This window comes from Peribacillus sp. GL_122, assembly GCF_057835005.1.
In genome coordinates this window covers 926,543-984,213 of sequence record NZ_CM174415.1, presented here as the reverse complement: position 1 = coordinate 984,213, position 57,671 = coordinate 926,543, and the positions used below count along the sequence as shown (strand labels likewise).

Sequence of the window (57,671 nt, the reverse complement as noted above, 5' to 3'; positions counted from 1 at the left end):
ATTTCAATCCCCGATAACAAAGCATCTTTGTTGAACGTCATGTTCGGATGATGGAGCCCTGGTGCCAAATCACAGCCCAATCCAAGCATCGTCGCTTTGAGTTCAGGTCTTTTCAACGTATAAAAATGAAAATCCTCTCCTCCTGTCGTAATGACAGGCGCTACCAGATTTTCTTCCCCGAGTGTATTGGCTATCGCTTCAGACATTATTTCCTGGGCTTGATCGTTCACGGTTGCTGCGGCAACATTGGTTCCCGGTTCGAGTTTCACTTCCACTCCATGGACAATGGCCAAAGATTCTGCAACCTTTTCCACCTTTTTGGTAAGCTCTTCCATCATTGCATTATCCTGTGCCCGTAAATCCAATGAAAAAGTGGCTCTCCCGGGGATGATATTGGAGCTTTCTCCTCCAGCAAAAAACTGCGTCATTTTTGCCGAATAAGGGATGGATGGATTGAGATGGATACCATTTAACAAAGTGATGAATGCTGCTCCTATCTCGATGGCATTTTGCCCTTGATGCGGTCTGGCTCCATGTGCATCAGTCCCCGCTATTTCTCCTTTAATGAACTGAGCGGCACCATGGACAATGGCTGGCGCCGCTTGCCCATCCTTCACTTCCTCAACCGGTCTTAAGTGCACCCCATAAAGGAAATCGACATCATCCAATACTTTTTCTTCAATCATCTTCAAGGCGCCCGTACCTTTTTCTTCAGCAGGCTGAAAAATGAATTTCAGTTTGCCTCTTGGATGAAAGTCCATTTCTTTCAATAACAGGAATACTCCAAGTGCCAAGGTCATATGCCCATCGTGTCCACAGGAATGATTGGCTTGAAACGTCCCATCCACCTCCTGCCAAAGTGCATCGATATCCGATCGTAACCCTACCGTGAAATTCCCATCCCCAATTTCCCCAACCACTCCTGTACAGTCCTTGAATGTTTTCACCGTACACTGATTTTCCGTTAAAATATTTGAAATGAAAGCTGTCGTATTCACTTCATTCCAACTCGTTTCAGGATGTGCGTGTAAATGGTCAAAGATATCGAGTATACGAGGCCTTAATTTTTCGATAGACTGTGTGATATCCATTTCTGTCTCCCCCTTGTATCCCGGTTTAATCGGCTTGTTCACCGAACTGATGGAAATTTAATCTCAAAAGAAAAATTCATCTTGATTGAACGCATCATATATAGCTTTTCTTTCTTTGAAACCCTGTTCGTCCTTAATCGATACACCAGCTACTAAACTATTCAATAATGAGAATAACACCGGTGCCGTATCGATAGTGGAAGTCCTAGGTGTTGAAATGGGCAATAATATGTCAGCGTATTCAGCAATTGGAGCCAGTTCAGAATCCGTAACACCAATTACAAATGCACCCGCTTTTTTGGCCATTTCCGTGATTTTCACCGTCTCTTTAACATAGCGGTGAAAAGAAATGGCTACAAAAACGGAATTTTCAGTCATTTTATTCAACAGTAAAAAAATATCATCTGTATCAGGCCTATATAAATGGACCTCTTCCCTAACAAGCCTAAGCGTAAAGGTTAACCAATGTGCTGCTGAAAATGATAACCGGTGTCCGGATATCAAAACATTGTCAGCTGCCGCCAATTTATCAACTGTTTTGGAGAAATCTTCATTTGATAAATTTTTCATTGTCTTTTCGATGCTGATGATATCTTGCCCCATCACCTGAGCCATGAAGTTTGGCTGATTCGCGGCTTCAAGTTTTGAAGAATGATATTCATTCAAACTGCTACTCTCGTATATCAACTGATTGCGAATAAGTTTTTGAAGTTCCGCATATCCACTTAACCCCAATGAATAACAAAAGCGGATGATGGTCGTTTCACTCACCCCTATATCTTTTCCGAGCTCTTGAGCTGAAGTGACTGCAAATGTATGTGAATGCACTAACAAGTATTTTGCTACCTTTTTTTGACCAGTGGATAAACCAGGGAATACTTCTTTAACTTTTTGCTGTAAATCCATAAAACATCCCCTCTGAAGCAAGATATGAATCCAATACTTTTTATATGACAATATGAAGTTTACACTTCATCAATAATAGAGAGTATTCTATCACGGGACTCCAAAAAAAACAATAATATTCTGAATTTTGAATAAAAAAGAAGGGGCAATATCATTCAATCACACAAAAAAACCACGAAGATGGACTCCGTGATTTTTCTTAATCTTATTTTTTATGACGCTTAGCATAGCCACAGCGTTTACATAATTCTTCAACTGCACATCTTCTTGAAAAACCATCATACATATTTTTCGCACGTTCACCATTTAAAATGTCTTCAAGTGATGTTTCGAATATATTTCCAAGCGGTATTTTCCCTTCACTATCCAAGCAACAAGGTACCACTGTACCATCCACCAAGATGCCTAACTGATCTCTAAGGGCATAGCAGAAAATGTTTTCATCGATAATGTCACGGTCCAATTCCGGCCACTCGAATTTTTCGGCCATGTTTATATAAACCCGGTCCTTCAACTTAATATTATTCTTTTGCTGAAGTGCTTCACTTAAGCGGATGTCCAATGAAAGCTTCTCCTCCAGCATGCTAAGAATATCGTCGTTCAGGCCATTACTCGCTTTTAATTCAGCCGTATCCATATTCCATAAACGGATGGCACAAATCACTTCACTTTTTTCATTTGCTTCATTTATGAAATCGGCAATATTACTGACATAAGAATCAAGACTATTGCTTGTATCGTTTGCCTCAAAGCTATGAAGTGAAATATTCACCTGCCGAAGGGCTTTTTTGGAGAGTAGCTTGTCTTTGACCTTTTGAATCAAAGTACCGTTCGTTGTAATATTAACCTTCAGGTCATTTTCAGCACTGATATCCAGGAATGTACCCAAATTTTTATTTAAAAATGGTTCACCCATCAGATGAAAATAAATATGATCGGTGTGTGGTTTAATTTTCTTGATTACATCCGTAAACCCTTCAGGATCCATGAATTTCAGAGTCCTTTGCAAGCTGGAACTTGGACAAAAATTACACTTCAAATTACATATATTCGTAATTTCCACATAAACTTTCTTAAACTTTCTCATTTTCTAATACCCCTACAATCAAGCTTATTGTTTCAATCTGATACTAACTATACTGGTTAGCTGCTCATAAATGCAATGAAAACTTCATGGCAGCTGAACGATGTGAATAACTTTCCATTGGCAACTAATCCGGTATCCACCATTTTCCGGACAACCTATAAAAGAAATCAGAAAAAAACATCTTCTCGAGGTGAAGATGTCCGGTAAGATGCATACCTTGAAATTTCCGTTTGTTCTGACCTCACTTTCCTTTTTGCTCCGTGACCTTCAAACTAAGTAATTTTTCATTTTTCAAATCATGTTGTACGGTCACGATGACATTGAACTTCTGACCTTTATCATCGACCAAAAATCTGAAATCGTCTTCGACGAGATTTTTCGATACAGTTTTTCTGCCCTTATATTCGTAATCGTTAATATTAACTTCAGGATAATCTGCTTGCACAACTGCAATTGCAATCTTTCCGTATTTTTCGTAATCGGGTTTTTGGGCCTGTGCTGAAATGGCCCCTGCTTGTATGATCAAAAAAATCCCCATTAGCATCACGATGACTTTTTTCAAAATCTTTTCCTCCTTATACTTTCCGCTTACTATTATTATGTAAAATTGCTCAGTTGTTATGCAGCTGCTTCGCTTCTTTTACAAGCATGATTCCAACTAATCGATTCCTCTTCCACTCCTCAGGAAACACAGCCAACGGCGGATTGGTTTCATCCACTAAATAACTAAGCTCGATCGTCATTCCCGGGCGGCGGAATTCAGTGATGAACCAATCCGTAAATCCGCTTCCTACCGCTTCTTTTTCCGGAAAGGTCAGTTCATAACCAGTCAATTCGGCAGTCTTTTTGGCAATCCCATAATCCCTCGCCATATTTTTCCGTTTATTTTTGTAATGCCAAAAGATTTCCCTTCCTGAGGTATGGTAGGAAACAGCAATAAGGGGATCGACCTCCTTCGTGAAATCCGTAAGTGCTAATACTTCAGCTGCTTCTAATGGTTGTTGGCCTTTATAAAATTGATACGTTGGTTTTGTTTCATCACTCATGACTTCTTTCCATCCAGCCGGATACTGCCTGTTTAAATCAATGCCTTTGGCGTTGGCTTTCCACCGGGACCAATTCCTGCTAAATCGGTTCATTTTCCATACGGCAGCCTTTTCAAAAACATTTAAGTTGGAGAGATCTCCTTGCTGGATACTTACTCCATCTGGATTCAGCATCGGGATGAACCAGATGCTCACTTCATCCAATGATTCCGTCCGGTATTCTCCAACAGGTTTGCCCGCTCGATAGGCGGCTGCATACTCTTCAAGCATGCGCATTAAAAGTATGGAACTGAGCCATTCCCGTCCATGATGTGATCCCACCAGCAAAATCGATCTTTTTCCTTTTCCTAATTTGACTGCCTTTATATTTTTCCCTTTTTCAGTTTGCCCGATTATTTTAACGTCCAATTCATACTGCTTCTGGATTCCTTGCAGATCACTTTCCATCTGTTCAGGGGAATACACTTCTGCCGCCAGCGATGGTTCAGGGAAAAAAAGCAGTACCAATATTCCAATTACCATTATTTTTCTCATGTACTCACCTTTTATTTTTATTCAGGAAAAAAGCAACAACCGCGGTCCAAATACATCTCCACTTATTGTAAGGAAATATTCTGTCTTATCTGAACAAAATACAAATAGCTCCTTATTAAGGGGGAGAAGAACATGAGGATTGCGGATTATGATCAGGCATTGTTTCACACACACCGTTCTGATTGGGACAGCTTGTTAGTATTGATGGTTCGAACAAAAGATCACTTTCTTTCAAAAAAAATAGAACATTTTTTGCACGCTTACAGGTTTGAGCATGATTATCAAATCGTTCAATCCCAGCTGTATGCACTGCTTCGCTATCTGGATCATGCGGCAGAACAAACAAGTGATTATTTAAGTGAACTTCCAAGCTAAAATCAACTATAGTTTTTGCAAAACGGGAAAATTTATACAAGAGGATTAATTATCGGGGATATAACTTTGGCTGGTGAAACCCTATAAAAACAAGGAAGGGTCAGGTATTTTAATACCTGACCCCCATTTCATTATTTTTTCATTGCAGTATATGCAGTTGCATACATTTTAAGCTCTTCAATCATACCTTCTACAAGTACGGCAGACTCTTCAAATAAACCATCATTTTCGTAATCGAAGCAATGTGGATCCAATACCAATTGTTTAGCGATCACATTTGCATAAAGGCTTCGACCCACTGTCCTCATGGAATTCAAGGCGTTGATTCCGCCTTTACCTCCGCCGGAGACAGCCAATAGTGCAACTGGTTTATGCGTGAATTGCTCACTGCTTAGAAAATCCAAGGCATTTTTCAAGGCCCCGCTCATGGAACCATGATATTCCGGAGTGGTCAGAATTACGCCATCAGCTTCCTCGATGCTTTTCCGAAGACCTTGAATCACATCCAATTGATATTGCTCACCTTCACCTGAATATAAAGGGATTTCACTATTGCTTAAATCAATAAGTTCCGCTCCGTATTTCTTGGATATGTAGCGTGAGGCTATCCCCGTACGCCCTTGTTTACGTGGTGAACCATTAATGATTACTAATTTCATGAATTTATACCTCCATTATTCCCTATGTTTTCCGAGATCAGTCGCCAATACAGTATACCAAAACGGAAACGGAATTTCCTAGAATTTTGATCATTCATGCTGCTAAAAATTTGCCATCACAAAAAACGAAAGACCGAAGAAGGTCTTTCGTTTAGCTTTCATACATTTAAACTAACGCCTCAATCTTGCTCATGAAATCTTCCATGACTCCCGATAACTTGGACTCAGCTTCTGGCATTGATTTACCTTGGACACCGAAATAGAATTTAATTTTCGGTTCAGTGCCAGAAGGACGAAGGCAAACCCATGTACCATCTTCAAGGAAATACTTCAATACATTTGATTTCGGAAGCTCGATCAATTCTTCATTATTTGAAAGTAATGTACGCTTTTTGCTGCGTTGATAATCTTCTTCAGAAACTACTGGAATGCCAGCTATTCGGGATGGAGGATTTTGACGGAATTGATTCAATATTCCAGAAATCTGTTTCGCTCCCTCAATGCCCTTTAAAGTCAATGAACGCAATCCTTCCAAGTAAAAGCCGTATTTTTCAAACACATTCAGTAACCCTTCATATAGTGTCAATCCCTGCTTTTTATAATGAGCACAGACTTCAACAGCCAGCACTGCGGCTTGAATGGCATCCTTATCACGTGCAAAGTCTTTAATCAGGTAACCGTAGCTTTCTTCATAGCCGAACAAAAAGCTATTTTCCCCGCTTACATGATACTGATTTATTTTCTCGGCGATGAACTTAAACCCGGTAAGTACATCAACCGTTTTCAAGCCATATGACTCGGCAATCGCCCGCCCGATTTCTGAAGTGACGATTGTTTTTAAGACGACACCATTTTGAGGAATCTTCCCTTTTTCTTTTTTCTGGGACAGTAAATAGTCCAGGAAAAGTGCACCTGTTTGATTTCCAGTCAGGACAACATATTGACCTACCTCGTTTTTCACGGCAATTCCAAGCCGATCAGCATCTGGGTCCGTTGCTATCAATAAGTCCGCTTCCACTTTGTTTCCAAGTTCGATGGCCATTTCAAATGCAGCTGGTTCCTCCGGATTTGGTGACTTAACTGTCGAAAAATCCGGATCTGGCAATTCCTGCTCCTTAACGATATGCAAATTTTGATACCCTAAGCTTTGCAGTGCCCGCCTGACGGATTTATTGGCCGTTCCATGAAGCGGTGTAAAGACGATTGACACATCTATTTCCTCGGCAAGCTGCGGATTCTCGGGAACTGTGAGCAACTCACGATTATATGCCGTATCCAATTCCTCCCCGACCATTTCGATGAGGCCCTTCCCTTTAAGGACTTCAGCTTCTTCAATTTGAATTTCTAGCTCATTTTCAATGGCATTCACGTAGCTGATCACTTGATCGGCCGCTTCCGGTGGCAATTGTGCTCCATCTGGTCCATAAACCTTGTAACCATTATATTCAGGCGGATTGTGGCTTGCCGTGATGACGATTCCAGCAAAAGCATTCAGCTCGCGAACCGCAAATGACAATTCCGGAGTCGGACGCAATTCATCGAATAAATAAGCCTTCACCCCAAATGTAGCCAAGGTCTTAGCTGCTTCGAGTGCAAATTCCGGGGACTTATGTCTCGAATCATAAGCGATCACAGTCCCTCTTCCTTTTGCTTCTTCTCCAAACGAAGAGATATATTGAGCCAACCCAACCGTAGCCTTCCTTACAGTGTAAAGATTCATTCGGTTCGTTCCCACTCCGATTTCCCCACGCATTCCGCCTGTTCCAAATTCTAAATTTTTATAAAAGGCATCTTCGAGTTTTGCTTCATCCCGCTGCATTTCCTCAAGGAGGACACGTAATTCCCCATTTAAATTCTGGTACCCTGCCCAAGTGGTGTATAAAGATTTCCAGTCCATCTCCAACATCTCCTCCCAAACGCCTAATTTGCAATTATTATGTATCTGCCTTACATATACAAAATTATCATATTTATTCCAATAAATGAAGTAAAGGCTCGTAATGAAAAGAACCAAATCTAGCGTTCTTCACATCACGAGCTCTTTTACCTCTTTATTTTTCGCCATCTTTGTAATGCAGATTGTAAATATCATGGCGGCGATCTTTCAATTGCCTTACAGTACCAGACTGACGCTCCCGCCTTAAGATCTCCAAATCAACATCGCCAATCAGGACCATCTCAAGGTTCGGGCTGGTTTCCCCAACTATGCCGTCACGCGCAAATTCGAAATCCGATGGAGCGAAGATTCCCGATTGGGCATACTGAATATCCATATTTTCCGTTTGCGGCAGATTCCCGACCGTTCCGGAAATGACGGTATAAATTTGGTTTTCCACAGCACGGGCCTGGGCACAATAACGAACTCGCAGGTAGCCTTGCCTGTCTTCTGTACAAAATGGAGTGAATATGATTTTGGCTCCCATGTCGGTAGCAATCCGGGCGAGTTCCGGAAACTCAATATCATAACAAATTTGTATGGCGATTTTTCCACAGTCCGTATCAAAGACTCGAACGCGGTCACCTGCGTTAATACCCCACCACTTTCTTTCATTTGGTGTGATATGAATTTTATATTGCTTTTCAATCGTCCCATCGCGACGGAATAAATAAGCGATATTATAAATATTGTCATCATCTTCTTTTACGAAATGGGAACCGCCGATGATATTGACGTTATACCTTACAGCTAAAGTGGTAAACAATTCAATGTACTGCTCCGTGAAATCCGACAGTTTCCGTACAGCCAAGCTTGGTGATCTTTCATTCAAGAAAGACATCAGCTGGGTGGTGAATAATTCCGGGAACACGGCGAAATCCGCATTAGCATCCGAAGCAACGTCGGTGAAATACTCGACTTGGTTAGCGAAGTCTTCGAATGAATCGATTTTACGCAGCATGTATTGCACGACGCAGATCCTTACCGGTTCTGATGTTTTATAATAACGTTTTGTTTTCGGTTGATAATCGACGTTATTCCACTCCATGAGTGTAGCATACTTATTCGATTGCAGATCATCCGGCAAATAATTAGGATTGATCCTCATAAGCGTGAACCCATTTAAAAGCTGGAACGAAAGAACCGGATCATATATTTTATGCAATTGCACTTCTTTCACATATTCCCTTGGTAACAGTTCATCCGCATGTTTATGATAATTGGGAATCCTGCCGCCGATAATGATGCTTTTTAAATTCAAATGGGCAACAAGTTCTTTCCTTGAATCATATAGTCTTTGACCAATTTTCATCCTGCGGAATTTAGGATGGACCATGACCTCGATCCCATATAAATTATAACCGTCCGGATTATGATTCGTGATATATCCATTATCTGTTACATCATCCCATGTATGTCGGTCATCATATTCGTCAAAATTAATAATGAGACTGGAACATGAGCCAATCACTTTTCCATCATATTCAGCCACAAACTGTCCTTCCGGAAAAATTGCCAGATGACTCTCAAGCTGTTCTCGCTTCCAGGGAACCATTCCAGGAAAGCAACTCGACTGCAAAGCAATTATTTCATCTATGTCTCCTAGCCTCATATTACGTATTTCCATTATTTTTTCATATTTATGCAGGTCCAAATTAGGCATTTTCCTCAGACTCCTTTAATCTCTTCCATAAGAATTATACCCCTTATACAAAAATTAAAACAACTGAACCTACCCATGGATTTCAAAATTGCATGGATAAAAGCCAATCTTAATGTCCGTTAAAAAGAATATATATTTTACAGACCCCGTCCATACATACTATACTTTTCATGAGAGCAAAAAGAGATGGGGAAGAGGAACCATGAACAAGACTATTTGCAATGGGGAAAACTTATTAACTGTAGCCTTGGCTGCTCCATCATTGCTATGTTTGGAAGCTTTTATTTCTCTGAAATTAAGCAAAATGAACCGTATGCGCTCTGTTGGTACCAGAGGATCATCACGGATCCTTTTACAATCATTTTAGGAATTGCAATCATTCGAAAAAATCATTGGATTTGCTTTTATACCATGATAGTAACAGCCATCGGTGCATACATTTCCACATATCATTATTTTGCAAAGGTTTCAGTCTTTCCCGACCACACCCTTGCATGAGGAATGGTTCCATGTACAGGACAATATATAAACGTATTGGTTTCATCACCATCACGTTCTAGCCTTGACTGCATTCATCATTATTTTTTACATCGTATGGACAAGATCCAAGGAGGTTGCAGCTTAATGAAGAAAATGGCTATATTTTTAGTGATAATCGTCGCCCTTTTTGTCCTGCTGGGCGTTTTTACAAACATGAAAAAAGAAGAAAAATCAAAAGGAAATCCATACGGCAAGGATAAGCTTAAACCTGCTACTGTCGATCAGCTGGATGACCCCAATTATCAAAATTTGATCCTTCCTGTAGAGTTGGAGCAGGACCTCCAAGATAGTAAAGACGTGACCGTTTATTTCTATAGTCCTACGAATTCAATCAGTCAAAAAACCACACCAGTCGTGGCACCTTTGGCAGAGAAATTGGGTATTGATCTTGTTCAATTCAATCTTTTGGAGTTTGAACAAGGATGGAGCGACTATGGCATCAAAAAGACCCCGACCATCGTACACTATAAAAATGGTGAAGAACAAGAACGAATCGTCGGCTTTAATGATGAAGTAACGTTCGAGAAATGGTTCGAGGACCACGATATTAATTAAGGATGTAAAAAATGAGCCGGCCCTAACGGAAATGCTTCTCCCGTTATAGCCGGCTCATTTTTTTTGCCTTATACTAAATATTGATTCGCCACCTGGATGTCCATCATCTGCATATCATTATTCGCTTCATGGTTTATACTTGAAAAATGGTCATAATAAAAGGGGAAGAATATTCCGCATTCATTCAATAGTGTGATGTTATGTTGGAACAATTCTTCAGATTTAGATTCCATCAATATAAAATCTTCTCTCTTCTGTTTGTCTAATATCGACATAAGGACTTGAAGACATGTCATTACTTGAAATGCGTCTCTTAATGTTGCCAAGTAAGTAACAGAACTTTGATTGGGCTTTAAAACGCCAATCTCGCGAAAATGAAGGATTTCACTTTCCGTAAAGTATTTTGGAAATACAGATTCGTAGAAACGAGAAACGAGACTCGCTATTTCTTGCTCTTGTTCTTCAGTTGAAGAAAAGACCGTCTTCACTAAAAAAACCACCTTTTTTCAGATCCGTTAGACCTATCTATTATATGTATATTCTAGGACAAGCGATTTCTTTCCCATTAGAATAACATAAATTTTGTAAAAAATATGTGGTAATTTCCACCACGGAAACATCAGCAATAGGTCCAAGGTTACTTTTTTCATGACTCATCTTTAATTATTATATATTTTTTTCATTTAATTAAAACCAAAGTAGTCGAAAGTAGGAGTTTAATTGGAAAATTTTAAATTAACTAGCCAACATTTAATAATAGATGTTCTCCAAAGTTGGAATGGATTAACATTGGAAAAGCTTTTTAGGGAGCGGTGGAAGGCTCCAAAGAAATTAGTCCATGAATGGAGGATGAGTAAAGAAGTGACAGTGAACGGAAATTCCGTCACATGGTCAACTGTTCTTAATGAAGGAGATACGATCAGCATCCCTTTATTGGATCAAGCTGAAAATGAAACAGTTCAAGCGGCAGACTTAGGAATTTCCATCATATATGAAGATGAAGTGTTATTGATAGCCAATAAACCGGCTGGAATGGATACTCACCCTTCTCAACCGGGTGAGTCACACTCCCTCATCAATGGAGTGGCGCACCATCTTCAAAAAACTGGCCAGTCCTGTATGATCAAGCATATTCATAGGCTTGATAAGGATACCACCGGTGCGGTCCTTTTTGCCAAAAACCGCCTCATAGGGTCCATGCTGGATAGAATGTTGGAAGAAAGGGAAATCAAACGGACATATCTAGCTTTAGTCGAAGGAAACATTAAAAAGAACGAAGGCGAAATCAAAGAAAAAATTGGCCGCGACCGACACCATGCCACGAGACGAAGGGTTTCCCCTACAGGCCAGACGGCAGTCACCCATTTTCAGGTACTCAATCGCGATCCCAAGAAAAACTTGACGCTCGTCAGCTGTACACTGGAAAGCGGCCGAACCCACCAAATCAGGGTGCATTTCAGTCATTTGAATCACCCCTTGGCTGGAGATACTTTGTATGGCGGAAAAAAGACATTTCCACGTCAGGCCCTGCATGCAAGGAAAATCGAATTCATCCACCCCATTTCAGAAAAAAAAATGAGCCTTGAAGCTCCTTTCATTGATAGACCTGAGATATTCGATGTCACCATTTAAACTGAATAAACACCGTTCGATTTCGGAACGGTGTTCTTATTTCTTCCATTAATATGAAATAGTTGCCCATTTTTTTGAACCAGCTGCAGGATTTTCTGCATTTGGGCTTAATTGATGGTTTAAAGGCATGTCGGGACGAAATCCGTTCATTTTGGCAAAAAAAATAGCTGGCCACTTGGGCCAGCTTAATCTTTGCATTTATGAAGCTTTTCTCATGCCTTTTAAGATAAGGCTTAAGACAAAGACAAATACGATAGCACCAATCAATGCTGGAATTATAGCGAAATCTGCTACTGAAGGTCCCCAGTTCCCAAGAATTAATGAACCTAACCATGCACCAACAAAACCAGCAATAATGTTACCGATAATTCCAAATGGTACGTCACGTCCAACGATCATACCTGCTAACCAACCAATGATACCTCCGATAATTAATGACCATAAAAATCCCATAATATATTTCCTCCTTCAAATTAGTTATTTTTTCAATTTCTGCAGCAGACTCCAAGAAATCAAATCACTTCCATATTGTCATGCCTTTTTTCAGTTATTTTTAACTTTTACATTCAAATGGTATGATGCCGATTACGCACAATATCTAATGAATGTGAATGTTTTAGTTATTGGGTGGAGTTAGCTAGCTATAGCCCTTGAGTAACTGATTGGACAATCCTCATGTTAGTGAATTTATTCTTTTTGTTTGCCGCTGTACTCATTATTTTCCCCGTTTAATTAATCTAAAACCTAATTTTTTTTAAAAATATTTGGCAACGAAAACAGGATTAACAGACATATTAAACGGGTATACCATAGGCTTAACTTTGTTACATAGTTATTATAAGCAATAACTGTCTCAATTATGTTCATGAGGAAAAAGAAAAAGGATGCCCCATTCGGGACACCCTCCTATCATTTGCAGTATTCTTTTTAGAACAAAAGTTCATCGGGATTGCTACCGAACCGTTCATTTTTGTTCAAGGCATCTATTTGATTCATTTCATTCAGGCTTAAAGAAAAGTCAAATACCTCTGCATTTTCCTCGATACGGGAAGGCGTAATCGATTTAGGTATTACAACTAGATCATGTTGTAGATGCCATCTAATCAACACTTGTGCTGAACTTTTCCCGTGCTTCTTCGCTATATGATTAACTGTCGGCTCTTCCAATAGGTTCCCTCTGCCTAGCGGGCTCCAAGACTCAACCTTTATTTCATGTTTTGCACAGTAATCACGAATTTCGACTTGAGTCAAAAGTGGATGCAATTCAATTTGATTGACTACCGGTTTCACTTCACTGTTTGCAAGTAAATTCTCCAAATGATGAACATGGAAATTACTTACACCGATTGATTTCACCTTTCCATCCTTATAAAGCTTTTCCAATGCCCTCCAGGTTTCCAGATATTTATCTTTTCCCGGCCAGTGGATCAGGTATAAATCCAAGTATTCCAAACCAAGGCGATTTAAACTATCATCAAATGCCTGGAGCGTCGTTTCGTATCCTTGCTCTGTATTCCACACTTTAGATGTAATGAACAATTCTTCACGAGGCACTCCGCATTCCCGAATCGCCTGACCAACACCTTCTTCATTTTCATAAATGGCCGCCGTATCAATCGCACGATAACCAACTTCGATCGCTTTCTTGACGGACTCAACCGTTTCATTGCCGTTTTTCACTTTAAATACACCGAAACCCAACTGTGGCATTTTAACTCCATTATGTAAGGTGATCGTTTCCCCAATATTTGAAATCATTCCATCATTCCCCCTTACTTTTATTTACCAATTATACATCCCTCCACCTTCTATTTCTAACCATAAGCCTCGGGATTTATAGAGCCTCTTAAGCGAAAAGACACCCTTAAATACCATTTATATATATTAAAGGGATCATTTTATCTTTTTAATCATTCACAAAGTTAAATATTTTGTAAAAAAATGACGAAACATCTATCCTTATAGGTATGAAATTCGTTACAATTGAATAGTTCGGCTTAAAACCAAGTAAAAAAGAAGGTGCCAAATTTTAAGAATAATCAAATGTAAAACTCCCATCCTAATTATTGAGGAGTTGCAAACTGTCCTGCCCATTCATGGGCGGCAATCCATATACACTTTACATACTTGAAATTAAGGGAGTCCTCCATGTATGAATAGCATACTCATCTTAACCGCGCTAATTATTATTTTTGCTTTGGTCTTTGACTTTATCAATGGTTTCCATGATACGGCTAACGCCATCGCTACAGCAGTATCAACCAAGGCGCTTAAACCACGTCATGCAATCATCATGGCTGCGGTCATGAATTTATTAGGAGCACTGACCTTTACCGGTGTAGCGCATACCATTACGAAGGATATCGTTGATCCTTTCACATTGAACAATGGTTCTTATGTAATCCTTGCCGCCCTGCTTTCGGCAATAATATGGAATTTAATCACTTGGTATTTTGGCATTCCAAGCAGTTCCTCCCATGCGATCATTGGTTCAATAGCGGGAGCTGCCATCGTGGCTAGTGGATTCGATGCGATTAAATGGAGTGGATTCACTAAAATTGTACAAGCATTGATTCTATCCCCTATCCTCGCCTTCACGCTTGGATTCATTGTATACAGCATCTTCAAGGTAGTATTCAAAAATAATAATTTAGGAAAAACCAATAAGCGATTCAGGAGAATACAAATTCTCACGGCGGCCATCCAATCTTATACACATGGAACGAATGATGCTCAAAAATCCATGGGTATCATCACGATGGCTTTGATCGCTAACGGATATGCCTCTACCTCTGAAGTTCCTTTCTGGGTACAACTATCCTGCGCAATAGCCATGGCACTTGGTACATCAATCGGAGGTTGGAAGATCATCAAAACCGTCGGCGGTAAAATCATGAAAATCCGCCCAGTTAACGGTGTGGCTGCCGATATGACTGGAGCATCCATCATTTTCGGTGCAACCTTCCTGCATATGCCGGTCAGCACGACACATGTCATTTCTTCTTCAATACTTGGGGTCGGTTCAGCACACCGCATCAAAGGGGTAAAATGGGGAACCGCAAAAAACATGTTGATCACTTGGTTCATTACATTGCCAATTTCCGCTTCCTTAGCTGGAATCATTTACTATTTAATTGCTTTATTTTTATAGAACCTTTTGCCTTTCCATATTGGAAAGGCATTTTTTCTGCAGATTTCCCCTTATAATTGTAGGGTTTTTCCCATTTTTTAATTTTCCTTGTGTTTTTATATAAAGTTTTATTAAGATTTTGTAAATTTTCGTCGAAAAACCTTCACGGATACTACATGAATTCGTTACAATCAATTTGTTAATACTAAGCGTACGACTAAAGTGCGTAAATTTGCATGACTAATTGGGAGGCTTTAACATGGCTTTTAAATCAAAAAAAGACAAATTCGCAGTAATGCTTTTTAACATCGCTCAAAACCTTAAAGAAGGTGCTGACTATTTCGCGGATTATAAACTCAAAAACATCTCCGATCTCAAAGTATTTTCAGATACGATGAAAGACTATGAGCATAAAGGCGATTCAATGGTTCATAATGTGATTAAAGAGCTGAACAATGCCTTCATCACTCCTATCGAACGGGAAGATATACTTGAATTGACCATGAGAATGGATGATGTCATAGACGGTTTGGAACACTGTGCAGCATTATTCGAGATGTACTCAATTGTCAATGCAGATGAGTATATGCTTAAGTTTGTGGATGCAATCAAACAGTGTACGTATGAGATTGAAAATGCTGTCGATACACTATCCACTAAGAAATTGCCAATGATTCGTGAAAATGCAATCAAAATTAAAGATCTTGAATCAGTTTGTGACGGAATCCAACGTCAATCAATCAAAAACTTGTTTACAGTTGAAAAAGATCCAATCAGGATCATTCAATATAAAGAAATTTACGAAAGCCTTGAAGAGATCGCCGATCACTGTCAAGCAGTGGCCAATACACTTGAAACAATCATAATGAAAAACGCCTAAGGAGTACCCCAATAAATGGATACTTTATTAATTTTAACAATATTAATCGTTTTCTTTGCTTTAGCATTTGACTTCATCAATGGTTTTCATGATACAGCCAATGCAATAGCGACTGCTGTTTCAACAAAGGCCATGAAGCCTAGGCATGCCATCATCATGGCAGCCATCATGAACTTCGTCGGAGCTATGACATTTACTGGAGTAGCGAAGACCATAACGAAGGATATCGTGGATCCGTTCACGCTTCCGAATGGTTCATATGTAATCATGGCTGCTCTGCTTGCCGCTATCATATGGAACCTTCTTACCTGGTATTACGGAATACCAAGCAGTTCCTCCCATGCATTGATTGGTTCGATTGCAGGTGCCGCCATTGCTGCAGCAGGCTTCGCCGGCATTAAATGGGAAGGGTTCATGAAAATTCTTCAAGCTTTGATTTTCTCCCCGCTAATTGCTTTTGCAATCGGGTTTATCGTATACAGCATCTTTAAAGTAGTCTTTAAAAACAATAACCTGACAAAAACAAACCAAAAATTCCGTACTATACAGATTGCTACTGCGGCACTTCAATCGTATACCCACGGAACGAACGACGCTCAAAAAGCGATGGGTATCATCACGATGGCCCTTATTGCAAATGGTTATGCATCAAGTACCGATATCCCCTTCTGGGTTCAATTCTCCTGTGCGCTAGCAATGGGGCTTGGAACTTCCGTCGGCGGATGGAAAATCATTAAAACCGTTGGCGGCAAAATCATGAAAATCCGTCCGGTCAATGGTGTTGCAGCGGATTTAACCGGTGCTTTCATCATTTTCGGCGCGACAGTAATACACATGCCAGTCAGTACAACCCATGTTATTTCTTCTTCAATCCTTGGTGTTGGATCAGCACATCGTGTCAAGGGCGTAAAATGGGGAACGGCAAAAAGAATGATCATAACTTGGTTCATTACCATTCCCATCTCGGCAACATTAGCTGGTTTGCTTTATCTTTTAATTAACTTCTTATTCTAAAATAAAATCCCTTCCGGTTTCCATCGGTAGGGATTTTCTGTTTTAACAAAGGATTTATCTATGCTTATTAATAGGAAATCGTTTAAAATTCAAGGAGAAGGAATTTTTTTTAGCGAGGGGCAAGATAAAAATGAAGGAATTCGAAAAAAATAGAGATATTTTTAAAGACCTTTATGGAGATATGATGGAGTTTGCCGATAGAATCAGTTCTGTTTTGGGTTGCCCCATTACAATCGAGGACGGTAACCATCGCTTACTTGCTTATAGCACACACGATGATACTACGGATCAGGCTCGTATCATGACCATAATCGGAAGACGTGTCCCTGAAAAGGTCATCAACAGCTTATGGAAAGATGGCTTCATCCCCGCGTTATTGAAAGAAGATGCCCCCATTAAAATCGGGGCCATCAATGATGTCGGTCTCGGTAACAGGGTTGCGGTTTCCATCCGGAAAAATAATGAAGTACTTGGTTTCATTTGGGCTTTGGAAGTAAATGAACCTTTCTCCGAAGAAGATATGAAATTTCTCCAATTCGCTGCCAAGGAGGCGAAGAACCAGTTACAGCAATTGCAATTGAAAAAGAAAAGGAAAGAAGCAGGTCATCAAGAGTTCCTTTGGCGCATGTTGACCGGGCACTACCAAGAAGAATCGGAAATAATTGAAAATTTCAAGAAATTTTCCATCCACGTTCCAGTGGTTTTTTCCATATTGGTATTCGAATTTCCTAAAGAGATCAATCGCGAAGTGGAGCGCTACATTTCATACATGTTAACGACCACTCAAAAGATAAACAGTTCCTTATTTGCCATTGACCATAACAAGCTCATTCTTTTCGCGGGAGGCAACCAGGAAAACAGCCCTTCTTTCACTTCATCGATTTATGAGTTCATTCCTTTTTTCATTCTGGAGATGAAACGGCGTTTCGGTGTCGAGCATATTCTTGGAACGGCTGGCAATATGTATAAAAACTTAATGGATGTTAAATCAAGTTACGAAGAAGCTCAATACACCCTTAAAATGAAGAATATTTTCCCGGATGACATGAAACTCATTTTACATTATGAAGAACTTGGCATGTTTCAAATGATTGAAACACTCGCAAGCAACAAACAGCGTCGTGTTCATCCTTCCATCCTTAAGCTAAAAGCATATGACATGAAGAACCAGACGGAAATGCTGCAAACACTCACTGTCTATCTAGAGAAAGACTGCAACCCAAATGAAGCTTCAAGTAATCTTCATATCCATGTGAATACATTGAATTACAGATTAAAAAGAATTTCTGAAGTGGGAAATATTCGGCTAAAAGACCCGATTCAAAAAATGTCCCTCTTTCTTAACATTAAACTTAATCAATATGATGAATTTCACAAGAAAAATTAATGATATATTCCCTGATATGGAATACTAGAAGTGTGGAAAGGTTGATCATATGAAACTTGAAACAAAAGAAGAGCTTGAAAAAGAATTAACAATCATTGAAAAATGGGAGAAAGATCAGAAAGGACTATGGTTTTGGGAACGGATCGGGCGGATCCCCTTCAAGCTATTGGATAAGTTGACACCGGATTTCATTCAGAAAAAGTTGGGTGTCATGCTTGATGAAATCGGCAGCTACATTCAGAATGGCGGAAAATATTTAACGAAAGAAGCTCATATTTTAAGTCAGCTGCAAGCCAAGGTTCCCGAGTTGGAAATTAAAGCCCTGGAAGATGTTTCAAGCATGCCCCTCCATATCATGGATAGTGTGAGTCAGGATATTAAAAATTCAGGCAGCAAATTGGCAACGGTTCAAGGTGCCACTACAGGGATTGGCGGAATCTTCACCTTGGCCATCGACATCCCCCTTCTTCTCGGCATGTCGATCAAAACGCTTCAGGATATCGCCATCACATATGGCTTCAATCCTAGAGACCGCCAAGAACGTATTTTCATCGTCAAATGTCTGCAATTCACAACATCGGATGTTGTCGGCAAAAAGGCTCTATTAAATGAATTGTCGAAAATGAACCAGACCGATTCCCAATCAAAAAGGGAAATAGCATCCGAACTGCAAGGTTGGCGGGAAGTCGTTTATACATACCGTGATCAGTTTGGCTGGAAAAAGCTTTTGCAAATGGTTCCTGTTGCCGGAATAATCTTTGGCGCCCTTACAAATCGTTCCATGATTGCCGATATAGCCGATACGGGAATCATGCTTTATAAGAAAAGAAGGATTTTAGAGCGCATTCAAGAGCCTATTGCAAAGAATTGAATTCAGCTTTAAAAAGGTCTTGTTCCTGGCGAGCCCATATTTTTTGACACTGCGTTTGTGGAATTCCACAAATACACCATTTTCAATTTTCTGATTTCCACATACTAACTATTTCTTTTTCCAACTATACTTGTGATACAAATAGTAAAAACACATTATTGGAGGGATTAAGATGAGAATAGGAATTCCAAAAGAGATTAAAAACAATGAAAACCGTGTAGCTATCACTCCAGCTGGGGTTGTGGCATTAGTCAATGCAGGTCACGAAGTATTAATCGAAATGAACGCAGGTCTAGGAAGCAGTTTTACAAATGAATCATATCAAGAAGCTGGTGCTGTTATAGTCGAGGACGCTGCTAGCGTTTGGTCAAGCACAGAAATGATCATGAAAGTAAAAGAACCTATCTCATCTGAATATAAATATTTCCGAAAAGATTTAATCCTTTTCACATATTTACATCTTGCGGCTGAACCGGCACTAGCTCAGGCCCTAAAAGAAAGCGGTGTCTTGGCCATTGCTTATGAAACGGTTGCAGTAAACCGCACACTTCCTTTATTGACACCAATGAGTGAAGTTGCAGGACGCATGGCTGCACAAATCGGTGCTCAGTTCCTTGAAAAAAATAACGGCGGCAAAGGAATACTATTAAGCGGAGTTCCTGGAGTTAAACGTGGTAAGGTCGCTGTTGTCGGCGGAGGTATGGTTGGAACGAATGCTGCTAAAATCGCTATTGGATTAGGCGCAGATGTTACCATTCTTGACTTAAGCCCTGACCGTCTACGTCAACTTGATGATATTTTCGGAAATGAACTGACTACACTTATCTCCAACCCTTATAATATTGCGGAAGCAGTTAAAGATGCCGATTTAGTGATCGGTGCTGTATTGATTCCAGGTGCTAAAGCTCCTAAGCTCGTTACTGAAGAAATGGTTAAATCGATGTCTCCTGGTTCAGTCATTGTAGATGTTGCAATCGACCAAGGCGGTATCTTTGAAACGGTCGACCACATAACAACACATGATAACCCTACTTATGTTAAACATGGAGTAGTGCATTATGCAGTGGCGAATATGCCAGGAGCAGTGCCTCAAACTTCTACAGTTGCATTAACTAACGTAACAGTACCATTTGCACTTCAAATTGCAAACAAAGGTGCCATCAAAGCAATCCTTGAAAATGATGCACTTGCTAAAGGCGTCAATGTTGCGAACGGTGAAATCACGTTCGAAGCAGTTGCGACAGACCTTGGCTACAACTATGTAAGTGTTGAAAATGCCTTAAACTCAAATAACATTAACGCTTAATAAAAAAATAAGACTCCAGACACAATCTTGTCTGGAGTCTTATTTTTTTGGACGAGAATCCCGTTGAAGCTGTACTTCTTCATACAATATCTGGATCATGTCGGATTATCTCGCACTACTGGCGATTTAACTAGATATAGGTCGAATTATCAGATCGAACGGACCATTTTTCCGATAAGAGCTCGAATTAAAGTCGAAAATCATTTTTATGCGAATATATGTTTATATTTCGTGATATGTAATTGGCATTTTCGGCTTGGCCCCAATAATACGCAACATTTCCACCACATTTTATATGTGATCAAGTTGGTTTGATGTTATTACTAATCTACAAAATAGAATATGCCTCTTAATCTATGAAGATCTTCCCAGGATTCATTATTCCTTTCGGATCTAATCCCTGTTTGATCGTTTTCATCACTTCGTAAGCTCCTCCATGCTCCCTTCGCTGATACTTCGATTTTCCAAGTCCTACCCCATGTTCACCCGTACATGTACCGCCTTTTGTTAATGCATATTCGACGATTTCTTCATTTAACCTCTTCGCTTCTTTAACTTCTTCATGATTTTTCAGATCGATCATGAACAATACATGATAATTCCCGTCACCTACATGTCCTACAATCGCACCCTCCACTTTGGATTGTTCGACCTTCTTCCTTGTATCCAGTATGGCATTCGATAATTCATGAAGGGGCACACTTACGTCGGTCACCATCAGCTTCTTTCCAGGTGCGCTGTGAATGAATGCGTATGCGAGGTTATGGCGCGCTTCCCATAAGGCATTCCGTGCTTTTGAATCGGTTTCAAACTGGATATCCCCACAACCAAAATCACTTACGATTTCCTTGGCAAATTTGACGTCCTGTTCCAGTCCGGCAAAATTCCCATGAAACTCGAGGAATAAAGTTGGTTGGACATCATAGGATTTGTCCATGAATTGATTAACTTTTTTTATGGACTCGGCATCAACCAATTCAATTCGTGCAATCGGGATTCCAGCAAGCATGATCCCATTAACCGCAGATACTGCCTGTTCGACGGTTGGAAATGAAGCTCTCCCAGCCATGGTGACTTCAGGAATGCCGTATACCTTTAAAGTCAGTTCAGTAAATACACCTAGCGTACCTTCTGAGCCGACAAACAAGCCATTCAAGTGAATGCCTGAAGATGATTTTGTCGCTAAACTTCCGGAATGAATCACTTCACCGTTTGCTAAAACCACTTCCAAATCCCTGACTTGATCGCGCATTATCCCATATTTGACCGAGGTCGTCCCACTTGCATTCGTAGCTGCCATCCCTCCCAATGTAGCATCGGCGCCAGGGTCGACGGAAAAGAACAAACCGTATTTTTTTAATTCTTTATTGAGTTGCGTCCTTGTCACACCTGGTTGGACCTTCACAAGGAAATCATTTTCCCTGATTTCCAGTATATGATTCATCAAGGACAAATCCAGGGAAATTCCCCCTTTGACTGGAACGACATGCCCCTCCAAACTTGATCCCAATCCAAAAGGAATGACCGGTATTTCATGCTCATTCGCATAACTCATGACTGCGCTGACTTCCGCAGTATCCCTTGGATAAATGACCATATCGGGTAAATGCGGAGTGTGATATGATTCATCATGGCTGTGCTGTTCCAATAGTGTTTCATTCACCGTTACTTGTTCTGCCGTCAGTATCTTCCTAAGTTCTTCTATATAACCATTCATTATGCTGCCCCCTCTTTTTTCACCAAACATTCTGAAAATATCACACAAAATGAGATTGCCCGCTAATAGGCAATCCATCTTTCTTCACTTACTGAAACCTTTCGTTTTATCCGTGCAGGCCTTCATTGCTTGCAGAATGCTGGATCTTAGCTGATTCTCTTCTAAAGACGCTACCGCAGCTATCGTTGAACCGCCCGGCGTGCAGACATCATCCTTTAAAGCAGCAGGATGTCTTTCCGTTTCCAGTACCATTTTAGCAGCTCCCATTACAGCTTGTGCTGCCATTCGGTATGCTTGTTTTCTTGGAATGCCATCACGGACCCCTCCATCAGCCAGCGCCTCGATGAACATGTATACATAAGCAGGCGACGAACCGCTGATGGCCGGTACTGCGTCCATCAAATCTTCATGCAGGATTTCCGTTTTACCGAAACTATTCAGCAATGCAGTCACATCCTCTATATCAGCATCGGTAATTTCATCATTGATGCTCATGGCGGTCATGCCTTCACCGACAAGCGAAGGAGTGTTTGGCATCGTCCGGACAACCTTCACTTTTTTTCCGAAGCTGCTCTCAACTAAAGATATAGTGATCCCAGCTGCCATGGTAATGATCACAGCGTCTTCTTTCACATGATTCTTCACTTCTTCAATCACTTGCTTATGCATGGCAGGTTGGATCCCTAGAAAGAGAAAGTCGGCAAAACCGGCAACCTCTATATTATCCAAAGTGCCTTTAACGTTATATTTCGTGGTGATTTTAGTTTTGGTTTCCACACTCGCAGTACTGACCATGATCCCTTCAGGTGAAATGACCTCTGCAAGCAACATGCCCTCAAGCATTGCCTCACCCATTTTGCCGCATCCAATAAACCCGATTTTTTTATTCATATCTTACACTTCCAATCATAAGTTCATCTATATTCCTTCTTATTATATCGGATATCATAAATGGAAACACGTTGGAGATATTAATCAGGAAGGATTTGGTGGTTTCTGGTCGAATTACTTAATTGTTATGGATGAATCTTGATATCCACCTTCATGCAATTGAAATTTTCAGCGAAAAAACCGTTGACTAAATGGTCATTTCAGATTTATAATTTTGACCTATCAGTCACAAAACGGATAAGGAATACAGTTCCAGGAATGGAGAAATCGTATGCAAATGGAAAAAAAAGCGGTCAATACCAAGCTAGTTTTAACAGGATTGATCATTGGAATGTTTTTCAGTTCATTGGAACAGACGATCGTCGGTACGGCCATGCCGACAATTATCGGCGAATTGAATGGTTTTACTATCTTTGCATGGGTGACGACTGCCTATTTAATAGCCTCAACGACTGTTGTACCCATTGTTGGAAAGCTATCTGATTTATATGGCAGACGTTCCCTTTATCTGCTTGGTACGATCATTTTTACGATTGGTTCGTTTTTATGTGCCACAGCCACTTCGATGGAGCAATTGATCATTTATAGAGGGCTGCAGGGAATCGGCGGCGGGATGATCATGCCTTTATCCCAAACGATAATCGGCGATATATTCTCTGCCGAACAAAGAGCCAAATGGCAGGGTGTATTTGGAGCCCTTTTTGGTTTAAGTTCCGTCATTGGTCCTTTTCTGGGCGGCCTGATCGTTGACCATATAAGCTGGCATTGGATCTTTTTGATCAATGTACCGACGGGCTTACTATCTGCCATTTTGATTTATGTAGGATTGAAACATGAAGCCATAAGGAAAGCAGAGAAAGTGAATATCGATTATCTGGGGATTTTCACCTTGATTCCTGGTATTGTGCTGTTACTGCTGGGCTTGACCTTCGGTGGTGATAAATTCGAATGGTTATCACTGGAATCTCTCTTGATTTTCGGCAGCACCATTGTCTTCATTGCCCTATTCATCATTTTTGAAAGAAGAGCAGTCGAACCGATCCTTGATTTATCCCTTTTTAAAAATAGAGTTTTTTCCACCACGAATATTTTGGGATTCCTGCTTGGCCTTGGCATGTTCGGGGCAATCATGTTCGTCCCGCTGTTCATGCAAGGCGTACTGGGAGTTTCACCAACAAAAGCGGGGTCGACCATGACTCCGATGATGATCGGTATGATTCTTTCCAGCATCATTGGCGGGCGGTTACTATTGAAATTCCGTTTTCGTACCGTGCTTACCTTTGGAATGGCCTTTGCAACGCTTGGCTTCTTCCTAATGAGCATGATGGACGGCAGTACGACTATTTTCACTGCGTACTCATTCATGGCCATCCTTGGAATAGGTATGGGTCTTGTCATGCCGACATTGATGATTGCCGTTCAAAACGAGTTTCCAAAATCCCAGCTAGGGTCGGTTACTGCGGCTTCCACATTCTTCCGATCTATAGGAGGAACGATGGGCATCACAATTTTGAACGCTGTCATGAATCACAATCTCCAGCAAAATATGGATGATGCGGTCGTAAGCCAAAAGGACCCTATATTGCATGAGGCACTGAAAGCATTAGCCGATAAAACGGATGCGTTATTCAATATCATGCTTTATCCGGAAAACCTTAAAATGCCGGCAGAAGTCAGCAATGTCCTTGTAAAAACGATTGAAAATGCTTGGATCGATGCATTCTCCAGTGTTTTCATCACCGGTATCTTTTTTGTTTCCGCGGGGATATTAGTGGCACTTTCCGTGGGTTCAGGACGAATCAAAAAAGATCAAGAATCGGAAAAAGAGTTAGGCTAAAAATATGCTCGGGACCGGCTGATATATTCAGCCGGCCTTTTTAATCCCTTCATGTTTCTTTTTCATTGATAAGGGAATTTTACCTGTATGAGACTAAATGGAGTGATACTATGATAAACCATTCAATTTTACCTGCGGATTTTTATCAGCGGCCCACGCTTGAACTGGCAAAATCCCTTCTTGGCTGCCTCATTGTAAAAGAAACAGCGGATGGAACCGCTTCTGGATTCATTGTTGAAACAGAGGCCTATATTGGACCTGGGGACAGGGCCGCACATAGTTTTGGAAATAGAAGGACAAAACGGACGGAAGTGATGTTCGGTAATTCCGGATTGATATATACATACGTCATGCACACACATACACTGGTCAATGTCGTAAGCGGCGGGCCTGAAAATCCGGAGGCCATTTTAATCCGGGCAGTTGAACCGTATTCCGGGCTTGAGCTAATGCATGAAAGACGCGGAATTGCCGATATTCGTAAATGGACTGATGGACCTGGAAAGCTAACAAAGGCACTAGGCATCACCATGGATGATTATGGTCGATCTTTTACAGATCCCCCGCTATATCTTGCTGCCGGAAAAATGCCTGAACACATATCCAGCGGCCCCCGCGTCGGAATCGACAACTCCGGGGCAGCAAAAGATTATCCTTGGCGTTTCTGGGTTACCGACAATCCGTTTATATCCCGTAAAAACCTAATTAATAAAGCTGTGCCGAAAAATAAACCATGATTATATCCCCTCTAAGTGAACTGTGTAAATTCTGGGTATGTTACACAACTTAGAGGGGATTTTACTTTGTCCGTAAGCATCCCGAAATCCATATCAAGAGTCGTGTATGAAAGTATTATGAATATAGCTAATGACAGCCATAGCCTTAAAAGGAACAAGGCTTAAATTGAAGTAATACTTAATTTCTGCCAAACTTATACATTAGATTATTCAAGTCCCCTTAATATCCCATAGTTCAATTTCCATAATTTCCTTACCCATTCAACTTCCCGCATATTCCCCCAGTAATAATAAATTGACTTCCATCTATTACGAACCTAATATAGTTAAGTCAGCAATATGGAAGGTGGTTTATGATGAACGTTCAGGCTCTTTTGCAAATGAATACAATTTTTATTAGTATCCTAATTGAATCCCTTCCCTTCATTTTACTGGGAGTCCTTATATCTGGAATTATCCAAATGTTTGTGTCAGAAGAGATGATTGCAAAAATCATTCCGAAAAATCCGATCTTATCTGTTCTATCCGCAATAGGTGCAGGAGTCTTTTTTCTTGCCTGCGAGTGCGGGATCGTCCCGATTACCCGCCGTTTGATCGCTAAAGGGGTTCCTCTTTCAGCGGCCATTGCCTTTATGCTTTCTGCACCCATACTCAATCCGATCGTCCTGTTTTCCACCTATATAGCGTTTGGTAATAGCTGGAGCATGGTTTTCTATCGTGGCGGAATTGCATTCGCGGTCGTCCTGATCATTGCATGCATCCTGTCTTTTCAATTTAAGACAAATCAGCTTAAACAGGAACATATCGAACATATACATTACCATAAACTTACTTTTAAAGACAAAATAACGGGGATGTTCAAACACTCGATTGAAGAATTCTTTTCTGTTGGAAAATACTTAATCATTGGTGCATTGCTGGCAGCTGCCATTCAAACCTTTTTGAAAACATCCCTATTGCTTGAAATCGGTCAAGGAAAACTATCCGGGAATGCAGTCATGATGGCTTTGTCCTATGTCATGTCCTTGTGTTCCCAAGCGGACGCCTTTGTTGCAAGTTCTTTTAGAAGTACCTTCTCGCCCTCTTCACTAGTTGCTTTTCTTGTATTTGGGGCCATGTTTGATATTAAAAATACGATCATGCTTTTAGGTACTTTCAAAACAAAATTCGTTTTATGTTTGATGGCCTATATATTTATTTCCGTCTTAGGCCTAACTTTATTGTTTATTTCTTAAAGAGGGTGTTTTATATGGGAAGATTATTCATATTACTTGGACTTACTTTTTTATTCATGCATTTACACGCCTCAGGGAATATATCTAAATACATTAATATGGAATATTCATATGTTTCACAGATTGCCATCTATATATTGGCAATATTCACGTTAATGGGATCTTACTTATATTTTAAGGAAGATGATCAAGAAGAATGTGTTGATTGTCAGTGTGGACATGATCACTCCCAGGAAAATAAGAAATGGAAAAGGAACCTTACTTATTTCCTATTCTTCATTCCCATTTTAACCGGTCTCTTTTTGCCTGTTGCCACTATGGACTCCAATATTGTAGAAAAAAAAGGATTTCATTTCCCGGTATATGAAGACTCGGATGAATATAGCCAGCATCAATTCCTGCAGCCGGATACGAGTCTTTATTATGGCAAGGATGACTATTTAACTTTAATGGATAACTCTCTCAAAGGCTTGGTTGATCGTGATAGTCTTCAATTAACAGATGAAAACTATCTAAACGATTTAGAAGCCATCTATTACTCTCCTGGAAAGTTCACTGGCAAGCAAATAACGTTAACCGGATTTACGTACAATTCAAATGAGCTAGCCAAAAACCAGGCATTCCTGTTTCGTTTTGGGGTTATTCACTGTGTCGCGGACTCTGGGGTATTCGGTATGCTAATCGAATTTCCTGAAGGAATGCATCCTAAAAATGATGAGTGGTATTCCGTGACAGGTGAATTGGAATCCATTTATTATCAGCCATTTAAGAAAACCATTCCCCTGCTCAAAGTATCATCACATAGTAAAATCGCTGAACCGGATGATCCCTACGTTTATAGACAATATTAAAAAATGAATCATGGAAAGGTAAGGATATGCTATACTTACCTTTCTTTTTAATTACCGCAAACTTCCATTTTATAAAATGCTCTTTTTATCCATTTATGCGAAATTACAGTATGGCCCTCTTACACTCCACCTGAATCCCATAAAACCCCATTTCCCTGTAGCAAGATTACCTGAAAAATGACGAAAAAGTTTAATTTTATTTATATGGGTCATGTTTTTTATATTCCATACCCTTATAATATAAATGCTACATATTTTTTTACCACATCAGGAGGAACTTTCCTAAATGAACAATTCTAAAAACTCTTTCATTCTTGCAGGAACTATTATAGGTACCCTAGTGGCAGGCACTTCCGCTTATGCTGGTTCTTATCAAGTTAAATCAGGGGACACCCTTGATGAAATCTCTAAAGCTAATCATACAACTGTCCAAGCATTAAAATCTCAAAACCATTTGACTAGTAACCTTATTTTTCCCGGCCAAGTCTTGAAGGTTAATAACCTTAACAACCATACAGATAAAAATATAGATAAAACCGAAAAATATGTGGTTAAACTGGGGGATACTTTATCAAAAATTGCTAAAAAATATAACCTTTCCCTTAGTGCCCTGCTTAAATTAAACACTGATATTTCTAATTCGGATCGAATTTATATTGGCCAAGCCATCCGGGTTTCCGGAAAAGCCCCTGTATCTAGCTCTACGGCTAAAAACAGTCCTTCTAATGCTACATATAGGGTCAAATCCGGTGACACCCTGGATAAAATTGCTAGAGTCAATAATATGACTGTCAAACAATTAAAGTCTAAAAACCATTTGACTAGTAACCTTATTTTTCCCGGCCAGGTCTTGAAGGTTAATACCCTTAACAACTATACGAGTTCGAATAATAGTAAAAATACAACAGAAGTTTATGTGGTTAAATTAGGGGATACCTTATCAACAATCTCTAAAAGATATAACCTTTCCCTTAGTGCCCTACTTAAAATGAACCCTACTATTTCCAATTCAAATCGTATTCGTATCGGCCAATCCATCCGGGTTTCCGGGAAAGCCTCGGCATCTGCAATTAAAAAGCCGTCCAAATCGACCAAGGCGGATCAAGTTTTGGCTGCTGGCGCTAAATATATGGGAGCCAGGTATGTTTACGGTGCGAGCACTTCACGCACTGATGTATTTGATTGTTCTTCATTCACATTAAGGGCATTCCAAAGTGCAGGTGTTTCCTTGCCTCGAAATTCAGTGGCACAATCACACGTTGGTACAGCTGTATCTTCAAAATCCCTCCAAAAAGGGGATTTAGTATTTTTCGATACCAATAATGATGGTGTAATCAATCATGTGGGAATTTATGCCGGTAACGGTCAAATGCTGAATGCTTCTACATCTAAAGGTGTATCCTACGCTAACATCAACAGTTCTTACTGGGGACCTAGCTTTGTAAAGGCAGTTCGTGTACTTAACTAAATGATTGATGGCAATAACCGATTGATGGCTAAAAAATTAACTCTATAAGCCTTGATAAAAGAGCAAAAAAGCGTGTATTGATAAACTATCATACACGCTTTTTTGCGTATTATAATGTCAAATAGCCGCCAACTGATATTATGGCTTATAGCCATTCTCATTATCTTTTTGGAATCCATCCTCACTCGCGCATTAACCTTTGCATTTCCACAATCGCATAATTAAGTTGATTACTGACACGGACTCCTTCCAAGCTTGATAATTCCTTTCGTTGGGCTATTTCATCCTTCTTTTTTCTATGATAGACAATCGTTTGTTGTAAGAACCAAGCTTTTCTTAATAACATCATCATCACCTGCCTGTTTTGTCACATGTCTATCCTGCATTTCCACTTGCTTTTTATGAACTTTTTCTTCAATATGATCTATGAATAGCTGATTATTGTTGAGATTTTCTTTATTCGATTCTATTAACCGCGCTAATGATAAATTTTTACGCATTTTTTATGCCCCCTTATCTACAGAAATGGCCGACCGTAAAAAGAATGGTTTTCTCTACTTAGGAAAAATAGATATTTTCCCTATTACTTCGTGACATTTTCATATTACTCTTAATTTCAAAATTCTCGGTTTCAATTTTGAAATGCCAGTGACCAATATTGGTATTATCATTCTGGGTATATCCTGATTACTTTTTCAACTTGCCACTCTTGTCCTTGATCGGGCCGTATAGATATATCGTAAGTACGGTATCTATACCAACAAAAAAAAGGCCTTCATAACAGAAGACCTTTCTTTAAAAAACGTTCCAGCTTGATTTCAGAAATCCGCTCCCTTTCCGCCGACTGTCTGCCAAGCCACATCAAAGCAAGCGCCTGTGGGGTCTTGGCTAGCCAGTTATTCGGCAGGAGTGTCGCATATTTCTTCAATCCAATAAGGATTACAGTAAAAAACCATAAAGTATATCATAAGTATTGTTTTAAAATCAGTTTTCGGGATTAGACCGTTCCGAATCCTTAACAAATCCTCAAAAAATCATGAAAGATAACCAGTTTTCTTTTAAAACATGGTTCAGCGTGAGAGCATTTTGAACATGGCATTACTTTAGTTTCTCTTGCTTTTCAAGATACTGCCTCATTTTTTGTAAATATTCCGGGGCATCCATTTGATCTTTCACGACCAATTCTATGAGGCAAAGGTTATCGGCGTTCTGAGCATTTGTAATGGCATCATCCAGTTCACCATTCGTCTCGACTCTTGCTGTAAATGCCTCTTGACCAAACGCTTCAGCCAATTTTGTATAATCCCACTCTGGTATCTCGTTGTATTTCTGTTTTTCTATATCGACTTTTACGTTCAAGAATTTTTCTATCGTGTAACCGTTATTGTTGAGAATAAACACGATGGGCTTGCAGCCGTTCTCCAGCATCGAGCTTATTTCCTGTGCTGTCAGCTGTATCGAGCCGTCCCCGGTAAACAATAGAACACGTCGGTTTCTATCCGCTATACAAGCACCGAAAGCTGCGGGCGTGGCATATCCGATGCTTTGCCAGCCTCCCTGGGCTATGTAGGTCGCCCCTTTCGGCAACCTGACCTGTGACATGCCATAAGAGAATGTTCCTGTTTCCGTGACCACAATGTCATTTTCTTTTAACATTTGCTGAATTCGAGGATAATAGGAAGCCGCTTTCAGTGGTGCTGATGGGTCTTCCACCATTGTGTCATACGGAAATGAGATGTTTCTAACAGATTCGTTCTGCCGGTAACCAATGTCCTGGAGCGCAGTTAAAATTTCCTCCGCCCTGACATTCATATAACTGGCTTCCCCCACTTTTAATGTGTCAGGTTGAATTTCCACCATTTTCAACGGGTTAAGCTTTGCTGTACCTTTGGATGTATTGACGTCTGACCAAACAGCTCCAACGGCTATGATGAAATCCGCTTCTTCAACAGTCTGAGTTACATCCTTACTTCCGAAAGCTCCGCCGTATACACCAATATACTGGGGATGGCTCTCATCAAACCCGCTTTTTCCCTGCATTAACGAAGCAACTGGAATATTTAACCTCTCAGCGAGCTGCATTACGGGTTTCTGCAAGTTATAACGAAGTGTTTTCACATCGACAAGCAGAACCGCTTTGTTTACATGTTCTAACAACCCTTTTATATGCTGCACTGCTGACTGCAGCGCATCGACATTCATTTTGGCCACATTTTCAGAAGTCTCACCGTGAGAAAGCAACGGTTTTTCAACAAGATCGATGGCCACTACCAAATAAACGGGCTTTTTCTTTTCTTTCGCGATTCTGATTGCAGCCGGTATCTCCCTAGCTGCGTTTTCCGGGGTAAGAATTGCCGTATAACTGGTGATATGCTCATAAACCTTACGGAAAACATCAAAATCACCGTCCATTAACGTATGATGGGCAAGCTCCTTATCCTGTTGCATCATGGACTTTGGCGAGCCGACAATATGTATGAGCGGCACATTTTCACTGTACGCGCCAGCGATTGCATTACATGCGCTCATTTCACCGACACCAAAAGTGGTGATGAGTGCCGAAATTCCCTTCACACGGGCATAAGCGTCCGCAGCGTATCCTGCATTGAGTTCATTTCGTCCATTAATAAACTCAATCCCATCGTAATCTTCCAAAGTATCTAGCAATGAGAAATTATAGTCTCCAGGCACACCAAAAATCTCTGTAATACCTTCTGCTTTTAAGCAGTTGTATAAATATTGTCCCAAGGTCCTTTTTTCAGCCAAGTCAATCACTCCTTCAATCGATTACTCTCTACTTTATTTATACCCAAACATAAGTAGGTTAACCGTAAATATCCATATACTTAAGGTGGGTTCGCTACTCTATTACTCTAGTTTTAGCTTTGATGAATGAAGTGAGTGAGACTATCTCAGGCAGGGTTCTTATAAAAAATGATTCAATTCCAAATCGAAATTTCTGAAATTTCTTGATTCCACCTCTATTTTTGATTTATATTTGAATCACAGGAACAGTGGATAAGGGGGAAAATGATGAGTGATAACAATGTCAAAAGAGTTTTGGAATGCATCATCAACACATCCAATAATAATATTACCGTGACCGATGAAAAAGGATTCATTTTATTCACGAATCCTAACCATTGGTGGATATATGGAATCGAACCAGAACATTATCTTGGAAAATCCGTTTACCAGCTCGAAACGGAAGGAATCCTTTCACCTTCGATTTCCGCGATGGTATTGAAAGAGAAAACACCTGTCCAGATCATGCAGCATACGAAGACGGGAAAAATCGTCATGTCTACTGCCTATCCCATCTTTGATGAAGATGGTGAATTGATTCGTGTCGTCAGCTATGCCCAAGATCAAACTGAAATCAGGAACCTCCAGGATCAGTACGGTCAATTGGAGAAAAAGATTCAAGAATACCAATCGGAGGTCGAGGAACTTAGGGAACAGGAGGAGCTGATCTATCGCAGCAAGGAAATGCGGCAAATCGCCAAAACGATACACCGTGTTTCCAAAACGGATGCGACAGTCATGCTTCTTGGTGAATCCGGTGTAGGGAAGAGCGTATTCGCCCGCAGGCTGCACAATCAGAGTTACCGCAGCAAAGAGCCCTTCATCGAAGTCAACTGCAGTACCATCCCAGAAAGTCTTTTTGAATCTGAAATGTTTGGGTATGAAGCGGGATCCTTCACCGGAGCGCAGAAGCAGGGGAAACAAGGGCTAGTAGAACAAGCAGATAACGGAACCTTATTTCTGGATGAAATCGGTGAGCTTCCGCTGGATATGCAAGTGAAATTATTAAATGTCCTGCAAGAGAAGACTTTTAAAAGGGTGGGCGGAAAAAAAGAGCATAAGATAGATTTTCGGCTTGTAACGGCAACCAATCAAAACCTTGAAGAAATGGTGGAAAAGGGAACATTCAGGCTCGATTTGTATTATCGCTTAAATGTGATTCCCATCCAAATACCGCCATTACGAGAAAGAAAGGATGATATTGCCATCTTAATCAATCATAATCTCGAAATCATCAACAAGAAATACAAGTCAGATAAGAAATTGCACCCTTCCACTTACGAAATACTGATTCAGCATAAATGGTCAGGAAACGTGCGTGAATTGGAAAACCTGATTGAACGGCTCATTTTGACCTCGGAAGACTCCATAATTTTCCCTGGCTTTCTCCCCTCCCATTTCCATGGACAAGAATCTTTTGAGAAAATAGATGATACCCTAATGATTGACGATATGATGGTTGATGATAGTGATCTCAATACCGCCCTCGAGCAAGTGGAAAAATGGATGATGATGAAAGCGAGTAAAAAATGTAAGTCCACATATGAAATGGCTAAATTCTTAGGGATCAGCCAGCCTTCCGTCGTCAGGAAAATGAAGAAATATAAAGGTCATCTGCCCATTAAGTAAAAGGGAACTGAAAGAAACCATAAAAATAGGAGACCATCGCAATGAAGGTCTCCTATTTCTTACTTATTTGACACGCCTGCAGATTCAAATGTTGCCATTTCTTTAATGACCAATGTCGCTGCCTTAAGGATGGGGTATGACAGGGCAGCCCCTGTTCCTTCCCCGATTCTCATTCCCACATCGAGGATCGGCTCCTTGCCAAGCAGTTCTATGGCCGTTCTATGACCAGGTTCTGCAGATCGATGTCCAACAAACATATAATCAGCTGCACGTCCGGAAATCAGGTTTGCCAATACAGCAGCCGTGGTTGTAATGAAACCATCAACAAGAATGGGTATACGGTTATTCGCTGCAGAAAGCATGGCCCCTGCCATACCTGCAATTTCGAACCCGCCGATTTTCATCAAAATATTGATTGGATCATCAGGATTAGGATTTCTTAATGAAATCGCTTCTTCAATTATTCTTCGCTTATGTAAAATGCCTTCTGACTTCAATCCTGTTCCCTGCCCCACTAGTGATTCGACGCTTTTCCCGCTTACGATGGAGATGATGGCGGTACTGGAAGTCGTATTTCCGATTCCCATTTCACCAAGAATCAGGCAGTTCGCACCACGGGCAATCATTTTCTGTGCACGGTCATATCCAATTTCAAGCGCTTGAATTACTTCTTCCTTTGTCATCGCCTCTTCCTTATAAAAGTTTCTAGTTCCATTGCGGACTTTTCTCGAAGTTAACCCTGCTGCTTCGATATCTGCATCGATCCCTATATCGACAATGTCCAAGTAAGCATCTATCGCGCGGCTTAATACATTGATGGCAGCACCGTCATTCAGGAAATTAAGTGCCATTTGTTCCGTCACTTCTTTTGGATAAGCCGAAATACCTTCTTCCGTAATTCCATGGTCGGCCGCAAACACGATCACCCCCGGTTTCGAAATGTCCGGATATGCCTCTCCTGTCATCTTGGCCAGTTCGATTATCCATTCTTCAAGCCTTCCTAAGCTTCCCTGAGGAACGGTCAGTGAATCAACATGTCCTTTAACCTGCCGTCCCATTTCTTCATCCAGCATCGGGATGGAGATGGCAGCTAACCCATTCGTCATTTGTATACCCCCCACAATCCAAAATGAAAAACCTTAACCACAGGAAAAGGTTCTTATCCATCATCTGCTATAAATACAACTTAGTCTATATAATTATCCTCTTGGCTTTCTATTTACTTCGGCACTCCCATTTCATTTAATGGGTAGATACGAAATTTCACTTTGCCCATTAGTGATTTTTCAGAAATAAAACCAAATCTTCTTCCATCCCAACTATTCCTTCGATTATCCCCCATGACAAATAAATGACCGGCAGGTACCCTGGATTTCCCAAGTAAATCACTCAAGGTAAAATTCTCCGTCAGATTTTCTTCAGGTGGAATTTCCCCTTTTTTTATTTTCAAATATGGTTCTGTATACTTTTTCCCATTGATATATAAGATATCATCTTTCATTTCAACGCTGTCACCTGGTAAACCGATCACCCTTTTTATATAATTCTCTTCCGCGTCCGGAGCATAAAATACGACCATATCGAAGCGCTCCGGCTTTCCGATTTTAGCTACCACTATCCGGTCATCATTTTCATAAGTCGGCTCCATTGATTCACCTTTTACTGTAACTGGTGTAAATAAAAACTGTTGGCAAATGAACACGATCATTAAAGCGAATAAGATAGATTTCAACCACGAGAACACTTCACTTTTCATATTCTTCATAAGGACTCCCTCCAATCCATTGTGAACGGCTAAATCAACGATAATTGCTGTATTTTTGGCTGGCGCGCCAAAAACAATTCTTTAGCACTGTTTATCCCTTATGCTTAAGTTTGCCGTCGGTGATTTTTAGAAGAGATATTCCAAAAGAAATATCTGGAAAAATTGTAACATATCCTTTTATCGCTTGCGAGAATAATCATTTTTAATAAAAGGAGTAGAGAGCAAATCATGAAAAAAAGGATAGCGAGTTTTAGCTATCCTTTTAACATAGTACAAATATTGTTCCAAAACTTAGTATTTATTCCAAGTTAGTACAGCATCAAGTGGCAAACGGACTTTTTCAAAGCCTGCTTTAGTTCCTTTTCCAATGGAAATTAACATGACAGGTTTGAAGTTTTCCGGTACATTGAATGCATCCACAAATTTGGCTTCATCGAACCCACCCATTGGGACTGTATCGTATCCTTTTGCTTTTGCAGCTAACATGATCTGCATGGAAACCAAGCCACCGTCAATCATGGCTACACTTAAAGCCTTTTCAGCGGAAAAGTTGCCGTAATTATGCAGAATAGAGGCTACATATGGCTCTTTGATTTCATTCTTCATGATCCCTTTATTGACTAATTCACCATAAATCTTCTCTGCATTTTTGTAACCTTCTATATCAGCTAAAACGGCAATGACAGCAGATGCATCGACGACTTGTTGTTGGTTATTGGCGATTGGGAGCAATTCTTGTTGGGTTTGCTTATCTTGAATCACAAGGAATCTCCATGGCTGTAAGTTGGAAGAAGACGGTGCTTGAATCGCAATATCCAGGATTTCGCGAATTTCCTCTTCAGTCATCACGTATTCAGCATCGTACTGGCGAACAGATCTCCGTTCTTTTGCTACCGTAATGAAGTCCGTATCATTAAGGACTTTGGGCTTTTCAAGCGGTATATTCAATTCTTTCGATTTATTTAGGTACTCTTCTTTACTCATTATATTTTTTGTCATTTATAATGACCTCCATTTAACTGTAATTAATACAGGAACAGTATATAACGCATACTGTTCTTTTGTCAAATACAGTTTAAGAAAAACGAAACCATGTCAGTTTCGTTTTTCACATTAAGATTTCGAAAGTAAATCAGCAATCGTTTTCTGCTCCAAGCCTTGTATAATCCAGCTCTCCATCTCGTTTTTTAAACCGCATAAAGCTTCGCGTGAAGATGGTTGAAAGCATTTCTTATCATTCACATCAAGAAAGCCCTTTGAAAAAGGTTCGGATTTAATTGCAGCGTATATATCTGCAAGAATGATTTGTTCGGGATTTTTGGCAAGTGAATATCCCCCATCCCTGCCTTCCTTTGCTTGAATCAGCCCTGCCTTCACTAAATTACTTAATATTTTTCTAAGAAAGCCGGACTCCGAATCAAGCTTATCAGCCAATTTATTACTATTGCATAATCCATCATGATCAGCAAGAACAAGCAGGGCTTGTACTGCAAGACTAAACCACATTATACTGGAAACCTTTTCTGACATTTCTTTCACCTCTCCCCTCTACTTTAAACTATTTTTCGATGAATATACAACGTTGCATCGAACAAACCTGCCAAAATCTCTTTTTAATGAACACAACCGGGAAAACCCTTTTTGGAACGATGAATCCCTCACCAAATCTATCCTTCCAATACATGCTTTTCATCATTTTAAAAAAATACAAAAAAATAAATAGACAAATTACTTGTCTTACAAATTATTTCTTTAGGAATATGGTAAACTTACTTAATAGAATAGCTCAGGAAGTGAATGAATGATGCTGAAATCAATAAATGAACAAATGGATAAAATCATGCCTCTCATCACACCGTTAAGCGTGGTGATTGGGGTACTATTGGCCGAACATCTAATGGATTACACTTTTCTTGTTCCATGGATATTCGCCTTCATAACATTCTCCGGAAGTTTAGGCTCCAACTTTAAATCTTTGCAACAGGCTGTCACCCACCCTTTACCTGTTTTCATAGTATTGCTCATCCTTCATATGCTCATGCCTATTTGGGCTTTTGGTCTCGGCCACTTAGTGTTTCATGGTGATGCCTTCACAATTACCGGCCTAGTCCTGGCTGTAGTGATACCAACCGGTGTCACCAGTATGATCTGGGTATCCATTTATAATGGGAATGCCATACTTGCCCTAACCATTATCTTGATCGACACCCTACTCTCACCATTCATCGTTCCTTACAGTGTTTCCCTTTTTGGAGGCGGTTCGATCGAAATGGATTTGGGGTCGATTGTGAAAGGATTAATCGGAATGGTCGTTCTTCCCTCCATGCTTGCCTTGTTCTTGAATCAGGCTACAAAAGGGAAAATACAATCTACACTTTCCCCCCGCTTAGCTCCATTTTCCAAGATAAGCGTTGGAATCGTAGTCATATTGAACAGTTCAAAAATCGCTCCTTACTTAACCCATTTCGATAAGAAATTAATGATCATGGCCTTCCTGGTTTTGTTCATAGCTGCTTCAGGGTATGCCCTTTCTTGGATGGTCGGTGCATATTTAAGATGGGAAAAGGAGGATATCATCACCTTGACATTTACAGGGGGGATGCGGAACATCAGTGCTGGAGCCGTTCTTGCAACCGCCTATTTCCCTGCTGCCGTCGCTGTTCCCGTTGTACTTGGCATGCTATTTCAACAAATGCTTGCCTCCTTTTTTGGCTATGTCATGGAAAAGCATTTTCACCGTGGTATGAATGAAGGGTGATCCGCAGAATGATTATTTCTCAAGCATCCTTTTTCCCTTTCATTTATATTCCAATTATAATAGGTAAGTGGAACATATTTACATGATTATCCATTACAAATCCTTGGAGGTATTGAAGATGAAAGTTGTTGCAATAGTGGGAAGTATTCGTAAAGAGTCTTACAACCTTAAGCTAGCAAAATATATTCAAACTAGATATCAAGATCGGTTTGATCTCGAAATCTTGAACATTCGGGATTTACCTTTTTATGATCAAGATATTGAAAATGACCCTCCATTAGTTGTAAAAGAATTTAAAAGCAAAGTGGCCGAAGCAGATGCAGTCTTGTGGGTAACACCTGAATACAATGGTACGATTCCAGGCGTATTGGGCAATGCAATCGATTGGTTATCACGTGTCGATAAAGTCTTGATCGGCAAACCTTCATGGATCATGGGTGCGTCAATGGGGCAATTAGGAACGGTTAAAGCTCAATTGCATTTGCGTGAGATCCTATTCGCATTAGGCATCTCCTCCCCGCTCCTTCCCGGAAATGAAGTATATGTTGGTGCAGTGCATGACAAAATCGATAACGAAGGCAGGCTTACACATGAGTCGACTGTCCAGTTTATCGATACGGTCGTCGATAACTTCATTAGCTGGTATAATCATCACACTCGTTAATGCTTTTTTAACAAGAATCCCAGCAGGAATGATCCTGCTGGGATTCTTGTTGCATCATAAAAGAGGAATTAAACTAAATTCATCCTCTTCCCGCTTGGAATGCGGGGTATTTTGTCATTCCTCCGTCAGCGAATAGAGTGATGCCCGTTACATAACTGGATTCTGAAGATGCCAGCCATGCAGCAACCGCAGCAATTTCTTCAGGCTTTCCGATATACCCCATCGGAATCATGCTTTCAAGATCTTTTTTCTTTTCGGGATCTTCAAGCTTGTCGGCATTTATTGGCGTGGCGATGGCTCCAGGACCAATGCTGTTCACACGGATCCCTTTTGGTGCATATTCAAGAGCCAGGGTTTCCGTAAGCAGCTTCACCCCGCCCTTGCTTGCCGCATAGTGAACGAATAAAGGCCAGGGAATCATCTCATGTACACTGGACATGTTTATAACATTCCCTTTAATATCGTTCTCGATAAAATACTTGATAGCTTCACGGCAGCCTAGGAAATTTCCTGTTAGGTTGGTATTGATTACCCTATTCCAGTCGCTTAACGGCATCTCGTGAGATGGAACCGGATTTTCAATTCCTGCATTATTGATGAATATATCGAGTTTCCCGAAATTCTTTATCGCTGATTGAACAAGGTTAATGACATCTTCTTCAATGGTGACATCGCCTTTTACTGCAATGGCTTCCCCACCATTTGTTTTGATTTCTTCCATTACACTATCTGCTTCCTCTAATTTAGTACGATAATTAACCACGACCTTTGCCTTTTCCTTAGCAAAGCGAATGGCCATCGCTTCTCCTAAACCAGTGGATGAACCCGTTATAACAACGACCTTACCTTCTAAATCTGTATACATTTAATCACCCTCCAATTAACTTTTTGCCAACCCGAGCATAATCCCAGCTATGATGATCAAGATTATTCCAATTACAATTCCAATTAGTTGGCGCTTCGTTTTCTTTTCACGTAAAATGATTATCCCGCCAATAGTTGAGATGACTATGCCCATTTGCGAAAGGGAAAAACTAGTAGCCACTCCCACACGGGGCTGGGATATGAATAAAAACATGTTCCCTGCAGCCCATATCAATCCCGGAATGATATTGCGAATCGTATATTTGTTAAACGGTTTATGTTTAAAAGTCAATAACAGACCGCCTAGCACCATCCCTATCGCTTGAGGGAACAACGCTGACCACCCGTCAACGTCAAAAAGACGGGCTACGACCACATAAACCAAATAACCGAATGTCGAGATGAGGAGAATAACAATTCCTTTCTTCAAGTTTCCCGACTTGCCCTCTTTCGATTCTTTATCTTCCAAGGAGGTCAAGACGATTCCTATAATAATGAAGACTAAAGCCAAAACGCCTAAAATAATCGCTTTCATTGTAGACCATTCATTAAAAACTATGACCCCGAATAAGGTGGTTGAAATGAGCTGCAATCCTGTTGATATTGGCATGGTTTTGGAAACTCCCATTAAATCAATGCTCTTAAGCTGATTAGCTTGTCCAACAGCCCAAAACAATCCAGATACGACTCCGACTCCAAACACCAGGAGTGACAATTTAATATCTGCGAAAATATAAACACCAATTGAAAAAATCAAGGCGCCAATCGTTGTACCTAGTGTTTGACTATAGGGTCCACCCCCGAGTTTCACATTAAATAAAACGATGCTTCCCCAGAATAATGCCGGCAAGAGAGCTAATAATATATCCATTTACAACCCCCATATATGTAAGTTCAAACTAAGCAGTAAATTTCATTTTGTCTTCTTAATATGTTCGCATTATTTGAATTGACCCTTGGTAATTTTATGAAGTGTTTCCCCTAAAGTAGTGTTCAACACAAAAAGGGCTGCAGACGCAGCCCTTTTTAATGATACTGATTGATGCTAGCCACCATGTTGATGATGTTGCATGTCCATTTCCGAATCATCAGCGACTTTGAAATAATCACTTTCCCAAACAGCTGTCGTACGGATAATGATGATGGAGAAAGTTTTATATTAACATTAATTAAAGCTTTAAAAGAGGAAGTATCCCCACATCTTACTGCAAATCCTTTTTATTGTACGGGCTTCATAGTTACTGTGAATTTATGAGTTGGTAATGAATGTTCATACTCAAATATCGGCAGCGTAAGTTACTGCTGTCTTTTTTAAAAAGATTATAAAAAAAGCAAACCTTATGTAGGTTTGCTTCTTTTCTTAGATAATGAAACTTACTTCTTCAAATGATATGGCACAGTCGTAACAACCACATTTCTTCTATAAAGTAAGTAGGCGCGAATCAGTAAACTTGATTGGTTATGAAGTATATTGTGCCAGCCCTTCTTTGGAATGAATTGGGGGATGATCACCGTAACTTTATAATTGGCTTCACTAGCCTTATGTTCAACCGTATCCACAAATTTAGTTAGTGGCTGAATGATACTTCTGTAATAAGAATTCAGTGTAACGAGTCTTACATCTGGTTGCCATTTTTTCCATTTTTCCACGAATTTCTTTTCATCTTCTCTTTCAAAAGCAACATATACGGCAATAACCTGATTTGCTGATAGAGATTTTGCATAATTTAAAGAGTTCTCAACCACGTGAGTTATACCCGCCACGGGTACAATGATGATATTTCCTTCAATTGGTAAAATCGGCTCACATGTTGTAATCCTTAGTTGGTCACCAACTGCTTCATAATGCTTTCTAATTCGATGAAAAATTAAAATGATGATAGGTAAAAAAATCAAAACAGGCCAAACCTGAGTAAATTTGGTTAAAAAGAATATCATCGTGACGATAAAGCTAATCATGGCACCAATTGAATTAATGGTTAATTTCATCATCCAGCCTTTTGGCTTTTCGCGAATCCATTTAACAATCATCCCGGTCTGGGACAACGTAAATGGAATGAATACCCCTACCGCATAAAGCGGAATGAGATTTTCTGTATGTCCTTCAAATGCGACTATTAAGATGATCGATGCAAGTCCCAGTATGATAATTCCATTAGAATACCCTAATCGGTCCCCTCTTATCGTAAACGCCCGTGGAATGAATTTATCCTTCGCAAGATTTACCGCAAGCAGAGGGAAAGCCGAATAGCCAGTATTGGCTGCCAGTATCAAGATCAATGCAGTCGTACCTTGAATGAAGAAATACATGAAATTCCGTCCAAAGATCTCTTCAGCAATCTGGGAGACGACCGTTACCTCCGCGCTTGGAACAATGCTTAAATAATAGGCCAAGTATACGATTCCCGAAAATAATACTGCTAGTAAGGAACCCATGGCTATTAAAGTTTTCGCAGCATTATTCGGGGCTGGATCTTTAAAGTTCGGGATTGCATTGGAAATCGCTTCGACTCCTGTCAATGCGGAGCTTCCTGATGCGAATGCTCTTAGCAGTATAAATAAACTGATGCCCGCTACCGGAGTCCCGATGGACGTGTGCAATTCCGGTGAAACCCCACCCGTCAAAATCTTGTAAATCCCGACACCAATCAAGATGAACAATGCTAAAACGAATAGGTACACCGGATAGGCCAAAACAGAGGCCGACTCCGTAACCCCCCGAAGGTTCAGGATTGTAAGCAGAATGACGAAAATGATGGCTATGATGACATTATATGAATGCAGGCCAGGAAAAGCGGACGTGATGGCATCCGTACCTGCAGAAACACTTACAGCGACAGTTAATATATAATCCACCAATAAGGATCCTCCAGCTATCAACCCTGGATTGACACCTAAATTGTTTTTTGAAACCACATAGGCCCCCCCGCCATGTGGATAAGCGAAAATTATTTGTCTATAGGACAAAATCAAAGCAGTTAACAGGATCAATACCCCAATCGCGATAGGGATGGAATACCAGAATGCCGCAGCACCGACCGTGATAAGGACGATTAATATTTGCTCCGGTCCATAAGCAACCGAAGACAAAGCATCAGAAGATAAAATCGCCAAAGCCTTTGTTTTGTTAAGCTTTTGTTCACCAAGTGCATTTGATTTTAAAGGTCTCCCAATCAAGAACCTCTTTATAGAAGATAACATCAAGAATTCACCACCATATTTAATTTATAAGTTTATGTTACCCAGCTGTAGCAAAAAACAAGACGAAATAGAAAAATGCCTACAAGTCATAGCTAAATAGACCTGTAGACATTAATTTTTTTGTCTAACAAGCTCCACCTTCCTTCTCATATAACGCTTACGAGGTTAGCTGTCGGATTCGGACCTAAGAGTAGCCCTACCTTGAAAGGATTCACCCCTTGGATTGTAGTAACAATCCCAATAACGGGTCCCCCGCACCATAAGGTTTAAGCGATTTAGAAATATGAAACTGTTGATTATCATACTCCCGTGAAATGAAAAAGTAAATGAAAATTTTGCACATTAATAGAATAATCTTTGTAGGTGTAGTTTTGTTCTTGACGTATATAACATAAGTCATGCAAACACATGGTTCGAAGGGAGGAAAGAAGGTAAGTAAACGTCTAAAAAGAAAAAAATCAAGGAGTCAATGAACAAAAGATGGTCAGAAAAAGGAAAAAATGATCGCCACATGGAGATCGTGAAGGACGAATAGTAACAATCTGCCCCCAGCTTGAATCATTAAACTTGCATTGATTTTCGCTTTTCGCTTTTCGATTCCCCTTTATTCGTACAACCGGGGGCATTATCCCACTGATCCACCCTAATTAGTTCCTTCCTTCTTGAATTGGTCTCAAATTGCTTTTTTTAAAGACAAAATATTTCTGGCCAATATAGTTAAGAACTGTGTAAAAAATTGCTCCTATCAGCACAGCCACATTTTGTTGAATGGGTAAATGAACGGATCCTTCCATTGATTCTGCAATAGCTTGGCCTAAAGAATATGCGGCGGAATAACAAATCAGGATGACGCAAAAGAAACGTGCAACTCCTCTCCGCCATTCTATATCGCTTTTAAAGGTAAAAGTTCTGTTCAAAAGAAAACTCGTTACAGCTCCCGTACCATTACCGATAAAGGTGGAGACCCAGTAAGAGAATTCAAGAACATTCATGAGAAAAAGCATGATGGAAAGTCCAAGCGCTGTATTGACTATCCCAACCAATAAAAAGCGGATAAAGGAGTTAGTGTGTTTTAGATAGTTTTTCAATACTGTTCCGTTCATTGTCTAGTTGCTCCCGTTTTTTTAAATCGAGCGGATTAAATAGATCCAGATCAACTATATATTTAGGCCGGCGTTTGGATTCATTATAGATTTTACCGATATATTCCCCAATCAAGCCGACAGCAATCAACTGTAGTCCACCGATCAACCATATGGAGGTGATTAATGAGGTCCATCCAGTTTCGGTCTGCCCATAAAACTTTAACCATAAAAAGTAAGACCCAAAGAGTAAGCTAATGAAAAAGGAAAGACATCCTAGCCATAATACAAGCCGAATCGGTGTAACTGAAAAGGAAGTAATGCCATCAAGCGCAAAAGCAACCATCTTCTTAAATGGATATTTCGTTTCCCCAGCCAATCTTTCTTTTCGGTCATAATAAACAGAGTCCGTCTTAAACCCAATGAGCGGTACGATCCCCCGTAAAAAAAGATTCGTTTCATCAAATCGTTCCAACTCCGCGATCGCCCTCTTACTCATTAGCCGGAAATCGGCATGATTATAGACAAGGTTAACCCCCATCTTGTTCATCATTTTATAAAAACCAGTTGCAGATGTTCGTTTAAAAAATGAATCAAGATCCCTTTTCTGGCGGACACCGTATACAATTTCACACCCTTCATTGAATTTTCGAATGAATTCAGGGATGACTTGAATATCATCCTGTAAATCTGCATCAATGGAAATCACACAATCCGAGGCTTCTTTGGCTGTAAACAATCCTGCCAGAAGTGCATTTTGATGTCCTGCATTCCGGGAAAGCTTTAGTCCACGAACAAGTTCATTATTAATCGTTTCCTTATAAATGATCTTCCATGTTTGATCTTTACTTCCATCATCAACCAATAGGATTTTACTTTGACCAGAAACAACGTTTTCTTCGACTAACCCCCTCACCAATCCACAAAGTTGGGTAATGGTATCCTGCAATACGCTTTCTTCGTTATAACAAGGTACAACAATCGTTAGTATCGGTGAATTCACTCTATTCCCCCCTTTTCACATGACTCTGTATAAATAAATTTTCCACACGCTTCCTTTTTTCGTGAAAATCCTATCTAGTACCAATCCGTTTTCCTTCGCGTTCTTGATTGGTAGGGCAGAAAATATATACTTGCCACCTAATCCTTTAAACGCATCCATATTAAGGTCTAAATTTTTCAGCTCTTTCTTCGAGCTTTTCTTGAACATATAATGCTTCCCAAGCTCATCGGTAAATAGGTAACAACGTCCTCCCCATTCATCAAAGTAGATTCTGATGTTTTTATTCTTAGCCAATTCGTTTTCAATTATTTGACGAAATTGATGTTTGTAAGTAAGCGGATAGAAATTGTTATAGCTATCTAGCGTGTAAAATCCATTAAATTGAGCAATTGCGGGATGCAGCCCAATGCTGGCAACACGATATTCTTCCTGCGGAAGGTCAATATGATCTTTTATTTCCTGAAAAAGGCTTTCTGAATAGAACTCTTTAAAAGAAGGTTTTTTATTATGAGTGATTTCTTCATTGAAACCCATTAAGACAATAATTTGAACGGCGATGAAAATAGAAAGGGTTTTCTTAGCATAATCGCTGTGTTCCCAAATGATTTTTACCGCGAGGGCAAACCCCACGTATATTACCATCGGCCTTAAAAAGTGAAATCTTGCAAAATTAAAGGTATCCAGAGTGTGAAACCTTTCCGTTAAAGGAAGCCAGCCTTTATAAAACCAAAATGCGTACCATGCTGAGAGGATAAAATTCAAGCAAAATAAAAAAACATATACCTTTTCCTGTCTCCACAGTTTTTTGGTCAGAATAATATAAAGGGCAAAGATGGTAATCGGCAGGATGATAAGCGCATGTACAGTCATGACATGCGTATGGCCAAGAACGAAATTTTTGAATGTAAGCTTAATGACCCAATCGAGGGGCAGCCTTGCGTGAAAATATTCATCTCTGCTGTTTGGCTCCGAATCAAAAATGAATGAAGCGACCAAACGATACTCCACCATTCCAAAAATGACGGTCATATACACGATTGAAAGAAGAAACGTTATATTCCACCCTTTTCTCCTGATCACATCCGTTAGCCATAGAAACCCCATTGCAACAAGGAAAAAGAAAAAGCCAAGCACGATGCTTGAATAAAGCGGTAAAAGTGTAAGGACCAAATAATTCTTCCAAGAATGGTCCTTGCTGCGAATATTCAAAAAAGCCCAAAGTGCAAGCGGCATCCCAAGTGTACTGAGCATTCCCGATGGCCAAAATGGGGTAAGGGCAAAGGCTAAGGATGTTCCAACCCTAATCCAGCCTGATCGGCTTCCTGTAATCAAATGTTTCTTTAATAGGATATACATACCAAAGAATGCAATAAACCTTGTTAATGCCTGGCTTATTGCATATGCAACCATTGTCGGAAAAAGAGCATAAAGCCACACGATAATACTGAACTCACTGCCAAAAGCATTTCGGGGCAGCCCATTCATAATCTGGGGAACTTTGGCGTCTATTGCACCGAATAACTCACCGCTTTCTGAAAGGACTTTATACCAGGCAAGGTTGGAATCCAAATTATCATGTACGCGAATATGCGCATTTTCCCCAAGGATGAATAAAGGAGAAAGATATAAAACAATGACGAGTAAGGCAAAAAGGATTTGAACTCTCTCTTGATTTTCAATTGGCAAAATATACACCTCTTGACCAAATTCATATATCCATAATATTTGCTTCAAAGGTAAATCTATTCTATTTCAGGGATTTATTTTAACCTATTTTGAAATAGGTCAACCAATGACCACATAAAATGAAGGGTAGAACAAAAAGCATATTAAAGAACCTTAAAAAGGGGCTGGGCTATGATAAAGAAAGCGGTGATTCCAGCAGCCGGTTTAGGAACACGATTTTTACCTGCCACGAAAGCTCAACCAAAGGAAATGCTGCCGATTGTCGATAAGCCGACCATTCAATATATTATCGAGGAAGCGGTACAATCAGGGATTACAGATATTATCATCGTTACGGGTAAAAACAAACGTGCTATTGAAGATCATTTCGATAAATCAATTGAACTTGAAATGCTTCTGCAAATGAAAGGTCAAAATGATCTGCTTAACATCGTGGAGAACATTTCCAACATGGTGGATATCCACTATGTAAGACAAAAGGAACCTTTAGGTCTGGGGCATGCGGTTTTATGTGCCAAAACTTTTATCGGAGACGAACCTTTTGCCGTCCTGTTAGGGGATGATATCGTGGATAGCCAGGTTCCAGCTTTGAAGCAGTTAATGGAACAGTATAACAAGGTTCGTACGAGTATTATCGGATGTAAGGAAGTGTCACCTGCAGATGTCTCCAAGTATGGGATCGTAAATTTCCAAGAACGATATGAGGATTTATTTCTGGTAAGAAACTTGGTGGAAAAGCCAAAAGTGGAGGATGCACCATCAACACAGGCGATTATTGGCCGATATATTTTATCACCTGCGATTTTTGAAATCCTTGAAACCGTACAGCCCGATCGGAAGGGGGAGATCCAGCTTACCGAAGCTTTAGACCTTTTGTTAGAAAAGGAACCATTATACTCGTATATCATCGAAGGAAATCGATATGACGTCGGCGATAAATTCGGCTTCCTCCAAGCTTCATTAGATTTCGCCATGAAACGACCTGAACTTCGTGATCAGCTAATAACATATTTAAGGCAGCTGTTCCCTTAATGAAATTAATATACCCCCGCCCAATTACCTAGAGGTGATTGGGCTATTTCGGGTTCACGCCTTTGGTTGTAAAATGATCCACTAACATATCCCTTACCATAATCTCTAAGCAAAATATAACTGTTTATTATAAACGCTTCCGTGAAATGTAAAAGCAAGTGAAAATGTTCGACATAGAAAGAATAATTTTTAATCAGGGAGGTTATGTTGATAACGTATCCTTCATTATTGATCCTAACGACGATTTCCAGAAAGGGCTGTTGAAAAACACATGCACAAAAAAACTAATACTCCAATAATATCCGATGATTTTTTAGATCAAGTGGTTAAGGAAATCAATGCACAATTTGGCGGGCCCATTAATGAAAAAAATGATCGTTTCCTGCATGGGGACGATCAAGAAAGAACTTGAATCCCACATCATTAATCCAAAGCGTTCATGAAAGACTCTGGCTCTATTCATCCAGAGTTTTTTTTGCTAACTTATGAAACTTTATTTTCCCCATAGAAATATTTCCCCTTTCTATAACAACTTGTCCAAACCGTTTTAGCTTATCCTCATAGAATGATTACATGTAATTATTTTATAGAAAGGGGAAAAACTACATTGAGCCACGCTGATGATGTCTACCGCACTTCTCCAAAGGTTCCAAAAGGAAGGCTGATTTCCGGACATACAAAGGAGTTTCAAACTGATCCCATTGGCTTTCTGACCCGATTGGCCAAGGAATATGGGGAAGTCGCTAAATTCCGTTTTGGACCATTCCATAATGTTTATCACATTTTAAATCCTGATTTAATAAAACAAATACTCGTAACAAAACAAAAATCCTTCGTCAAATCCAAGGACTTCAATGTTTTAAAACCGCTTGTCGGTGAAGGTCTACTTACAAGCGAAAAAGACTTTCATATGCGACAGAGAAGGCTTATCCAACCCTCTTTCAAAAAGACTCATATTAGCCAATACGCCCAGGATATGATTGATACCACAATGGATTATATATCAACTTGGCAACATGATGATGAACGGATTATAACGAAGGATATGATGAACATCACTCTCGGGATAGTCAGCAAGACCATGTTCAGCATGGAATTCAAGGGTGGGTATGAAATTGTTGGAAAACCGCTGGAAACCGCATTAAGAATAACAGTCAAAAGGATGAGAAAGATTTTTCGTATGCCATTATGGGTACCGACTAAAATCAACCGTAAATATAAAAAGGCGATACAAAGGCTTGATAAAGTGATTTACGGCATAATTGAAAAACGGAAGAACGACACAGTAAAACATGAAGACATGCTTGGAATCCTGATAGACGCCCGTGATGACAAAGACGGATTGGGTATGACAAGCCGTCAGGTCCGTGATGAATTAATGACTATTTTTCTTGCCGGTCATGAAACGACAGCAACTGCTCTTTCCTGGGCACTGTATGAAATTTCGAAACACCCAGAAGTTCAATCCAAGCTTTTCAGTGAAGTGAATAGCATTATCGGTCACCGGACACCCAAGGCTGAAGATTTCATGAAATTACCATACACTCAAAATATCATTCATGAAACACTTCGCGTTTATCCGCCATCGTATATTTTATCCCGTGATGTGGCGGAGGATGTCGTAATAGGAGGATATCGCTTCAAAAAAGGCGATATGATTCTAATAAGTTCTTACGTGATGCAGCATAATCCAGAGTATTTTGATCAACCTGAATCATTTATTCCAGAGCGATTTGAAAATAACTTTTTGAAAAGCCTGCCTGCGTTCGCTTACTTTCCATTTGGCGGAGGACCTCGGGTTTGTATTGGCAATCATTTTGCCATGATGGAAGCGGTGCTTGTCCTGGCCTGCATTGCAAAGCGGTATAGGATAAAGCTTGCTCCTGACCATCATGAAGTAACCCCCCTTCCGGCCCTTACACTCAGACCAAAGAATGGACTGCGCATGGTGATAGAAGAAAGGGATGCAGAAGCCTTCGACCCTGGAGCATCCAATTTTTGAAGTATTATGAAAGATCTCAAATAAAAATAACGTTCATATTGGTTCGATTAACTCCTATAACAGGCTGGCCTATTCTTTTTAGAAAGGAGGGATGAAAATATGTATATGCTCCATTCACCACAGAATGGAATCATCCACACTGAATTGCACTATTTAGGGATGGCCTCGCAGGTATATACCGGTTTTTTGGAATTTATAAGTGAAATTGAACCGATACAAGAAACGGAAAACCTACAGCCGGCCCCTATTCTCTTTTTATATGAGAACGGATAGTCTCGTTAGATTTTCCTATATTGAAGAAAACCGACCTTGAAAGTAACCGGTTCTGATACCTGTCTCAAACGATTTATTAGTTCTAAAAAATGTATGTTATTATGTACTACTATTTGCACCGAGTTTTGCGGTGATTTTAGTATATTTCAATAAAAAAAGCACAGTTATTTAAACTGTGCTCTTCTTTTGAAAAAGCCTTCTTAGTTGCTGCTTTCAAAACCATATCATCATCGCTGACCATACGCCACTTGTCCGTTTTTATCATCTGCTTAGTTAATAACAACTGTGCCATCGTCGTATAAGTATGGTTAACGTGTAACCCATCTACATACCCAAAAAAATCACCTATCAGTTTGCTTTTCGTTTGATTCATTTCATAAATTCCAAATATTTTTAGATAATAAAGACTACTCCTTCTTTTCTGATTAGGAGTCTATTCCAATTCACCTGCCTAAATTGACATTTTTCCGATTCATGATATATTAATATAGTTACTTTAGTACGGAAAAGCGTTCAATAATAGAAGAACTTTTTAGTTTTATTTATAGACTATTTTATTAAAATAATGAATGAAAGGCATGAATAAAATGGAGCAGACTCATCAAGATTTAAAAAAGGGCCTATTGCCGCGGCATGTCCAGTTCATTGCTTTAGCAGGAATGATAGGAACAGGGATTTTTAAGGGGAGTTCCGATACATTAAATATGGCAGGTCCAAGTGTTGTAATAGCCTATATAATTGGGGGGCTGTTGTTATTTATTGTAATGGCCGCATTAGGAGAGATGGCAACCGCTTTTCCTAATTTGAACGTACAACATCTCATTAATAAAGCTTTTGGGTTTCAACTATCCTTCATAGTCGGATGGCTCTATTGGTTTAATTGGATTATCGTAATCATTGTAGAAATAGTCGCTGCCGGCAGTTTTCTACAATATTGGTTTCCTACAGTGCCATTATGGCTGTTAAGCATACTTTGCGCTTCGGTAATTATAGGAATTAATTTATTTCAAGTAAAATACTATGGAGAACTCGAATTTTGGTTTGCGGGAATTAAAATAATAACCCTAATTGCCTTTATTATTTTAGGAGCTTTGATCCTGCTAGGACTTTTTCCTAGTTCGGCTTCATTTTCTAATTACACGGAACATGGTGGTTTTTTCCCAAAAGGAATTGACGGAATGTTAAGTGCACTTTTAGTGGTAATGTTTTCATATGGGGGCGCAGAATTAATTGGTGTAGCCGTCACGGAAACAAAAGATAGTCAGCGGGTCATACCAAAAATAATTAAAGGAACAGTATGGCGGGTGATTCTTTTCTATGTCTTGCCGATACTTATTATTTGTGGGGTAATACCTTGGAACCAGGTAAGCACTGAAGTAAGTCCTTTCGTTCAGGTTTTCAGCTTATCGGGTCTTCCCGGAGCAGCCGATATTATGAATTTCGTTCTTTTAACCGCTGTGTTATCAGCTGCAAATTCAGGTATATACGCTACCTCAAGGACATTGTTCACTCTTTCCCAGAATGGGGAAGCGCCTAAGGCATTTTTAAAAACAACCAAAAAGGGTATCCCGCTTAATGGTATATTTTTAACTACATTATGTATATTGGCTGGTGTATTTTTATCCTATTTGACTCCCGACCTGATTTTAAGCTACCTTATGGCCATTCCTGGATTCACAGTTTTATTATTATGGATCAGCATTTGTTCCGCGCAATTGAAGCTGCGTAATCAATACACTGGTAAACCAGGTTTCCGGGTAAAATGGTACCCATATACAACTATATTAGCCATCACTGCTTTAAGCATTATCTTTTTGGCATTTATCTTTAATAAGCAAAACATCATTGGGACCACAGTTTGTCTTGTCACGTTAGCAATATTCATCCTTCTCTCTTTTATTGTCAAACGAAAAAAATAGAAATATTATAACCCCTCTTAATTTTAATAGAGGATTTGAGACTGTAGACAAACTCGATGAAAGTCGAGTTTGCCTACAGTCTTTTTAGTGCTAGAACAATTTGAACGTCGATTGGAACGTAGGGAACCCGGCGGTCCGGAAGCCTTCTTGGCGCCTTTGCACCTGCGGGGTCTCCCTTGCACTCGCTTTTCCCGCAGGAGTCTCGTACCTTCCGTTTCAATCACCTGAATGTTTTTTAAAACTATAGGCCAACTGGCGGTTCTTTAAATTTGTCTACAGTCTGGCGGTTCCATCAATAGAAATGGTCTCACCCCTAACCATGATTTTAAAACAAACTTGGGTTATGCCCTTTGGGATCAAACCCTCTTTGAATTGAAGAAATTTGCGACACCCCTGCCGAATAAAACTGGCTAGTCGAGACTCCACAGCCGCTTGCTTTGATGAGGATTGGCAGACAGTCGGCGGAAAGGGAGCGGATTTCTGAAATCAACTGCAACTTTTTTCTGAAGAATAAAACGGAAACAAATTTGGATTTAAAATACCCCGTTTGCTCCATTTTCAATATACATATGTTAAAATAACCAATGAACCAATCATCCTACAAATTAGAGGTGTGTATTTTGACCATATCCAAAACAAATCGCTTATCACTTGTAGAGCAAGTCGTTTCCCAAATCGAATCGTTAATCGAATCAGGTGAATGGAAAATTGGAAATCAAATCCCCCCTGAAATGGATTTGATCCAACAGTTCGATGTAAGCAGAAATACATTAAGAGAAGCTGTACGATCACTTGTTTATGCAGGTCTTTTAGTAACGAAACAAGGAAAAGGAACATTCGTAAGGTCATCAAGTGCCTTGGGGGCTGCATTTGAAAGAAGGATCCAGCAGTCAAGTATATTAGAAACGTTAGAGGTCCGTCATGCCCTTGAAAGAGAGGGAGCTCAGTTAGCGGCATTAAGACGTAATCAAGAAGATATAGATCGATTGCGGTTTCATATATCAGCATGCAGTAAAGCTGCCGGGGCAAAGGATATCAAGGCTTACGAAGAAGCCGATATACAGTTACATAAATCGATTATGGCCTCATCACATAATGATTTATTGATTGATTTGTACGAACATATGGAACACTCCCTGAATGAATCCATCCATCAGATAGTGGAGATGAGTTCTGATGTGAACTTTCATTTGAACATTCATTGCAATCTTGTAGATGCCATCATCGAACAAGATGCGAACCGGGCAATCGAAACAGTGAATGAATACATTGCACAATTCAAAAAATCTTTAGAGTAAGTAAGGAGAAGATTATGGGCATTAATCAAGCGGCAAATCAACTAGAACAAACAAAAATGGATATTAAACCCAAGGTTGGACTACTCATCATCGGAATCATTCTTCTTGGGGCAAATCTTAGGGCTCCCTTAACATCTGTTGGTCCCCTTGTCACTTCGATCCGCGATAACTTGGGGATATCCAATACATTATCAGGTTCATTAACGACATTGCCTCTGCTTTCTTTCGCTTTATTATCACCATTTGCACCTAGGATAGCACGGCGTTTTGGAATGGAGCTCACACTTTTCCTTTCCTTGATATTATTAACAATCGGGATTGGGGTACGCTCAGCTGGCGGAGTGCCGACATTGTTCATAGGGACCATTTTAATCGGGTTAGCCATTGCAATCGGCAATGTATTGTTACCCAGTCTGATTAAGCATAACTTTGCCAGGAATATCGGTTTGATGACAGGAACCTATGCTGTTTCCATGAATTTATGTGGCGCAATAGGTTCCGGGATCAGCATTCCCCTTGCTTCTTCATCGGGATTGGGATGGGCTGGTGCCCTTGGATGTTGGGGAATCTTATCACTTATTACAGTCTTCTTATGGATGCCGCAATTAAGACGGCCATTCAAGTCAGGTAAGGATGTACAAACAGCACAAAAGGATAAAAAGATTAACTTATGGCGTTCTGGATTAGCCTGGCAGATAACATTCTTCATGGGATTACAATCGTTTATTTTCTATACAGTAATTACCTGGATGCCGGAAATCCTGGAGCAAAAAGGCCTGAACGCTGATGAGGCCGGCTGGATGCTATCCATCATGCAGCTTGCCGTCATTCCCATAACATTCCTTGTGCCAATTTTAGCTGGCCGCCTACAAAGTCAGCGTCTATTAGTGGTCCCGCCTGTCGTCTTCCTTATCGCAGGGATATTCGGCATATTATATGGAAGCACTCTGTTCATACCAGTATGCATGATATTGATTGGAATTGGAGTCGGAACCGTATTCAGTTTATCCATGATGTTTTTTAGTCTCCGAACACAAAGCACCCATGAGGCGACGGAATTATCAGGAATGGCTCAATCATTCGGGTACCTCTTAGCTGCCATTGGACCAGTATTATTCGGATTGCTTCATGACATTACACATAGCTGGACAGTTCCCTTATTGATGTTGGCCGCAATATCGGCACTTATTTTCATTGTTGGAATGCGTGCAGGAAATAATGAATATGTAACTACTCAATAAAACCAGTCATTTCTGAGAAGATATAAAAGGTTAAACGGCTATGGCCCCGGTATTGTACCGGGGCCATTTTTCTTAGCAGCCACTGAGAGCAATACGACAGTTCTTGATCCGCCAAATCCTTAAGTGACTCCATCCCGAAAAGAGACCCTCCCATCAAGGTCACCCTGTGTTTATCCAAAATTAGCATGGTGGGTGAACTTAGATATTTAGACTATAGTTAGCGAAGTAAAAACATTGACCTGCTTCCGATCCCCAGTTTTGGAAACCGTGTTTTATAAGCTCCAAATGAAGGGAAATAGCCGATTTTAGAAGGCATCATTTCATATTTTAAAATTCAAGAGAATGATCTGTGGTTTAAATTGAGAAGTGAATGTATGGCGTTCTCGCTTTGGTCATTTCGGGGCTCCCTTATCTTTAGTAAATTATCAACCTTAAACTCTGTCAGATAAGTAATGCGTTTCACCTTCTCCTTTTGGAGAAAAAAGAAATGACCCAGGCTTAATGACGAGGTAGTTTATTAGCTGCATATTACTGCTCATTATCAGGGGGGTAAAATACAAAGTGAATAAATGCCTTAAGACTGGTCTCAATCAATGTCTTCTTCAAATGGATATAAAATATTAGGATTTAAACCATACCTATCAATGAAATTCTTTCGAGTGAACATCTTGATTTCTTTTAATTCGGAAGGAGTTGGAAACGAAGAAACTTTATATACAGGAATGTGTTCAATATTAATTAGCTGCCCTAAATCTGTGGTTATTAAGATATCAAACCCGTTTTTTCTAAAAAGTGAATCTATATCGGAAAAATCCATTACAAAAATATTTAGCTTGTTTCCGAAATGATGTTTTAATACCTCACGAATATAATCTTTCTCTACATATGAACGACAAATTAATGCAGTCTCTATAACCATTTGGTTTTGTTTTCTTAAAATTGAAGCTTGGACCAACATGAATATTTCCAATATTTCTATATTTTCAAAAGAAATAGTAAATTCATCTGATATACATTGTGCTATATCTTCAATAATTCCGAATAACAGATTATTTTCAAAATAAGGAACGAACTGTAAAATATTATTTATCCTTGTATCCGTTATTAACTGAAAGTCAAACGATATCCCACGAAGAGTTTGCGCAAATTCGTACATAAAAATATCATCCTGGGAAACATCCAACCCAATTTTCGTTGATAAATTACTTAAAAATTGACTTAGAGGCTTACCGCTATCCGAATTAATTTTGGAACGAATGTAACGAAGCTCTTGGGTACGATTTAAAGACATTTCTTCGCTCATTAGATATAAGGAAAAAAATAAAATTTCCCGAATCTGTTTCTCCCTATTTGGACATTTCACCATGAATTTGAATAGTTTCTTTGATATATCAAATGCTTTGGATTTTTCATTTTCATCTATAACAACTTTTGGGAATGTCACAAAACAATTGTGGGTTATTCGAATGTTAGAGATATGTAGGATTATCGCTAGTCTTTGAATGGCACCCATGTGTAAAGAGGTTGTATGTTCCTTCAATAGCTCCAGTAGAGTGTCTTGAAAATCCTTAAGATTAAAAGATGTAATAAAATCGTTTAAATTGCCTGACATATACTCTACATACTGCATGATGAATCGCCTTACCTTTTTTTCATCACCAACAATTTTAAACGGACTATTTGATAATTGAACTTCGGCATTTTTTAATACCTCTTCTATTTTCTCTAACTGTCGGTACACTGTGGAGCGACTGATATGCACTTTTTGAGTAATATACTTTATCGTCACTCCATTGTTAAAAAGAATTAATTCCAAGGTTTGAAAATAGGTATTTTCACTTTTCAGATGAAACCAAAGTTCTTCCAAGGTGCCGTGTTTAGGTTTCAATAATCTTACGCCCTGAACTTCATTCTTTTCGATTTTCCATTCAGGTGGAAGATTTGAACTCATATGTAATATATCCCGCCATAATGTGCTTTTCGAATAGCCTGTTTTTTTGGATAGTTCCGTTAAACTGCACCAGTTATCTTCATAAAACAAATGATACAGCAGTTTTGAATAACGATCATTAAATCGATTCATACAATCACCTTTAACTTTATTGATTTTCATATCTTCTTATTAAAACTATTAATATTCATGTTGAGTATTAATGCCTAACATTTATAATTTTCACACACTTTTTTTAAAATTAACAGAAAATACGCACTACTTACTACCCAAATTTACCATAATTTTATTCCAGTGACGTTTCATATGCGGTACGGGAAAATCAATTTTTGAAACTTATTTTTGAAGACATCGAATACTATCAACAAGCTTTGTATAGTTGTAAGGTTTAAAACGATAAATATAGTTAGTAATAAACCCCAAATTAGCAATGAGGCATTTCATTTTAGAAACAATTACTTTCGCAAGATCAATCGTTAAGCAATCATGGTTTTCTTTAAAGCTTTCATTTGTTCTTGACAAAAAAACACCTCATTCTTTTATAGAGGATTTGAAGAGAGCACACTTTAAAAGAATGCAGTGTTACTATTTTTTTTGAGCAACTCCTCAAAGGCAATGCCCTTGTAATGAATCCGAAGGAGAAGTTAAAAATTCATAGAAGTCTTCTATACTGAAGAGGAAGGACACATTTATTCATGGGTTTTATACATTCCCTAACAAGATTCAATAGAATATTGAAAGATAAATCGTCTTTTTATGTTGATGTTATAACCCCAAACATCACGGTGAAAAAAATATAACAAAGGAAAGAAAAAGACTGTCTAGAATTTCTCGACAGCCTGACCAACCTCCAGGCGGGTGTCTCAACTGCCATTCTATTCAACAACCGTCACTCATCAATTTCCATAATGTGACCCCTTTTGTGGATTCTCTACATAAGCGGGGGCAGTCTTTATCAAATGGGATATATGTGCTAATTCGAATTTCTCATGCTTAGCATCAAAGGAAAGAAGCTCGACTTTTAAATCATTTCTATAGATGTAAATAATTTTATATTCTCTTGATTTATAAATCACTTTATCACCTATCTTCATAAGCACGCTCATTTCTAATGTAGATTTAAAAAGGCTGCCAAAAATCAAAAGATGTT

At 39.7% G+C, this 57,671-nt stretch carries 51 protein-coding genes and 1 riboswitch (1 of these 52 cut by a window edge); of the genes, 24 read left to right on the top strand and 27 right to left on the bottom strand.

Translation table 11 applies throughout. The annotated features are described in order from the left end of the window. From AC3ISB_RS04700 to AC3ISB_RS04680, 5 genes are all read right to left on the bottom strand, one after another. A protein-coding gene (locus AC3ISB_RS04700) for a M20 peptidase aminoacylase family protein (RefSeq protein WP_179891179.1) crosses the window boundary here: on the bottom strand, positions 1-1,091 show its 5' portion. Its footprint begins 64 nt before the window's first position; only the first 1,091 of its 1,155 coding nucleotides appear in the window; it begins with the start codon at positions 1,089-1,091; its stop codon lies off the left edge, out of view. 63 nt (positions 1,092-1,154) lie between these two features. Beyond that, on the bottom strand, positions 1,155-1,997 hold the full coding sequence (locus AC3ISB_RS04695; protein WP_098373342.1) for a MurR/RpiR family transcriptional regulator: 843 nt from the start codon (positions 1,995-1,997) through the stop codon (positions 1,155-1,157). 205 nt (positions 1,998-2,202) lie between these two features. Further along, a complete protein-coding gene (locus AC3ISB_RS04690; protein WP_076367611.1) occupies positions 2,203-3,084 on the bottom strand; it encodes a radical SAM/SPASM domain-containing protein in 882 nt (293 codons plus the stop codon). 241 nt (positions 3,085-3,325) lie between these two features. Then, positions 3,326-3,646 (bottom strand): DUF3889 domain-containing protein, encoded by a 321-nt coding sequence (locus tag AC3ISB_RS04685; protein WP_098373343.1) that lies wholly within the window; start codon positions 3,644-3,646, stop codon positions 3,326-3,328. A gap of 49 nt (positions 3,647-3,695) precedes the next feature. After that, complete coding sequence (locus AC3ISB_RS04680; RefSeq protein ID WP_430097546.1) at positions 3,696-4,664, bottom strand: M14 family zinc carboxypeptidase; 969 nt, start codon at positions 4,662-4,664, stop codon at positions 3,696-3,698. Positions 4,665-4,796: 132 nt separating this feature from the next. Here AC3ISB_RS04680 and AC3ISB_RS04675 point away from each other — a divergent pair, with 132 nt between their 5' ends. Further along, positions 4,797-5,039 carry a YhdB family protein gene (locus AC3ISB_RS04675; protein WP_076367617.1) on the top strand — a complete coding sequence of 81 codons (243 nt, stop codon included), beginning with the start codon at positions 4,797-4,799 and terminating at the stop codon, positions 5,037-5,039. 131 nt (positions 5,040-5,170) lie between these two features. Here the strand turns inward: AC3ISB_RS04675 and AC3ISB_RS04670 are convergent, their stop codons facing one another. From AC3ISB_RS04670 to AC3ISB_RS04660, 3 genes are all read right to left on the bottom strand, one after another. Continuing rightward, on the bottom strand, positions 5,171-5,698 hold the full coding sequence (locus AC3ISB_RS04670; protein WP_076367619.1) for an NADPH-dependent FMN reductase: 528 nt from the start codon (positions 5,696-5,698) through the stop codon (positions 5,171-5,173). Between the two features lie 166 nt (positions 5,699-5,864). After that, positions 5,865-7,595 (bottom strand): phospho-sugar mutase, encoded by a 1,731-nt coding sequence (locus AC3ISB_RS04665; RefSeq protein ID WP_098373346.1) that lies wholly within the window; start codon positions 7,593-7,595, stop codon positions 5,865-5,867. Between the two features lie 154 nt (positions 7,596-7,749). Further along, positions 7,750-9,297: a carbon-nitrogen hydrolase family protein gene (locus AC3ISB_RS04660; protein WP_098373347.1), complete on the bottom strand. Its 1,548-nt coding sequence runs from the start codon at positions 9,295-9,297 to the stop codon at positions 7,750-7,752. Between the two features lie 186 nt (positions 9,298-9,483). Here AC3ISB_RS04660 and AC3ISB_RS04655 point away from each other — a divergent pair, with 186 nt between their 5' ends. Then, positions 9,484-9,795 carry a disulfide bond formation protein B gene (locus AC3ISB_RS04655; RefSeq protein WP_480340014.1) on the top strand — a complete coding sequence of 104 codons (312 nt, stop codon included), beginning with the start codon at positions 9,484-9,486 and terminating at the stop codon, positions 9,793-9,795. 126 nt (positions 9,796-9,921) lie between these two features. Then, positions 9,922-10,392 (top strand): thioredoxin family protein, encoded by a 471-nt coding sequence (locus tag AC3ISB_RS04650; protein WP_098373348.1) that lies wholly within the window; start codon positions 9,922-9,924, stop codon positions 10,390-10,392. 68 nt (positions 10,393-10,460) lie between these two features. Here AC3ISB_RS04650 and AC3ISB_RS04645 read toward each other — a convergent pair whose 3' ends face one another. After that, positions 10,461-10,880: a DUF5365 family protein gene (locus AC3ISB_RS04645; protein ID WP_098373349.1), complete on the bottom strand. Its 420-nt coding sequence runs from the start codon at positions 10,878-10,880 to the stop codon at positions 10,461-10,463. 232 nt (positions 10,881-11,112) lie between these two features. Here AC3ISB_RS04645 and AC3ISB_RS04640 point away from each other — a divergent pair, with 232 nt between their 5' ends. Further along, entirely contained in the window at positions 11,113-12,024 is a 912-nt protein-coding gene (locus AC3ISB_RS04640; protein WP_489275668.1) for an RluA family pseudouridine synthase, read from the top strand. A gap of 198 nt (positions 12,025-12,222) precedes the next feature. On the opposite strand, the gene AC3ISB_RS04635 is transcribed toward AC3ISB_RS04640, so the two are convergent. Together AC3ISB_RS04635 and AC3ISB_RS04630 are read right to left on the bottom strand one after the other, a co-directional pair. Then, positions 12,223-12,477, bottom strand: a complete 255-nt coding sequence (locus AC3ISB_RS04635) for a GlsB/YeaQ/YmgE family stress response membrane protein (protein WP_179086047.1) — start codon at positions 12,475-12,477, stop codon at positions 12,223-12,225. Between the two features lie 474 nt (positions 12,478-12,951). Beyond that, a complete protein-coding gene (locus AC3ISB_RS04630) occupies positions 12,952-13,782 on the bottom strand; it encodes an aldo/keto reductase (protein WP_489275666.1) in 831 nt (276 codons plus the stop codon). 394 nt (positions 13,783-14,176) lie between these two features. Here AC3ISB_RS04630 and AC3ISB_RS04625 point away from each other — a divergent pair, with 394 nt between their 5' ends. The 6 genes from AC3ISB_RS04625 (at position 14,177) to ald (ending at position 20,612) form a co-directional block, all read left to right on the top strand. Beyond that, a complete protein-coding gene (locus AC3ISB_RS04625; RefSeq protein WP_098373353.1) occupies positions 14,177-15,175 on the top strand; it encodes an inorganic phosphate transporter in 999 nt (332 codons plus the stop codon). A gap of 238 nt (positions 15,176-15,413) precedes the next feature. Beyond that, positions 15,414-16,034, top strand: a complete 621-nt coding sequence (locus tag AC3ISB_RS04620; RefSeq protein ID WP_063235631.1) for a DUF47 domain-containing protein — start codon at positions 15,414-15,416, stop codon at positions 16,032-16,034. A 15-nt stretch (positions 16,035-16,049) separates the two neighbouring features. After that, on the top strand, positions 16,050-17,048 hold the full coding sequence (locus tag AC3ISB_RS04615; RefSeq protein ID WP_141993004.1) for an inorganic phosphate transporter: 999 nt from the start codon (positions 16,050-16,052) through the stop codon (positions 17,046-17,048). Positions 17,049-17,178: 130 nt separating this feature from the next. Next, positions 17,179-18,435: a PucR family transcriptional regulator gene (locus AC3ISB_RS04610; RefSeq protein WP_260399773.1), complete on the top strand. Its 1,257-nt coding sequence runs from the start codon at positions 17,179-17,181 to the stop codon at positions 18,433-18,435. A gap of 49 nt (positions 18,436-18,484) precedes the next feature. Further along, positions 18,485-19,306, top strand: a complete 822-nt coding sequence (locus tag AC3ISB_RS04605; RefSeq protein ID WP_480340017.1) for an EcsC family protein — start codon at positions 18,485-18,487, stop codon at positions 19,304-19,306. Positions 19,307-19,478: 172 nt separating this feature from the next. Next, a complete protein-coding gene (ald, locus tag AC3ISB_RS04600) occupies positions 19,479-20,612 on the top strand; it encodes an alanine dehydrogenase (RefSeq protein ID WP_076367639.1) in 1,134 nt (377 codons plus the stop codon). Between the two features lie 349 nt (positions 20,613-20,961). On the opposite strand, the gene AC3ISB_RS04595 is transcribed toward ald, so the two are convergent. After that, on the bottom strand, positions 20,962-22,329 hold the full coding sequence (locus AC3ISB_RS04595) for an FAD-binding oxidoreductase (protein ID WP_480340018.1): 1,368 nt from the start codon (positions 22,327-22,329) through the stop codon (positions 20,962-20,964). 84 nt (positions 22,330-22,413) lie between these two features. After that, positions 22,414-23,220, bottom strand: a complete 807-nt coding sequence (gene proC, locus AC3ISB_RS04590; RefSeq protein ID WP_141993007.1) for a pyrroline-5-carboxylate reductase — start codon at positions 23,218-23,220, stop codon at positions 22,414-22,416. Positions 23,221-23,491: 271 nt separating this feature from the next. Here proC and AC3ISB_RS04585 point away from each other — a divergent pair, with 271 nt between their 5' ends. The 5 genes from AC3ISB_RS04585 to AC3ISB_RS04565 all read left to right on the top strand — a co-directional run bounded on the left by AC3ISB_RS04585 (position 23,492) and on the right by AC3ISB_RS04565 (position 29,348). After that, the gene (locus tag AC3ISB_RS04585; protein ID WP_098373358.1) at positions 23,492-25,057 is read left to right on the top strand and encodes an MDR family MFS transporter; all 1,566 of its coding nucleotides are present in this window, start codon (positions 23,492-23,494) and stop codon (positions 25,055-25,057) included. 110 nt (positions 25,058-25,167) lie between these two features. Further along, on the top strand, positions 25,168-25,794 hold the full coding sequence (locus AC3ISB_RS04580; RefSeq protein WP_098373359.1) for a DNA-3-methyladenine glycosylase: 627 nt from the start codon (positions 25,168-25,170) through the stop codon (positions 25,792-25,794). A gap of 356 nt (positions 25,795-26,150) precedes the next feature. Then, on the top strand, positions 26,151-27,029 hold the full coding sequence (locus AC3ISB_RS04575; RefSeq protein WP_489276859.1) for a permease: 879 nt from the start codon (positions 26,151-26,153) through the stop codon (positions 27,027-27,029). A gap of 14 nt (positions 27,030-27,043) precedes the next feature. Then, positions 27,044-27,880: a TIGR03943 family putative permease subunit gene (locus AC3ISB_RS04570; RefSeq protein WP_098373361.1), complete on the top strand. Its 837-nt coding sequence runs from the start codon at positions 27,044-27,046 to the stop codon at positions 27,878-27,880. Between the two features lie 286 nt (positions 27,881-28,166). Beyond that, positions 28,167-29,348, top strand: coding sequence for a C40 family peptidase (locus AC3ISB_RS04565; RefSeq protein WP_489275661.1), 1,182 nt, complete (start codon positions 28,167-28,169; stop codon positions 29,346-29,348). Positions 29,349-29,644: 296 nt separating this feature from the next. Here the strand turns inward: AC3ISB_RS04565 and AC3ISB_RS04560 are convergent, their stop codons facing one another. Next, a complete protein-coding gene (locus tag AC3ISB_RS04560; protein ID WP_144551857.1) occupies positions 29,645-29,848 on the bottom strand; it encodes an FbpB family small basic protein in 204 nt (67 codons plus the stop codon). 598 nt (positions 29,849-30,446) lie between these two features. Beyond that, complete coding sequence (locus AC3ISB_RS04555) at positions 30,447-32,114, bottom strand: alpha-keto acid decarboxylase family protein (protein WP_489275660.1); 1,668 nt, start codon at positions 32,112-32,114, stop codon at positions 30,447-30,449. A 267-nt stretch (positions 32,115-32,381) separates the two neighbouring features. Between AC3ISB_RS04555 and AC3ISB_RS04550 the strand changes: the two genes are divergently transcribed. Next, on the top strand, positions 32,382-33,782 hold the full coding sequence (locus AC3ISB_RS04550; protein WP_377413126.1) for a sigma-54 interaction domain-containing protein: 1,401 nt from the start codon (positions 32,382-32,384) through the stop codon (positions 33,780-33,782). Between the two features lie 59 nt (positions 33,783-33,841). Here the strand turns inward: AC3ISB_RS04550 and cobT are convergent, their stop codons facing one another. The 4 genes from cobT to AC3ISB_RS04530 form a co-directional block, all read right to left on the bottom strand. Next, complete coding sequence (gene cobT / locus AC3ISB_RS04545) at positions 33,842-34,888, bottom strand: nicotinate-nucleotide--dimethylbenzimidazole phosphoribosyltransferase (RefSeq protein ID WP_489275658.1); 1,047 nt, start codon at positions 34,886-34,888, stop codon at positions 33,842-33,844. 113 nt (positions 34,889-35,001) lie between these two features. After that, on the bottom strand, positions 35,002-35,547 hold the full coding sequence (lepB, locus tag AC3ISB_RS04540) for a signal peptidase I (RefSeq protein ID WP_141993014.1): 546 nt from the start codon (positions 35,545-35,547) through the stop codon (positions 35,002-35,004). A 291-nt stretch (positions 35,548-35,838) separates the two neighbouring features. Then, on the bottom strand, positions 35,839-36,546 hold the full coding sequence (locus AC3ISB_RS04535) for a nitroreductase family protein (RefSeq protein ID WP_098373368.1): 708 nt from the start codon (positions 36,544-36,546) through the stop codon (positions 35,839-35,841). A 114-nt stretch (positions 36,547-36,660) separates the two neighbouring features. Beyond that, positions 36,661-37,077: an RrF2 family transcriptional regulator gene (locus AC3ISB_RS04530; protein WP_076367661.1), complete on the bottom strand. Its 417-nt coding sequence runs from the start codon at positions 37,075-37,077 to the stop codon at positions 36,661-36,663. A gap of 274 nt (positions 37,078-37,351) precedes the next feature. Between AC3ISB_RS04530 and AC3ISB_RS04525 the strand changes: the two genes are divergently transcribed. Then, a complete protein-coding gene (locus AC3ISB_RS04525) occupies positions 37,352-38,305 on the top strand; it encodes a bile acid:sodium symporter family protein (RefSeq protein ID WP_480340081.1) in 954 nt (317 codons plus the stop codon). Positions 38,306-38,423: 118 nt separating this feature from the next. Beyond that, positions 38,424-38,969, top strand: a complete 546-nt coding sequence (locus AC3ISB_RS04520; RefSeq protein ID WP_096340244.1) for an NADPH-dependent FMN reductase — start codon at positions 38,424-38,426, stop codon at positions 38,967-38,969. Between the two features lie 79 nt (positions 38,970-39,048). Here AC3ISB_RS04520 and AC3ISB_RS04515 read toward each other — a convergent pair whose 3' ends face one another. From AC3ISB_RS04515 to AC3ISB_RS04490, 6 genes are all read right to left on the bottom strand, one after another. Beyond that, the gene (locus AC3ISB_RS04515; RefSeq protein WP_098373372.1) at positions 39,049-39,834 is read right to left on the bottom strand and encodes a glucose 1-dehydrogenase; all 786 of its coding nucleotides are present in this window, start codon (positions 39,832-39,834) and stop codon (positions 39,049-39,051) included. A gap of 15 nt (positions 39,835-39,849) precedes the next feature. Then, positions 39,850-40,704 (bottom strand): RhaT/GlcU family sugar-proton symporter, encoded by an 855-nt coding sequence (locus tag AC3ISB_RS04510; RefSeq protein WP_141993017.1) that lies wholly within the window; start codon positions 40,702-40,704, stop codon positions 39,850-39,852. 503 nt (positions 40,705-41,207) lie between these two features. Then, positions 41,208-43,034: an APC family permease gene (locus tag AC3ISB_RS04505; RefSeq protein ID WP_098373375.1), complete on the bottom strand. Its 1,827-nt coding sequence runs from the start codon at positions 43,032-43,034 to the stop codon at positions 41,208-41,210. Between the two features lie 138 nt (positions 43,035-43,172). Continuing rightward, positions 43,173-43,317: riboswitch (cyclic di-AMP (ydaO/yuaA leader) on the bottom strand. Between the two features lie 364 nt (positions 43,318-43,681). Continuing rightward, a complete protein-coding gene (locus AC3ISB_RS04500; protein WP_098373376.1) occupies positions 43,682-44,137 on the bottom strand; it encodes a GtrA family protein in 456 nt (151 codons plus the stop codon). After that, the gene (locus AC3ISB_RS04495) at positions 44,097-45,119 is read right to left on the bottom strand and encodes a glycosyltransferase family 2 protein (RefSeq protein ID WP_098373377.1); all 1,023 of its coding nucleotides are present in this window, start codon (positions 45,117-45,119) and stop codon (positions 44,097-44,099) included. Before AC3ISB_RS04495 ends, AC3ISB_RS04500 begins: the two co-directional genes overlap by 41 nt. A 15-nt stretch (positions 45,120-45,134) precedes the next feature. After that, on the bottom strand, positions 45,135-46,805 hold the full coding sequence (locus tag AC3ISB_RS04490) for a DUF6044 family protein (protein ID WP_489275653.1): 1,671 nt from the start codon (positions 46,803-46,805) through the stop codon (positions 45,135-45,137). Between the two features lie 171 nt (positions 46,806-46,976). Here AC3ISB_RS04490 and galU point away from each other — a divergent pair, with 171 nt between their 5' ends. The 3 genes from galU (at position 46,977) to AC3ISB_RS04475 (ending at position 50,112) form a co-directional block, all read left to right on the top strand. Continuing rightward, complete coding sequence (gene galU, locus AC3ISB_RS04485) at positions 46,977-47,837, top strand: UTP--glucose-1-phosphate uridylyltransferase GalU (RefSeq protein ID WP_098373378.1); 861 nt, start codon at positions 46,977-46,979, stop codon at positions 47,835-47,837. Positions 47,838-48,444: 607 nt separating this feature from the next. Next, positions 48,445-49,839 (top strand): cytochrome P450, encoded by a 1,395-nt coding sequence (locus AC3ISB_RS04480; RefSeq protein WP_489275651.1) that lies wholly within the window; start codon positions 48,445-48,447, stop codon positions 49,837-49,839. A 99-nt stretch (positions 49,840-49,938) separates the two neighbouring features. After that, entirely contained in the window at positions 49,939-50,112 is a 174-nt protein-coding gene (locus AC3ISB_RS04475) for a hypothetical protein (RefSeq protein ID WP_480340024.1), read from the top strand. A gap of 136 nt (positions 50,113-50,248) precedes the next feature. Here the strand turns inward: AC3ISB_RS04475 and AC3ISB_RS04470 are convergent, their stop codons facing one another. Next, the gene (locus AC3ISB_RS04470) at positions 50,249-50,485 is read right to left on the bottom strand and encodes a hypothetical protein (RefSeq protein ID WP_489275648.1); all 237 of its coding nucleotides are present in this window, start codon (positions 50,483-50,485) and stop codon (positions 50,249-50,251) included. Between the two features lie 214 nt (positions 50,486-50,699). Between AC3ISB_RS04470 and AC3ISB_RS04465 the strand changes: the two genes are divergently transcribed. From AC3ISB_RS04465 to AC3ISB_RS04455, 3 genes are all read left to right on the top strand, one after another. Then, positions 50,700-52,031 (top strand): amino acid permease, encoded by a 1,332-nt coding sequence (locus AC3ISB_RS04465; RefSeq protein WP_098373399.1) that lies wholly within the window; start codon positions 50,700-50,702, stop codon positions 52,029-52,031. A 620-nt stretch (positions 52,032-52,651) separates the two neighbouring features. After that, positions 52,652-53,329: a FadR/GntR family transcriptional regulator gene (locus AC3ISB_RS04460; protein WP_489275646.1), complete on the top strand. Its 678-nt coding sequence runs from the start codon at positions 52,652-52,654 to the stop codon at positions 53,327-53,329. Positions 53,330-53,343: 14 nt separating this feature from the next. Continuing rightward, the gene (locus tag AC3ISB_RS04455) at positions 53,344-54,570 is read left to right on the top strand and encodes a CynX/NimT family MFS transporter (RefSeq protein ID WP_098373383.1); all 1,227 of its coding nucleotides are present in this window, start codon (positions 53,344-53,346) and stop codon (positions 54,568-54,570) included. Between the two features lie 586 nt (positions 54,571-55,156). Here AC3ISB_RS04455 and AC3ISB_RS04450 read toward each other — a convergent pair. Further along, positions 55,157-56,653: a BglG family transcription antiterminator gene (locus tag AC3ISB_RS04450; protein WP_179891181.1), complete on the bottom strand. Its 1,497-nt coding sequence runs from the start codon at positions 56,651-56,653 to the stop codon at positions 55,157-55,159. Positions 56,654-57,671: the final 1,018 nt, after the last annotated feature.

Excerpts from the sequence above, each read along its gene's own strand:
- AC3ISB_RS04670 (WP_076367619.1), bottom strand. The coding sequence starts at position 5,698 with ATGAAATTAGTAATCATTAATGGTTCACCACGTAAACAAGGGCGTACG.
- AC3ISB_RS04605 (WP_480340017.1), top strand. The coding sequence starts at position 18,485 with ATGAAACTTGAAACAAAAGAAGAGCTTGAAAAAGAATTAACAATCATT.
- AC3ISB_RS04690 (WP_076367611.1), bottom strand. The coding sequence starts at position 3,084 with ATGAGAAAGTTTAAGAAAGTTTATGTGGAAATTACGAATATATGTAAT.
- AC3ISB_RS04595 (WP_480340018.1), bottom strand. The coding sequence starts at position 22,329 with ATGAATGGTTATATAGAAGAACTTAGGAAGATACTGACGGCAGAACAA.
- AC3ISB_RS04535 (WP_098373368.1), bottom strand. The coding sequence starts at position 36,546 with ATGACAAAAAATATAATGAGTAAAGAAGAGTACCTAAATAAATCGAAA.
- AC3ISB_RS04665 (WP_098373346.1), bottom strand. The coding sequence starts at position 7,595 with ATGGACTGGAAATCTTTATACACCACTTGGGCAGGGTACCAGAATTTA.
- AC3ISB_RS04615 (WP_141993004.1), top strand. The coding sequence starts at position 16,050 with ATGGATACTTTATTAATTTTAACAATATTAATCGTTTTCTTTGCTTTA.
- galU (WP_098373378.1), top strand. The coding sequence starts at position 46,977 with ATGATAAAGAAAGCGGTGATTCCAGCAGCCGGTTTAGGAACACGATTT.
- cobT (WP_489275658.1), bottom strand. The coding sequence starts at position 34,888 with ATGACGAATGGGTTAGCTGCCATCTCCATCCCGATGCTGGATGAAGAA.
- AC3ISB_RS04695 (WP_098373342.1), bottom strand. The coding sequence starts at position 1,997 with ATGGATTTACAGCAAAAAGTTAAAGAAGTATTCCCTGGTTTATCCACT.
- AC3ISB_RS04575 (WP_489276859.1), top strand. The coding sequence starts at position 26,151 with ATGAACGTTCAGGCTCTTTTGCAAATGAATACAATTTTTATTAGTATC.
- AC3ISB_RS04515 (WP_098373372.1), bottom strand. The coding sequence starts at position 39,834 with ATGTATACAGATTTAGAAGGTAAGGTCGTTGTTATAACGGGTTCATCC.
- AC3ISB_RS04650 (WP_098373348.1), top strand. The coding sequence starts at position 9,922 with ATGAAGAAAATGGCTATATTTTTAGTGATAATCGTCGCCCTTTTTGTC.
- AC3ISB_RS04525 (WP_480340081.1), top strand. The coding sequence starts at position 37,352 with ATGCTGAAATCAATAAATGAACAAATGGATAAAATCATGCCTCTCATC.
- AC3ISB_RS04680 (WP_430097546.1), bottom strand. The coding sequence starts at position 4,664 with ATGAGAAAAATAATGGTAATTGGAATATTGGTACTGCTTTTTTTCCCT.
- AC3ISB_RS04635 (WP_179086047.1), bottom strand. The coding sequence starts at position 12,477 with ATGGGATTTTTATGGTCATTAATTATCGGAGGTATCATTGGTTGGTTA.
- AC3ISB_RS04550 (WP_377413126.1), top strand. The coding sequence starts at position 32,382 with ATGAGTGATAACAATGTCAAAAGAGTTTTGGAATGCATCATCAACACA.
- AC3ISB_RS04470 (WP_489275648.1), bottom strand. The coding sequence starts at position 50,485 with ATGAATCAAACGAAAAGCAAACTGATAGGTGATTTTTTTGGGTATGTA.
- AC3ISB_RS04625 (WP_098373353.1), top strand. The coding sequence starts at position 14,177 with ATGAATAGCATACTCATCTTAACCGCGCTAATTATTATTTTTGCTTTG.
- AC3ISB_RS04500 (WP_098373376.1), bottom strand. The coding sequence starts at position 44,137 with ATGAACGGAACAGTATTGAAAAACTATCTAAAACACACTAACTCCTTT.
- AC3ISB_RS04505 (WP_098373375.1), bottom strand. The coding sequence starts at position 43,034 with ATGTTATCTTCTATAAAGAGGTTCTTGATTGGGAGACCTTTAAAATCA.
- AC3ISB_RS04565 (WP_489275661.1), top strand. The coding sequence starts at position 28,167 with ATGAACAATTCTAAAAACTCTTTCATTCTTGCAGGAACTATTATAGGT.
- AC3ISB_RS04610 (WP_260399773.1), top strand. The coding sequence starts at position 17,179 with ATGAAGGAATTCGAAAAAAATAGAGATATTTTTAAAGACCTTTATGGA.
- AC3ISB_RS04520 (WP_096340244.1), top strand. The coding sequence starts at position 38,424 with ATGAAAGTTGTTGCAATAGTGGGAAGTATTCGTAAAGAGTCTTACAAC.
- ald (WP_076367639.1), top strand. The coding sequence starts at position 19,479 with ATGAGAATAGGAATTCCAAAAGAGATTAAAAACAATGAAAACCGTGTA.
- AC3ISB_RS04530 (WP_076367661.1), bottom strand. The coding sequence starts at position 37,077 with ATGTCAGAAAAGGTTTCCAGTATAATGTGGTTTAGTCTTGCAGTACAA.
- AC3ISB_RS04570 (WP_098373361.1), top strand. The coding sequence starts at position 27,044 with ATGGGAAGATTATTCATATTACTTGGACTTACTTTTTTATTCATGCAT.
- AC3ISB_RS04580 (WP_098373359.1), top strand. The coding sequence starts at position 25,168 with ATGATAAACCATTCAATTTTACCTGCGGATTTTTATCAGCGGCCCACG.
- lepB (WP_141993014.1), bottom strand. The coding sequence starts at position 35,547 with ATGAAGAATATGAAAAGTGAAGTGTTCTCGTGGTTGAAATCTATCTTA.
- AC3ISB_RS04465 (WP_098373399.1), top strand. The coding sequence starts at position 50,700 with ATGGAGCAGACTCATCAAGATTTAAAAAAGGGCCTATTGCCGCGGCAT.
- AC3ISB_RS04660 (WP_098373347.1), bottom strand. The coding sequence starts at position 9,297 with ATGCCTAATTTGGACCTGCATAAATATGAAAAAATAATGGAAATACGT.
- AC3ISB_RS04620 (WP_063235631.1), top strand. The coding sequence starts at position 15,414 with ATGGCTTTTAAATCAAAAAAAGACAAATTCGCAGTAATGCTTTTTAAC.
- AC3ISB_RS04450 (WP_179891181.1), bottom strand. The coding sequence starts at position 56,653 with ATGAATCGATTTAATGATCGTTATTCAAAACTGCTGTATCATTTGTTT.
- AC3ISB_RS04585 (WP_098373358.1), top strand. The coding sequence starts at position 23,492 with ATGCAAATGGAAAAAAAAGCGGTCAATACCAAGCTAGTTTTAACAGGA.
- proC (WP_141993007.1), bottom strand. The coding sequence starts at position 23,220 with ATGAATAAAAAAATCGGGTTTATTGGATGCGGCAAAATGGGTGAGGCA.
- AC3ISB_RS04455 (WP_098373383.1), top strand. The coding sequence starts at position 53,344 with ATGGGCATTAATCAAGCGGCAAATCAACTAGAACAAACAAAAATGGAT.
- AC3ISB_RS04655 (WP_480340014.1), top strand. The coding sequence starts at position 9,484 with ATGGGGAAGAGGAACCATGAACAAGACTATTTGCAATGGGGAAAACTT.
- AC3ISB_RS04560 (WP_144551857.1), bottom strand. The coding sequence starts at position 29,848 with ATGCGTAAAAATTTATCATTAGCGCGGTTAATAGAATCGAATAAAGAA.
- AC3ISB_RS04675 (WP_076367617.1), top strand. The coding sequence starts at position 4,797 with ATGAGGATTGCGGATTATGATCAGGCATTGTTTCACACACACCGTTCT.
- AC3ISB_RS04630 (WP_489275666.1), bottom strand. The coding sequence starts at position 13,782 with ATGATTTCAAATATTGGGGAAACGATCACCTTACATAATGGAGTTAAA.
- AC3ISB_RS04510 (WP_141993017.1), bottom strand. The coding sequence starts at position 40,704 with ATGGATATATTATTAGCTCTCTTGCCGGCATTATTCTGGGGAAGCATC.
- AC3ISB_RS04475 (WP_480340024.1), top strand. The coding sequence starts at position 49,939 with ATGTATATGCTCCATTCACCACAGAATGGAATCATCCACACTGAATTG.